Raw genomic sequence first — 57,671 nt, 5'->3', positions numbered from 1 at the left:
GCGACGCTTTCCCACAACTGACGTTCATCATCTGTAAGAACGCGCTGGCGACGCAGTCTCGCGAAGGTGTCCGGCGACGAGCGCTTCATCGTGTCGGGCTGCGCCAGCGCCGGCGGTGATGACGCCGCGGATGACGAGCGGACTTGTCGGGTTGTATCACCGGAGACGAAGCGGTTCCTGAGGACTCGGCTCTCGCCGGCGCGGCAGCGGTCCCAGCCGGCTTGCCGGCGGGAGCCACGGATGAGGATACGGCCCGTTGCGGGGCGGCCTTGTGGCCGTCGTCCGACTTCTGATGCTTCGGCGGAAACAGCTTTGCGATCCTCGCCGAGGGCCTTTTTTCCGGAAGCGGCATGGTTCTGCCGCTCACCGCGGGATCGAGGCTGTTGGGGACGAGCATTACGAAATGCATATTGTGGCGCAGGCGGCCAGAGATGCGGCCTGCTTCCGAACCTGCGCCGAAATAGAGGTCGGCGCGAGCCGGGCCGACGATTGCCGAGCCGGTATCCTGCGCGATCATCAGCCGATGGAACGGGGTTTTCGCCTGTTCCGATTCGATCGGCAATTCCCCTTCGATAAAGAAAGGGGTGCCATAGACGTGCAGCGATTTATCGACCGCGATCGAACGGCCGGGCGCCAGCGGTACGCCCTGCGCCCCGACCGCCTCGTCGTTGTCCGAGAGCTTCACCTCGCGGAAGAAAACATATGAACGGTTTTGGCGGCGCAACTCGCTGGCGCCATCCGGATTTTCAGTCATCCACTGCCTGATGCGCTGCATCGACATCTGGTCCTTCGGGATGATGTTGCGCTCGATCAGGATACGGCCGACGGCAGTATAGGGATATCCATTATAGGAATCATAGTTGATGCGCAGCGTCGAGCCATCCTCGAGCCGGACGCGCGCGGACCCCTGGATTTGCGTAAAGAGCAGATCGGTCTGGCTCTTGAGCCAGCAGATCTCAAGGCCGCGGCCCGCAATCGCGCCATCTTCGATCTCCGCGCGATCATAATAGGGGACGAGTTTTCGCCTGCCGATCTTGCGATAGACAGGTCCGCTGTTCGGCAGGCTCGGTGAGCTTTGCGTGAATCCCCGGACGAAGAGGTTCGAGGGACGCCGGTAAACCGGCACGCTATAGACATCGGTCCTGGTGCGTGATCCATCGATGATCGGCTCATAATAGCCGGTGACGAAGCCGTCGGCTTCGCCGAGACGCGAAATTTGCACCGGCCGGAAATGGGTTTCGAAGAAGGCGCGTGCCCTGGCGCCGTCCGGATTGTCGATAACCTTGGCGGCACGACACGGCTCCCGCAATGACGCGCCCAGTGCTTTCGGGCTGGCGGCCGGAGGCTGCCTCGCGGTTATCGCACGGCAGCTCCTGCGAAACGCCCTGAATGCTTCAAGGTGATCATCGTCTTTCCAGCCGGCGATATCGGCCCATGCCACCGGCAGATATTGACCGCCCGCGATCTCGAACGGCCAGACCGGATGACGAGGGGCATGCCGGGCTTCGAGCGCGACAGGCATGAGCGCGGCGGCGACGCAAAATCCGGCGGCGCACCTTTTAAATCGGTAAAGATTAGCTGGCGCTTCCGGTGCCAACCAGTTTCCAGTTCGGATCACGCGATGCGATATCGCGGGCAAACGTCCAAACATCGGTGATGTCGGAAATCTTCTCAGGGTTTCCGTCGACAATTGCTCCGGTCTTGTCGCGGGTGATCGAAATCATCTGCGAAATGAAGCGGACCGTCAGTTGCTCCGCGCCTTCGCGTAGCTCCGCGCCAATCAGCTCGACCTTGTCGATCGAGACAAATCGCGTTTCCGTCTGCTGTTCGAGTTTTTCCCGATCCTTGATGGCGGCATCGAAGCTGTCATAGACATCCGCTGACAGCAAGTCCTTCAAGGTCCGACGATCGCCGTTGGCGAATGCCAGCACGATCATCTCATAAGCGCTGCGCGCGCCGTTGAGGAAATGCTTCGGATCGAAGGACGAATCCTGCGCCGCGATGGCGTCGAGCCCGTGAGCGAGCGGCGTTCCGGGCTCGGTCAGATTTTTCCAGCGCTCGGAGGCAGACGTCACGTCGGCCGTGGGCTCCGACGGGGGCTGATCGATCACGGCGCCCGGTATCGGGACCACATTATTGTCCTGCGTGCCATGCAGGACCTCGCGCGTCGCACGATCGTAAGGCGGACGCTCACTTCCCGTGCGCTGGCCCAGGACGCTGCGCAGCCGCAGGAAGATAAAAACCGCTAGCGCCAGAAAAATGATGGTGTAAATATCCACGTCGTCTTCACTTTCTGATCGGTCTGGTTCTCGTCCGGTGAACGAACGTCCCGCGAGGGTCACCGGTTCGCATCAGACGGCGTCAATAATGTAGGTATGATCTCCGGTCCGGCCAAGGCCGCGTTTTAGCATAACGAACCGGATCAGGGAGTTGTCTCCTCAACTGCAGCTTTGAGGAATAATAGCGCGTTTCCGATCAAAGGGGAAATCGGAATGCGGGAAGAAAACGCGTTCCTTCAACAGTTTAAGCCGCCAGACTATGCAACCTGCGGCGGTTTTTCGAAAGCTCTAGGCTAAATGCGACGAGCAACCTCAGCCAAAGCCCCCCTCTCAATGGTCCCACTGTCCTTGTGGACAGCGGCAGGCTTGTGATAGCCACTCGCGGCGGCGCGGCAATTTGCCCCTTCAAGCAAGCCAATCATTCCCCGGCTTCGCTTGAATGTTTCAGGAGAGAAATCCAATGACCAACGGCAACGGCACACCTCCAGAGGCGGGCCCTTCACCCCAGTTGAATGTGCTGGCCCAATACACCAAGGATCTCTCTTTCGAGAATCCCAATGCGCCTGCCTCGCTTGCCCCGCAGCAACAGCCCCCCTCGATTAACGTTCAAATCAATGTCGGCGCCTCCAATGTCGCGGAGAACGACTACGAGGTGGTTCTGAAGGTCGAGGGCAAGGCCGAACATACCGGCAAGCTGATGTTCGGTTTCGAGCTGGCCTATGCCGGGGTGTTCCGGATCGTCAACGTTCCCAAGGAAAACCTGCATCCGCTGGTCATGATCGAATGCCCGCGGCTGTTATTCCCGTTCGCGCGCCAAATCGTTGCGACGGTCGTCCGCGACGGCGGATTCCCACCGCTGATGCTTGACCCCATCGATTTCGTGAGCTTGTACCGGCAAAACATGGAACGCCAGGCAGCGCAGGAAGCAGCGCAACAAAAGCCGAGCTAGTGGTCCGATTCTAACATTTGCATCCCGTTGCGGCAGGGAGTTCCTGCAGATGTTAGAATCAAAGGACCACTAGCAACTATCAGGTTTCTAGTGGAGTTTTGAATGTGACATTCGCCTGACAAGTTCGCTGCAAAGTGGGTAGCGAATGTCAAATTCACTCCACTAGAGCGTTTTCAGGCGAAGTGGCGATCGGTTGCGTCAAGAAAACCGGTTGCGTCAAGAAAACGGGTCAAATCAAGAACCTGGAGTCTTTCACCGTTTCCGTGAAAAGGTGAAAGACTCTAGCTTTAGCCCCGCAAGCTCCCGCCGGTTTTCTTCGTGACCTCGGCGACGATCTTCGCCGCCACCGCGTCGATCTCCTGATCGGTCAGCGTCTTGTCACGCGGCTGGATCGCCACCGCGATGGCGACCGATTTCTTGTTCGCCTCGATGCCCTTGCCCTCATAGACGTCGAACACGGTGACGCCGGCGATCAGTTTTTTGTCCACGCCTTGCGCCGCGCGCGCGATGTCGGCGGCTTTCACGCCGCGATCGACGATGAAGGCGAAGTCGCGCGACACCGGCTGAAACGCCGGCAGCTCCAGCACCGGCTTGGCGCGCGTCGCCTTCTGCTTGCTTTCCGGAATGCGGTCGAGGATCACCTCGAACGCCATCACCGGACCGTCGGCTCTCAACGCCTCAAGCACGCGCGGATGCAACTCGCCGAAATAGCCGAGCACGTTATGCGGCCCGATCTGGATCGCGGCCGAACGTCCGGGATGCAGCCATGCCGGAAAATTCTTCGACTCATTGCTGGCCGCAGCCTGCATCGCCTGCACAGGCGCGCCGGCTGCGGCCAGCACCGCGAACGCATCGGCCTTTACATCGAAGGTATTGGCATCAAGCGAACCCGCCGCGGCCGAGCCCGACCAGTGCCGCCCGATGCCTGCCGACGAGGCGATGCCGCGGCGAACGCCGGCGGCCGCGGTGAACTGATCCTGTGGACGGTCGCCACGGAAGATCTGCCCGACCTCGAACAGCGCCACATCCGGAAAGCCGCGGTCGGCATTGGCCTGCGCGATGGCGACGAGGCCCGGCAGCAGGCTCGGCCGCATGTCGGAGAGATCAGCCGCGATCGGATTGGCGAGCGCCAATTCCGCATTCCCGCCGCCGAACAATTCGGCCTGCGATTTCGCGATGAACGACCAGTTGACGGCTTCGACCATGCCGCGCGCCGCGAGCGCACGCCGCGTCTTTCGCGTGCGCGACTGGATCGGCGTCAGCACCGGCTTGCGTGCCGCGTCGCCCCGATCGAACGGCGTCATCGGCACCTTGTCGACGCCGACGATGCGCACGATCTCCTCGACGATGTCGGCCTTGCCGTGAACGTCGGTGCGCCAGGTTGGAATGGCGACCTTCACCACGGGGCCATTGCCGGCCACCATGAAGCCGAGACGGCCGAGAATGCGGCGCATCTCAGGCAGCGGCACGTCGATCGCCGCGAGACGTTTGGTCTCCGCCAGCGGAAAATCGATCACCCGGTCCTCGGGCAGCGCCTGTCCGGCGACGATCGTCTCCGACGGCGTGCCGCCGCACAATTCCATCACCAGCCGCGTCGCCATCTCAAGCCCGGGCACCATGAAAGCGGGATCGACGCCACGCTCGAAACGATAGCGCGCGTCGGAATTGATGCCGAGCCTGCGGCCGGTCTGCGCGATGTTGATCTCGCTCCACAGCGCCGATTCGATCAGCACATCCGTCGTGCCCTCGTCGCAGCCGGATTCCTCGCCGCCCATGATGCCGGCGAGCGATTCGACACCGTTGTCGTCGGCGATAACGCAGACGCCCGGATCGAGCGTGTAGGTGCGGCCGTCGAGCGAAAGCAGCGTCTCGCCGTCGCGGGCGCGGCGCACCGTGAGATTGCCATGCACCTTGTTCGCGTCGAACACGTGCAACGGCCGGCCGCGATCGTAGGTCATGAAGTTAGTGATATCGACCAGCGCGTTGATCGGACGCAGGCCGATCGAGGTCAGGCGCTTTTGCAGCCATTCCGGTGAGGGGCCGTTCCTCACCCCGCGAACCAGCCGCAGCGCGAAGCCGGGGCAAAGCGCGGCGTCTTCAACCGTGACCTTCACCGGGCAGGGGAATTCGCCCTTGACCGGCTTGATGGTCGGATTTTTGAGGCTGCCCATGTCGGCGGCGGCGAGGTCGCGCGCGATGCCGTGCACGCCGGTGCAGTCCTGCCGGTTCGGCGTCAGGTTAATCTCGATGACGGGATCGCCGAGGCCGGCCCATTCCGCATAGCCGGTGCCGACCGGCGCGTCAGCCGGCAGTTCGATAATGCCGTCATGGTCGTCGGAAATTTCGAGTTCGGCCGCGGAGCACAGCATGCCGCGGCTCTCGACGCCGCGAATGGTGCCGACCCCAAGCGTGATGTCCTTGCCCGGAATGTAGGTGCCGGGCGGCGCGAACACGCTGACGAGGCCCTCGCGCGCGTTGGGCGCGCCACACACCACCTGGATATAAGCGGGCTCGCCCTTGTCATTGGTCTCGCCGGTATCGACCATGCACACCCTGAGACGATCCGCGTTCGGATGCTGCACGGCCGAGACCACCCGCGCGACGGTGTAGGGCGCAAGCGCCTTCGACTTGTCCGCGATGTGCTCGACCTCGAGCCCGATCATGGTCAGCTTGTCGGCGAGTTTGTCCAGCGGCTCGTCGGTGTCGAGATGCTCTTTCAGCCAGGAGAGGGTGAATTTCATCTCAGCACCAACTCAATGATGACAGTGCCAATCAAAACAACCGAAACAAAAAAAGTAAGTTTTGCCGTTATATCCAAAAGCGCTTCACGCATAACCGCGTTTTCAGTGTCAGATAGCGATTCTGAATGATTTTGGACCATGAAAAGCCTTAAGCAAAAGACCGCGAGCGACACGTATAGAAGTGTCTCAATACCGAATAGCAATCTCAGTAATGCGATGCTCGTCCAAGAATAAAGTACGCCCGTGACAGCAATCATTATGGAGACATGTTGGAGTATCGCGGTTGCTTTCGTGTCTACCGAATCGTAGGCCTCGTAAATCGCTCGGCCGAGAGCACTGTTCGGATCTTCATTTTTTAGATCTCTGTCTCTTTTCTCTAATTCCTCTTTGGACACGAGGCGAAGCGCTGCACTGTCAAAACAGGCAATCGTTTTATTTAGAAGGTTCACGAACTCAATCCTCCCGCCAGCGTCGGCACCTCTAGCGGCCTGAAGCCGTAGTGAGTGAGCCAGCGCACGTCGCCTTCGAACAACTGCCGCAGATCGGCGATGCCGTATTTCAGCATCGCGATGCGATCGATCCCCATGCCCCAGGCGAAGCCCTGATAAACTTCCGGATCGAGACCGCAGAGCTTCAGCACGTTCGGATGCACCATGCCGCAGCCGAGAATCTCCAGCCAGTCCTCACCCTCGCCGAAGCGGATCTCGTGCTTGTCGCGGCGGCACTGGATGTCGACTTCCAGCGACGGCTCGGTGAAGGGAAAGAACGACGGACGGAATCGCATGTTGACGTTGTCGACCTCGAAGAACGCCTTGCAGAATTCGTGCAGGATCCATTTGAGGTGGCCGAGATGCGACGACTTGTCGATCACCAGCCCCTCGACCTGATGGAACATCGGCGTGTGGGTCTGGTCACTGTCGCTGCGATAGGTGCGGCCGGGACAGATGACGCGGATCGGCGGCTTCTGACTGAGCATGGTGCGCACCTGCACCGGCGAGGTGTGCGTGCGCAGCAATAGGCGCGAGCCGCCTGCCCCGGGCTCAGACCCGGTGTCCCCCTTCGGGTTGAAGTAGAACGTGTCGTGCATCTCCCGCGCCGGATGGCCTTCGGGAAAATTCAGCCGGGTGAAGTTGTAGTCGTCGGTCTCGATGTCGGGCCCTTCGGCGACCGCAAAGCCCATGTCGGCGAAGATAGTGGTGACCTCGTCCCACACCTGGCTCAGCGGATGGATGCGGCCGGCCTCCGCAGGAGGCTCGCGCAAGGGAAGCGTGACGTCGATGGTTTCCGAGGCGAGACGCGCGTCGAGCGCGGCGGCCTTGAGCACCTCGCGCCGCGCCCCCAGCGCCTGCGTCACCGCATCCTTGGCGAGGTTGATCGCGGCGCCTTGCGTCTTGCGCGCCTCGGGCGACATCTTGCCGAGCGTAGCGAGCAGCGCGGAGATCGACCCCTTCTTGCCGAGCGTTGCGATGCGCACCGCTTCCAGCGCGGCCTCGTCGGTGGCGGCTGCGATCTGGCCGAGGATCTGGGATTGAAGGGAATCGAGATCGGACTTTTCGGGATCGGACATGGACGGCGCCCCGTTCTCCCACCTCCCCCTGGAGGGGGGAGGTCGATCTGCGAAGCAGATCGGGTGGGGGTGAATCGGAATGCGGGGCACGTGCAGGTTGGCAGGACACCCCACCCCGACGCCTCACAGCGACGCAAGCGTCGTCATGCGGCGCCGACCCTCCCCCTCCAGGGGAGGGTAAAACAATCAGGCCGCGAGCGCGGCCTTGGCTTTCTCGGCGATCGCCTGGAACGCCGCCGGCTCGTGGATGGCGAGGTCCGACAGCACCTTGCGGTCAACGGTGATGCCCGACTTCGACAGCCCGTCGATGAAGCGGCTGTAGGTCATGCCGAACGGCCGCACGGCGGCGTTGAGGCGCTGGATCCAGAGCGCGCGGAAGGTGCGCTTCTTGCGCTTGCGATCGCGGAAGGCGTACTGGCCGGCCTTGTCGGCGGCCGCCTTGGCGGCGCGAATGGTGTTCTTCCGGCGGCCGGAAAAGCCCTTGGTGACCTTGTAGACTTTCTTGTGCTTGGCATGAGCCGTCACACCGCGCTTGACGCGAGCCATGACTGAACTCCTCTCAAAATCAACGGGTTAATGCGGGATGCCGCGTCGTCGCGGCGAGCGGAGGTCAGGCGTTGGGCAAGAAGTATTTCTTGATGTTGTCGCCGTCAGTCTTGAACAGCACGCGGGTGCCGCGAAGCTGACGAATCTGCTTCTTGGTCCGCTTGATCATGCCGTGGCGCTTGCCGCGCTGGGCGTGCTTGACCTTCCCGGTGGCCGTGATCTTGAAGCGCTTTTTCGCGCCCGATTTGGTCTTCAGCTTGGGCATTTGGCTCTCCTGTCGCCACGACGAAATCCGCCCGGAGGGCGGCCAAGTGGCTGAAATTGCTCGCTAGAGCATTAAAAGTGCTCGGCTATTCTCGTATTTCCGAAAGAAAATCCCGAGAAAATCCAGCACGGGTCGTCGCCACGGCAGCCCTTGAATCAGCCGGGCGGCGAAGGACAGGCTTATGGCAGAGGATGGCCGGATTGGCAACGGGGAAGGGGTGCGAATGCGTGTCCTGGGCGTGGGGCCCTGCGATCTCGCAAACCGTTTCCGCAAAAACGTTGTCGTACCCGGCTAACAGCGCAAAGCGCGTCGTCGCGCAGACACCCCGGGCATCCATCATCTTTGAAGGACGGATTGCCGGAGCAAGTCCGGCAATGACACGTTTTCTGTTTGGCGAAGCGTTGACCCTCAGCGCGGAGCCAGCACCATGACCACCTGGCGGCCCTCGAACTTGGCGTCCTGCTCGACCTTGGCATAGGCGGCGACGTCGGCCTTCACCTTGTCGAGCAGCTTGGTGCCGATCTCCTGGTGGGCCATCTCGCGGCCGCGATAGCGCAAGGTGATCTTGACCTTGTCGCCCTCCTCGAAGAACCGCTGCATCGCCTTCATCTTCACGTCGTAGTCGTGATCGTCGATCATCGGCCGGAGCTTGATCTCCTTGATCTCGACAACCTTTTGCTTCTTGCGGGCTTCGGCGGCTTTCTTCTGGGCCTGAAACTTGTATTTCCCGTAGTCCATGATCTTGCAGACGGGAGGGCTGCTGTTCGGCGCGATCTCGACCAGATCCATGCCGGCATCCATGGCCATCTTGATCGCGGCGATCGTTTCCACGGTACCTTGGTTGGTGCCGTCCTGGTCGATCAGTTGAACCTGGGCATTGCGGATTTCATCGTTGGTGCGCGGCCCGTCTTTCGCGACGGGCATTGGCGCTCTGTTGGGACGGCGAATGGGTGGTTCTCCAATGTTGTGAAAGACGACGGCGCATGATCCGTCAAAATGGAAGCGGTTCAGCGATCAGATCATACGCCCCTGATACATGGTGAGCGCGATCGGACGCAAAACCGGGGTCCACTTTTGCTGATCGCCCCCATTTTGAAGGAATAAGCGCCCGCGGGCAAGCGCGGGGATTCAGGACGCGGGCAAAACGGGCGAATGCGCGGTATTTTGGTCACGCCGGACAACTCCGGGGACAAACCCGACGGCCACCGCTTGTTCCATGTCGACGTTCATTGACGACCCCGGCGGGCTCGCGACATACAACGAAAGACGGGACGGACATCATGACGAGCGGGGCGGCGCAGTTCATCGAGGTCGGCAGCGGCGCGGCGAAGCGTCCCATCGCCGTGCGCGCGCGAAGCGGCGGTTCTCCGGGCCTGTTCTGGCTTGGGGGGTTCAAGTCCGACATGGCGGGCACCAAGGCGCTCGCGCTCGACGCGTGGGCGGCCGAACGCGGCCGAGCCTGCGTGCGGTTCGATTACTCCGGCCACGGGATGAGCGGCGGCGAATTCACCGACGGCACCATCGGCGGCTGGCTCGAGGAGGGTCTTGCGGTGTTCGATGCCTTCTGCGAGGGCCCGCAGGTCGTGGTCGGCTCGTCGATGGGCGGCTGGATCGCGCTGTTGCTGGCGCGTGCGATCGCGCGGCAGGCATCGTCCCCCGCCATGCTGGCCGGGCTGGTGCTGATCGCGCCGGCACCCGACTTCACCGAGGAACTGATGTGGAAAGCCTTCCCGCCGGAGGTCCGGCGCGCCATCGAGACTGACGGCGCCTGGCTTCGTCCGTCGGACTACGGCGATCCCTACCCGATCACGCGCAAGCTGATCGAGGAAGGCCGCAACCATCTGCTGCTCGGCGGCTCCATTTCGACCGGCTGTCCGGTGCGCATCCTGCAGGGCGCGCAGGACGCCGACGTCCCATGGCGGCATGCCTTCGCGCTGACCGAGCGGCTGCCGAGCGACGACGTGGTGCTGACCATGATCCGCGACGGCGATCACCGGCTGTCGCGTCCGCAGGACATCGCGCGCATTCTGGCGGCGGTGGCGGAGTTTTAGAGCATTGTCCGATCATGCGGCATCGAGGCATGCCCGTTTCCCGTCATGGCCGGATGTCGTCCCGGCCATCCACGCCTTTGGCCACTTCACTTGCGCGTCACGACGAGTTTGGCGGAGCCTTCATTGTTGCGGTAGAACACGTCGTACAGTTTAGGAACGCCCAGCACCGCATCATTGACGAAGATGAAAAGTTCGCCGCTTCGCGTCGGCCGGATCACCGCTTCGATGGTGCCGTCCTCCGGATCGGGATCGAGAAACACCTCCTCGCCGCCGGTCGCGCCGTAGCGCAGCACCAGGCGGAACCAGGGCCGTGTCAGTTCGCGGCGCAGCGGCACACCGAGCATCAGCAGCGCGCGCTGCCACCAGTGCTGCGCGTCGGTCGTGTAGAATCCGCCGAGCGGCGAGGGGATGCCGCCGTCGCGGAAAGGCTGCGTGGTCTCGACCTGAACCAGATAGCGCGCGCCGAAACCGTCCACCGCGATGCCCGTGCCGGCGCAGAACTGCGACGTCCTGAAATTAAACGTCGCCTGCTTGCCGCGCGCGAGTCCCTGCGCCTTCGGGCTTTTTTCATCGCAGGCCAAACCATAGATATCTTGCGCATTGTAGGCGAGATGGCTGGCGAATGTGGCGCCGAGATAGAGGAACAATGCGGCGAAGAACGCCGGCGCCCAGCGACGTTTCAACTGCCGATGAAACCAGATATAGGGCCGGCTAGAACGCAGGAGATAGATCCAGTTGGTCGGCAAGCCTGTCGGCGCCGTCGGCGTCTTCTGCCAGATCGCATTCATACGGTCGGTGATCCGGGTCGAGAGAACGACGCCCCACAGCGCCAGCAAACTAGCGAGCCCAAGCAATACAGCGAACTGCACCGGGCTGCGCGCATAGCCGTTGATCCAGGTCTGCGCGAAGCCGGGAAGGAATCCGCCGACGACGCGGATGATGTCCGACACCCAGCGAAACCTGCTGGTATATTCGTCCGAAGGCGGCAGCGAGCGCGCCAGCGGATAGAGCAACAGCCAGGCCGTGGCGCCGACGGTCGCGAAATAGACCAGCCGACGCTTCCAGACCTCGTTCCAGACATGCTCCTGCGTTTCGCTGCGCGCCAGCGCGCCGGTGCTGCTTTCGAAGCCGTATTGATCCGGCGTCAGCACCAGCCCGTCCTCGGTCACCACGTCATAGGTCTTCGGCAGCCCGACCGGCGCATAGCCTTGCGAACGGCTGGCGATGCGCTTGAATGCGCTGGCATGCACCTTCGGCCGCTCGATGACGACCTCGTCCTTTCTGGAAAAGCGATAGTGGCAGAGTTCGGCCAGCTTGCGCGGCCCGTAGCGATAGTAACTGCCGAGCCCCTTGCGCGGATCGTAGAGCCGGCCGTCCTTGTCGCACATCGAGATTGCATTCTTGAACGGATCGGGATCCGCCAGTGGCGGACGCTGATCGGACTTGAACCGCAAGCCGCAGCGTTGCGCCTCCTTCATCATCCAGACCAGCGGGATGTAGGCCAGCGCATCGTCGGGATAGCCGCCGCCGACATTGGAATGAACGCCCGCGAACCAAACCTGGCTGATCTGCTCGTCGGCGAGATAGCGCTTGCCGTCGTAGCGCGGCGTCAGCGGAGCCGCGCCGCGCTCGTCCCACAATTCCGGATGAAACGTGGTGCGCGGTTCGTCGAGCGACAGTGCCTGACAGGCGCGCCTGACGCGCGCGCAGTCGAGCGTGTGGTTGGGCAGTTCCAGAGGCCAGATCCATCGGCTGACGCCGCGCGTCATCTCGTCGAGCGGCAGTCCGTAGGCGGAGACGGTGTCCCATACGCCGATGAAGCGGATGTGATTCACCTGGCGATTGTTGCGCTTGTCATAGTCCTTCGGCAGAAACAGGTCGCGCAAGCTGCGAAAGACATCCTCGATGCGCAGGAACGTATGGAAACGCTCGCGCCGATACTGGCGATAGGCGGCCCTGGCCTTTCGCGTCAGTTCAGCCTCGCTGTCGGCGGCGACGAGACCCTGATTGAGGATCAACCCCATCACCACGCGGATGGTGAAGGCGCCGCGGCTGAAGCCGAAGCCGAACAGTTCGTCGCTGTCGTCGCGCCAGTTGCGGCAAGCGAACTTGTACAGGTCGATGACGTTGCGCTTCAATCCGAAGCCGAACGCGCCGCCGAGAATGGCGAGCGGCTTGAACGACGAGGTGCCGACACCGTCGTCGTAGAACGCCACCTGGTCGGTCCCCGACAGATCAAGCGCTTCGAACGTGCGCCAGACATTAGTGCGCCAGACCTTTGCCGCCGAATTTCCGGTGCCATCGGACAGCAGAACGATTTTTCGGCCCATGCCACCCCCGGAAGACAAAGCCGCGCGACGTTGATTCGTTTTTTATTCAAACGCGCGACGTTCGTGAAAAGCGTCGTTTTGATCAGCGCATCCGGTTGCGGCGAAATTCAGGCTCGCCTGTTGACACAAAAAACTGGCGACGGCTCAACACCGTCGCCAGCACTGTTTTCTGTTGCCTGACCGGCGGGCCGTCACAGGAAGTTGGTGACGGCTCTGGTCGAGGACGTCATTGCGTTGCTGAACCCTGCCCGAAGGTTATCCAGCAATTGGGAGAACGTGGAACGACCGGCGGTCGCAGTCCTGCGCCGTGCCTCTTCCAGCCGCTGCATGCTCAGCGGTGCAGAATCAGCGGTGGCAGTGTTGTTAACCTCATCCGCAACAACCGCGAAATCCTGTCTGGCCTCTTCTGCGCTCGACTTGACCATGGTCTCGTAGAATTCACGGACCGCGGCGCTCATCTCCCTTGCGTAGGTGACGACCTTGAACGGCTTGCCAGCAAGATCAAGGATTGGGCTGTACAGAGCCTGGATCCAGACTTCCTTGCCGTTTTTGCCGATCCGCTTGTACTCGATCGACTGCGATTCACCGCGATTGAGCTTGGCCCAGAATTCGCGATACTTGCCGCCCTCCGACTGCCCGGCGAACATGCCGTCATGCTTGCCCTTCACTTCGCCAAGCGCGTAGCCCATCGTCTTGAGGAAGTTTTCGTTGGCGCTGAGGATCGTGCCGTCCAGGTTGAAAGCGGCCACCGCCTGCGAGCGGTCGAGCGCGGCGATCCGGCCCGCATTTTCCATCGCCTCGATCTTTTTGGCGGTGATGTCGGTTGCGAGCTCGATGACCTTGGTCGGTTTTCCCTTCGAATCCAGCACCGGATTGTAGGACGCCTGAACCCAGACCACCTTGCCGTCCTTGCCGACCCGCTTGTATTCGGCCGTCTGCGACTCGCCGCGATTGAGCTTGGCCCAGAATTCGCGGTAGGCGGCGCTGGAGCGTTCGCCGGCTTCCACGAACATGCTGTGATGCTTGCCCTGGACTTCTTTGGCGAGGGCATAGCCAAGCGTTTTCAGGTAATTGTCGTTGGCGGTCATGACCGTTCCGTCCATGCCGAATTCGACAACCGCCTGCGCCTTCCCGATCGCTGCGATCTGGCCTTCCAGGTCGGCCATCCGCAATTTCTGCCTGGTGATGTCGGTCGCGAAGCTCACGACCTTGAAGGGCTTGCCGCTATCATCGCCGATCGGGTTGAAGGTCGCCTGAAACCAGACTTCCTGCCCGCTCTTGCCGATGCGCTTGAGTTCGGCTGACTGAGGCTCGCCGCGATTGAGCTTGGCCCAGAATTCGCGATAGGCCGCGCCTGCCCGCTCCTGCGGTTCCACGAACAGGCTGTCAGGCTTGCCCTGCACTTCGCCAAGCGCGTAGCCCAACGCGCTCAGGAAATTCTTGTTCGCGGTAATGATCGTGCCGTCGAGGTTGAATTCGACCACCGCCTGCGAGCGTTCGATGGCGGAAACCTGACCCGCGTGGTCCAGGGCCTCGATCTTTTTGGCAGTGATATCGGCCGCGAGCTCGATAACCTTTGTCGGTTTTCCCCTCGAATCCAGCACCGGAATATAGGAAGCCCGAACCCAGACCTCGTCTCCGTGGCTGTCGATGCGCTTGTAGTCGGCGGTCTGCGACTCGCCCCGATTCAAACGGGCCCAGAATTCGCGGTACGCGGCGCCGGTCCGTTCATCGGCCTCCACGAACATGCTGTGGTGCTTGCCTCGAACCTCGGCGAGCGAGTAACCGAGGATGTTAAGGAAGTTATCATTGGCGGTGATGATCGTTCCGTCGAGACCGAGTTCGGTCACGGCCTGAACTTTGCTGATCGCTGCGGCTTTCGCCGCATTTTCTTTTGCGATCGACCATTTTTTGAAGAAAAACAATTGATCCTCCCCAGGAGTTAGATCCAAGAACACCAGGCTCACGACTCGCGGGCGCTTGCGTGGTTTACCGATCATGAATGGGGTCGGTTAAAGCGAGGTTAACGGAGATCGTAGATTTACTATAATCGCGCCTCGGCCCTCCCCCCGCGAGGGCGTTTTCCGGCGCGCAGCAGGCACGAAATCGACGGCAGATTGCGCCGGTCCCGCAAAAGGACCAGCAAATTCAATGCCGGGGAGCATCACATCAATTTCGTGGGGTCCGGGTTCCGATGCAAGCCGGGATCTGAAGCGGCTCGAAGCGACAAAATGCTCCAGCATGTCCGGCGACAACGCCTTCCGAGGCTCCGTCGCCTTGCAAAACCAGCGGCGCGCGCTGGAAGACTGGAGCGGGCGAAGGGATTCGAACCCTCGACCCCGACCTTGGCAAGGTCGTGCTCTACCCCTGAGCTACACCCGCATCCGACACGCATCCGGCTTTCAAGCCGCCGGAGCGCAGACCTATGCCAAATGCGACCTGTGAATGCAACAGCAAGATATTGCCGACAGTTATGCCGAGTCGATTCTCGGAAAAAATACCGGCTGCGAAGATCGGAATCGGACCAGCAATCCCGGACTTCGCGGTCGTTATCGCGACGGACGCCAAAAACAGCGCAGAAATCCTGCTATATTCGCCGGGTGCCGACCGGTCGGCCCGGCGGCCGGTTCCGCCGATTGCAAAATTTCCCCGCAGGGACCAATTAAGGGTTCGGGCGGTTGTCGAATCGGCCCATTCCGGGAAGATCAGGCGAGGATCACGTGACCATAGTCGAGCAGGGCAGCGGCCCCCCACCGCAGGCGTCGGATCTGATCAGGGAAACGACGACCCAGACCTTTATGAGGGACGTCATCGAGGAATCGATGCACCAGCCGGTGCTGGTCGATTTCTGGGCGCCGTGGTGCGGCCCTTGCCGCCAGCTTGCCCCGGTCCTGGAAAAGGCCGTGCTCGCCGCCGGCGGCAAGATCAGGCTGGTGAAGATGAACATCGATCAGCACCCCGCCATTTTTCAGCAGCTTGCGGCACAGACCGGCAACCAGTCGATACCGGCGGTTTTTGCCTTCTCCGGCGGACGGCCGGTAGACTTCTTCATGGGCGCTGCGCCAGAGAGCCAGATCAGAGCCTTCATCGACAAGCTGACCCAGGGCGTGGCGGCGCCGGGCGCACCGAATATCGAGGAAGTCCTGCAAGAGGCGGAGGCCGCGCTCACCGCGGACGATCCGACCACGGCCGCTTCGATCTACGCCGAGGTTCTCGGTTTCGACGCCGCCAATCTTCCGGCGATCGCGGGTCTGGCGCGCTGCTACACAGTGACCGGCGCGCTCGACAAAGCCAAGCAGACGCTCGAACTGGTGCCCGAATCCAAGCGCGGCGACGCCGCCGTAAAAGCCGTGCAGGCCATGATCGACCTCGCCGAACAGGCGAATTCGCTTGGCCCCGTCGCTGAGCTGGAAGGAAAGGTCGCGGCCAATCCACTCGATCATCAGGCGCGGTTCGATCTCGCCACCGCGCTGAACGCCGCCGGCAAACGGAGCGAGGCCACCGACCACCTGCTCGAGATCGTCAGGCGCGACCGCAAATGGAATGACGATGCGGCACGCAAGCAGCTCGTGCAGTTTTTTGAGGCATGGGGCGGCGCCGACCAAGCCACCGTCGAGGGACGCAAGCGTCTGTCGACGATCCTGTTTTCCTAGCAGCCTTTCCGCCTGCGGCAGGGGTTCACATCAATTCGACCTCGCAGGCACTTTTCGATAGCACCGGACCCGCCCATGCCCATCAATGCCGACTATCGCGGTCCCGGTGACCTTCCCGAGGTGATACCGGTGTTTCCGCTGCCCGGCGCGTTGCTGCTGCCGCGCGGGCAGATGCCGCTCAACATCTTCGAGATGCGCTATCTCGCGATGGTGGACGACGCCTTCCGCGACGGCCATCGCCTGATCGGCATGATCCAGCCCGACATCGCCCATTCCGCAAGCGAGGACAAGCCAAAGCTGTTCCAGGTCGGCTGCGCCGGACGCATCACCCAGTTCGCCGAATCCGGCGACGGCCGCTACCTCCTCGAACTCACCGGCGTCTCGCGTTTCAAGATCGTGGAAGAACTGACGGTGCTGACGCCCTATCGCCAGTGCAAGGTGGATTTCTTCGCCTATGCCGATGATCTGACCGCGCGCAAGGGCGAGGACGCCGTCGACCGCAAGCGGCTTCTGGAAGTGCTGACTGACTTCCTCAAGGTCAACGACCTGAAGGTGGACTGGGGTGGCATCGAGAACGCCCCGAACGAGGCTCTGGTCAACGCGCTGGCGATGATGTCGCCCTATGGACCGCCGGAGAAGCAGGCGATGCTGGAGGCAACCGACCTGAAAACACGCGCGGAAATTCTGATCGCCGTCACCGAAATGGACCTCGCGAAAAAACGCACCAGCGGCGACCCCGGATTGCAGTAGCCGGAGAGCTGCTGAAGCGGGGGTGCGAATGCTGCAGCGTTTTCGAGCGAAGCATGTTTTCGGGCTCGACCCGGAGATGGAAACCGGTTCGCGTGAAGGCCGTGCGTCAAAAACAATGAATCTGGAGCATGATCTCGAAAAGCGAATACCGTTTTTTGGGAAAAAAGATTACGCTCAAACAAAAGGATAAGCGACGAGTCCGATTCATCGTAAGTGAACCGGCTCCAGAATTTCGCCGGATCTGTTTTTCAAAGAGAGATGCATGACCACCTCCTCCGACCGTTCCGAAGACACCGTCGATCCCAAGCTGCTGGAGGTTCTGGTCTGTCCGGTGACCAAGGGACCATTGGAATTCGACGGCGCGCGGCAGGAGCTGATTTCGCGTTCGGCCAAACTCGCCTACCCGATCCGCGACGGCATTCCGATCATGCTGCCGGAAGAGGCACGGAAAATCGGCTAGAGCCTAGTCGACGCGTTTTCCTCACGCGAACCGGTCCCCACTTCGCTCGAAAACGCTCTACAGCCCGGAATGACAGGTTGCCGGTTGGGCCAAAAGAACCATGCCCTAGTTTTTGGTGTCCAGCCGCTTCAAAATCTCGTCGAGCTGATCGAGATCGCGGTAACGGATCTGCACGACGCCGCCGGGGTTCTTGTGATCCACCGTCACCGCAAGGCCGAGCGCGTCGCTGACCCGCTTTTCCAGCGCCAACGTATCGGCGTCCTTCTGCGCCTTGTCCGCGCGCGCCTTCGGCGGCTTGCGCTCCGGCACGCCGGCCTCATGCGCGAGCGCCTCGGCCTGGCGCACGTTCAGCCCTTCCGCGACGATGCGCTTCGCGGCCGTAGACGGATCGGGCACGCCGATCAGCGCGCGCGCGTGGCCCGCCGACAACTCGCCGGAAGCGATCAGCGCCTGCACGTCCTCGGGCAGCTTGGTCAGCCGCATCATGTTGGCGACGTGGCTGCGGCTCTTGCCGACGATCTTTGCAATTTCGTCCTGGGTGCGTTTGAATTCGTCGGCAAGCGCGTGATAGCCCTTCGCCTCTTCCATCGCGTTGAGGTCTTCGCGCTGCACGTTCTCGATGATCGCGATCTCCAGCGCGACGTGGTCGCTGACGTCGACCGGCACGATCGGGACGTCATGCAATCCCGCCGCCTGCGCCGCGCGCCAGCGCCGTTCGCCGGCGATGATCTCGTAGCGATCCTGAACGCCCTTCACCGGGCGCACCACGATCGGCTGGATCACGCCGTGCTGGCGAATCGAATCGGCCAGCTCGCCGAGCTCGACATCGGAAAACGCCCGGCGCGGATTGCGCGGATTGGGTTTCAGGAATTCGATCGCCACCTTGCGCTGCGTGCGCGGGCGCTCGGCGTGGGCCGCCTCGCCGCCGACGTCGCCGATCAGACTTGCAAGACCGCGGCCCAGTCGCGAACGCGCTTCGTCGGCCATCGCCAGCTCCCTTGGATTCATCTGTAACTCCGTAAGTATTCATTCTGGCGTCGTGCCCGCGCAGGCGGAGACCCGACGCCGTGTCACCGATGATGTGGAAAGCGTTACCGGCCCTATTTGACCTACCTGCGAGAACAAAAACGCCAGCGGTTATGGGTCCCCGCCTGCACGGGGACGACGGTCGTGCTCAATGCGTCGTCCGCAACTCGCGCTCGCGCTGGATCACTTCGGTCGCGAGCTTCAGATAGGCTTCGCTGCCGCTGCATTTGAGATCGTAGACCAGCACCGGCTTGCCGTAGGACGGCGCTTCCGAAATGCGAACGTTGCGCGGGATCATGGTGTCGTAGACCTTCGAGCCCATGAACTGGCGTACGTCCGCGACGACCTGGTTCGACAGGTTGTTGCGCGAGTCGAACATGGTCAGCACGATGCCATGGATCGACAGATGCGGATTGAGGGTGGTGCGCACCTGCTCGACCGTCTGCAGAAGTTGGGACAGGCCTTCGAGCGCGAAGAACTCGCATTGCAGCGGCACCAGGATCGCGTCCGACGCCGCCATCGCGTTGACGGTGAGAAGGTTGAGCGACGGCGGGCAGTCGATCAGTACGTAGGTGTAATCGACATTGTCGGCTGCGTTGCCGTTGAGCCCGGTGATCGCGTCGCGCAGACGAAAGGCGCGATCCTTCGTGGCGCCGAGTTCGAGTTCGAGACCCGAGAGGTCCATGGTCGAGGCCGCAATATGCAGGCGCGGCACCGCGGTCGGCACCACGGCGTCGCGCAACGGCGCTTCGCCGATCAACACATCGTAGGTGGAGACGTTGCGGTCGCGGCGATCGATGCCGAGGCCGGTCGATGCGTTGCCCTGGGGATCGAGGTCGACGATCAGGACGCTTTCGCCGATCGCAGCCAGCGCGGTGCCGAGATTGATCGCGGTCGTCGTCTTGCCGACGCCGCCTTTCTGGTTCGCGAGCGAAATGATCCGGGGATGGCCGGCGGACGATTCGTCATCTCTATCGTATTGATATATTTCATCAATTACAGTCATGCGCGAGACCATGCTTTATGGGAGAATGATCGCGCCGCTCGATGTGATCGAGTTCGACGATCCAGCCTCCTCCGCCGGTGCGGCTGGAATGAATGCAAGGCTTAATGTTCCAATATTTAGTGGCTTCCGTCAATTCAGCTTCTACATCTTGCCCCTTGAGAAACAGTGCCTTGGCGCCCTGTTTGACCAGAGGTTCCGCGAAGCCGAGCAGCACTTGTAGAGGCGCCAGCGCCCGCGCGGTCACGCAATCGATCCGGCCCTCCAATCTTTCCACGTAATCCCCAATATCCGCGTTGTGAATGACGGCGGGCGCCCCGGTGATCCGGGCAGCCTCTCGCAGGAAGGCGGCCTTTTTGGTGTTGCGCTCAACAAGATCGACCCGCGCGCCTTGGACGTCCGCGAGAACGCATGCCAGCACGACACCGGGGAACCCGCCACCGCTGCCGAGATCAGCCCAGAGTTTCGCCTGCGGCGCCCGCGAAAAAAGCTGGAGCGAATCGGCGATGTGGCGCGTCCAAAGCTGCGGCAGCGTCGACGGGGCGACAAGATTGGTTTTGGTCTGCCATTGGCCGAGCAGATCGACGTAGGCGTCCAGCCTCGCCTCGGTTTCACGTGAAACAGGGGTCAGCGCCAGCGCAGCCGCCTTGTCGGCGGTGGAAACGGAACGAGCCTGTAAAGGTTTGGGCATGGTTACGTGGCAGCATACGAGATACCGTGATTCCCGGCCAGATATTTTGGTCCTGGGCTTTGCTCGGGTCGGCCATTGGCCGATTGGGCGGTGCTCGGCCGCTGGTATGGGCGTTTCGAGCAACGCCCATTCTTCAGGCTTGGCCGGGTTGAGCAGGCCTACGTTGTACTGTTCCTCTGGGTCGTCGCTGCAAAACAGCAACCCATAGCGCAGCGGTCCACCCGGCTGCCCTGGCAAACGATCCTTCATGCCATAGAGCCTTTCCCGCTTCTGATGGAATCAGAGGCAGGGTTCTATGTTTTGATTTGATGCGTCTTCTTTACGCGAACCGGTGGCCACTTCGCTTGAAACGCTCTCTGGTCACTGCATTCGCAGGCGGCGATCATGCGTGGATGTTTCACGTGAAACATCGCGGGCCGGATCCGCTCAGCCCGGGGCGGCGGCGGCTCTCTTGCGGGCTTCCCGGCGCAAATAGGCCGCCAGGATACCGAGCGCGGCTGGCGTCAGGCCATCGAGCCGTCCCGCCTGCCCCACCGTACGCGGCTGGGCTTTTTCCAACCGGTTGCGCGCCTCGTTGGAGAGGCCTGGTACGTCTGAATAGTCGATCCCGGTCAGGATAAGCCCCTCGTCCCGCCGGAATGCTTCGACATCCGCGATCTGGCGCCTCAGGTAGACGTCGTATTTGGCATCGATCTCCAGATGCGCGGCGATTTTCGGATCGACAGCCGAGAGCTCCGGCCAGATCGCGGTCACCTCACCCCACCCGATCTCCGGGTAAGCGAGAAGCTCGAAGGCCGACCGCCGATGGCCGTCACGGTTGAGCGAAAGCCCGTGCCGTCCGGCCTCGTTCGGCGTCACCGACAGCGATTTCGCCTGCGCCTTCGCCGCCTCCAACGCCGCCATCTTGGCCCGGTGATGCGTGGCGCGCCCTGCCCCGACACAGCCCATTGCAATGCCCTTGTCCGTCAGCCGCTGGTCGGCATTGTCGGCGCGGAGCGTCAGGCGATATTCGGCCCGCGAGGTGAACATCCGATAGGGCTCGGTAATCCCGCGGGTCACGAGGTCGTCGATCATCACGCCGAGATAGCCATCGGCGCGGTCGAAAACGGCCGGATCGCCCCCGCCCGCCGCCAGCGCTGCATTGAGGCCCGCGACCAGCCCCTGCGCCGCGGCCTCCTCATACCCCGTGGTCCCGTTGATCTGGCCGGCGAGGAAAAGCCCCGGCATGCGGCGGGTCTGCAGGGTCGGCTCCAGCTCGCGCGGATCGACGTGATCGTATTCGATGGCATAGCCGGGCCGGGTCATCCGGACGCGCTCGAGACCCGGAATCGTCGCGAGGATCGCGCGTTGAACCTCCTCCGGCAACGAGGTCGAAATCCCGTTGGGATAGACCGTGGGATCGTCGAGACCTTCCGGCTCCAGGAAAATCTGGTGGCCGTCGCGATCGCCGAAACGGACCACCTTGTCCTCGATCGACGGGCAATAGCGCGGCCCCGAACTCGTGATCTGGCCGGAATAGATCGGCGATCGGTGCACATTGGTCCGGATCACGTCGTGGGTGGCCGGCGTGGTGCGGGTGATGCCGCACTGGATCTGCGGCACCGTGATCCGATCGGTCATGACCGAAAACGGCTCCGGTGGATCGTCGCCGGGCTGCATTTCCACTGCCGTCCAGTCAATGGTGGCGCCGTCGAGCCGTGGCGGCGTCCCGGTCTTGAGGCGGCCGAGCGTAAAGCCGATCCGCTCAAAGGCCGCAGACAGGCCGAGCGACGGCGCTTCATCGACCCGGCCAGCCGGCCAGCTTTTCTCACCGAGATGGATCAGCCCGCGCAGAAAGGTGCCCGTGGTGACAACGACCGCGCCGGCCCCGAACTCACGGCCGTCGCTCAGGCGAATGCCGGCGATACTGCCGTTGGCAATGAGCAGGTCGTCCGCCTCGCCTTCGATCACCTGGAGATTTGCGGTCTCCCGAATCGCACCCTGCATCGCGGCGGCATAAAGCTTGCGGTCGGCCTGGGCGCGCGGGCCGCGCACCGCCGGACCCTTGCGGCGATTGAGCATCCGGAACTGGATGCCGGCCGCGTCGGCCACGCGGCCCATCAGCCCGTCCAGCGCGTCGATCTCGCGGACGAGATGGCCCTTGCCCAGGCCGCCAATCGCCGGATTGCAGGACATCGCACCGACGGTGGCGAAGCGATGGGTAACGAGCGCCGTCCGGGCGCCCATTCGCGCGGCCGCTGACGCGGCTTCACAGCCGGCGTGCCCTCCTCCGATCACGATGACGTCGAACGATGGTGTCATGGCATTTCGCATTCTATTCACCCGACTTCTAGCCCAGGCGAGGACCGTCCTGAAAGCCGGATTTTATCGCGCCGGTCCAGGGACGTTTCACGTGAAACATTTTGCAGGGCGCGCGACTGACCACCACCTTCCGCGCCCCTCCGATTATGTTAAGAAGTGAATTATTATTCATTTATTTCCCGATACAAAAGTCCTTAAAGAGCGAATCTAGAATATCCTCGATGTCCACGCGCCCCAGCAGCCGTCCCATCAATTGGCTCGAAGCCCGAAGCTCCTCCGCCACGAGCTCGTCGGCGTTGCCGTTGAACTTCTCCGCTTTCGCAAGCGATGCTGCGGCTTCCCGCAATATGTTGCGGTGCCGCAAACGCGTGATACCGGCTATCTCGCCCGAACCGAACCAGTCGCCTGCGAATGACGCCAGCCCGGCAACCAGGCCGTCGACGCCATCGCCCCGCGCCGCCGAAATCCGGAAACATTTCGTCGCCGCCTCCTGCCCCGGTTTCGCCTCAAGCTGCCCCGACTTCGTCTCATCGGTCTCGGACCCTGAAAGATCGACCTTGTTGCGCACCCGCCAAACCGGCACGCTCCCCTCGCCAATCGGCAGCAACGGATCGGTGCCGTCGCCATCAACATCGGCAAGCCATAACACCAGATCCGCAGCAGCAGCCCGCTCCATCGCCCGCCGCACACCTTCCCGCTCAACCGGATCTTCGGTTTCGCGAATGCCCGCGGTGTCGATCAGCATCACGGGATAACCATCGAGATCGAGATGAACCTCGATGACATCGCGCGTGGTGCCGGCATATGGCGAGACGATCGCCGCGTCCCGGCGCGCCAGGCGATTGAGCAACGTCGACTTGCCGGCATTCGGCGGTCCCGCAATCGCGACTGTCAGCCCGTCGCGCAGCCGCTCGCCTTGCGCCGATGCCGCAAGGGTTTTTTCGATCTCGCGGCGGAGTCGCCCGATCTTTGCCATCGCTGGCTCGGACAGGTCTTCCGGCACGTCGCCTTCGTCCGCGAAATCGATTCCGGCCTCGATCAAGGCTGACGCCTCGATCAGTTGTCTGCGCCATTCGCGCGCGCGATCGCCGAGCAAGCCCTGCAACTGCCGCACCGCCTGCCGGCGCTGCCGGTCGGTGTCGGCATGGATGAGATCGTCGAGACCTTCGGCTTCGGTGAGATCGATCTTGCCGTTTTCGAACGCGCGGCGGGTAAACTCTCCCGGCTCCGCTGCCCTCACATTGTCGATGGATGACAGCGCAGCGAACAATGCATGCAGCACCGCGCGACCGCCGTGAACGTGGAACTCCGCGACGTCCTCGCCGGTCGCGCTCGCAGGCGCGCGGAACCACAAAACGATAGCGTCATCAATTACTTCGCCGAACGAATCGCGCAACATGACTCGCTTCGCCACGCGCGCGGCGGGAATCATTCCTGCGACGTGTTCAAGCGCCGGTCCCGCCTGCACACCCGATACGCGCACCACCGCGATCGCCGACGGCGGACGGCCCGACGACAGGGCGAAGATCGTTTGCTCTCGCGGGTGCATTGCTTATTGTCTTAACCGGCTTCGACGACACAACAGACGCGGACGACAGCGGCAAAGCCTTGCTGCCACTCCATTATCGCATATTCGAAAGAAGGACGCCTCGCCATGAATCACGCCGCAGCCGGCTCCGGCCGTCCCGCGAATCGTCTCGCGGCGGAGACAAGTCCTTACTTGCTGCAGCACCAGCACAACCCTGTCGACTGGTGGCCGTGGGGACCCGATGCGCTGGCCGAGGCGCAGCGGACCAACCGTCCGATCCTGCTGTCGATCGGCTACGCCGCCTGTCACTGGTGCCACGTCATGGCGCATGAGAGTTTTGAGGACGACGAAGTCGCCGCGGTGATGAACGAGTTGTTCGTCTGCATCAAGGTCGATCGCGAGGAGCGTCCGGATATCGATCAGATCTATATGGCCGCGCTGCATCACCTCGGCGAGCAGGGCGGCTGGCCGCTGACGATGTTCCTGTCATCAGACGGATCGCCGTTCTGGGGCGGCACCTATTTTCCAAAGCTGCCGGATTACGGCCGCCCGGCATTCACAGACGTCCTGCAATCAGTGGCGCGGGTTTTTCACGACAAGCCCGACCGCATCGCGCACAACCGCGACGCGCTGCTCGCGCGGCTCTCCGAGCGCGCAAGGTCCGACAATCCGGCGAACCTCGGGCCTGCCGAACTCGATAGCGCGGCGGCCTCGATCGCGCATTCGATCGACCCGGTGAATGGCGGCCTGCATGGCGCGCCGAAATTTCCACAGTGTTCGGTGCTGGAATTTCTCTGGCGCGCCGGCGCGCGCACCGGCAACGAGCGCTTCTTCGCCGCCACCGCGCTGACCCTGACGCGGATGAGCCAGGGCGGCATCTATGATCATCTCGGCGGCGGCTATGCCCGCTATTCGGTCGACGACAAGTGGCTGGTGCCGCACTTCGAGAAGATGCTTTACGACAATGCGCAGATCCTCGACCTGCTCGCGCTCGACTATGCGCGCAGCCACAATCCGCTGTACCGCGAACGCGCGATCGAGACCGTCGATTGGCTTCGCCGGGAAATGCTGACCGGCGAGGGCGGCTTTGCATCCTCGCTCGACGCCGACTCCGAAGGCGAGGAGGGCAAGTTCTACGTTTGGTCGCTAAAAGAGATTGAAGAGGTGCTCGGCGCGGCCGACGCCGCCGATTTTGCCGCGCGATACGACATCACGGCGAGGGGCAACTTCGAAGGCCATAACATTCCCAATCGCCTGAAGAGTTCCGGCCTCGACGACAGCGATGGTCCACGCATACGGGCATTGCGCGAAAAGCTGTTGGCACGCCGCGCGAGCCGCGTCCGTCCAGGCCTCGACGACAAGGTGCTCGCCGACTGGAACGGCCTGATGATCGCCGCGCTCGTTCACGCGGCCCGCGCTTTCGACGTCGCGGACTGGCTGCAAACCGCGCGTACCGCGTACGACTTCGTTCGGACCGCGATGACCCGCGACGGGCGGCTCGGTCATTCGTGGCGCGAGGGCAGGCTGCTGATTCCGGCGCTCGCTTCCGACTATGCCGCGATGGGACGCGCAGCCCTCGCGCTGTTCGAGGCAACCGGCGACAACGCGTTCCTCGAGCAGGCGCTGTGCTGGCAGGCGATGCTGGACACACATTACGCCGACGTCGAGCACGGCGGCTATTATCTCACCGCCGACGACGCCGAAGGGCTGATCGTGCGGCCGCACTCGACGGCCGACGACTCCATTCCCAACCATGACGGACTGATCGCGCAAAACCTGGTGCGCCTCGCGGCGCTCACCGGCGATACAAAGTGGCGCGAGCGCATCGACGCGCTGTTCGCCGCCTTGCTGCCGAACGCGACCGCGACAGGCTTCGGCCAGTTGTCGCTCATGAACGCGCTCGATCTCCGCCTCACCGGCGCGGAAATCGTCGTGGTCGGAGAGGGCGCGCAAGCCGACGCGCTGCTCAGCGTCGCACGAAAACTGCCGCACGCCACAAACATCGTGCTGCATGCGCCGCGTGCCGATGCGCTGCCGCCTGATCATCCGGCGCGCGCCAAGGCGGATTCCGTGCAGGGCGCCGCAGTCTTTGTCTGCCGCAACCAGAGCTGCTCGCTGCCCGTGACGACGCCGGAAGCTTTGATCGATCTTGTGAAGCAACGAGTGTCCGCGTAGCAGCATCGTCCCGCGAAACAGAGATCTATAACCCGCCGTCGTTCAATGCGTCATTCTTGGGCCCGTCGCGTGCAGCCACGTCTAAATAGGCAAGCGAAGCGAAGCCATCCGAATGGCTGCGCCCGGCCATGACGACAAGAACGCGGCGATATTAGGTATTCATCGACTCGAAGAATTCAGAGTTGTTCTTGGTGTTGCGCAGCTTGTCGAGCAGGAACTCGATCGCATCCATGGTGCCCATCGGGTTGAGAATGCGCCGCAACACGTACATCTTCTTGAGCAGTTGCGGATCGGTGATCAATTCTTCCTTGCGCGTGCCGGAGCGCGCGATGTCGATCGCCGGGAAGGTGCGCTTGTCGGCGACCTTGCGGTCGAGGATCAGTTCCGAGTTGCCGGTGCCCTTGAACTCCTCGAAGATCACCTCGTCCATGCGGCTGCCGGTGTCCACCAGCGCAGTGGCGATGATGGTCAGCGAGCCGCCTTCCTCGATGTTGCGTGCTGCGCCGAAGAACCGCTTCGGCCGCTGCAAGGCATTGGCATCGACGCCGCCGGTCAGCACCTTGCCAGATGATGGCACCACGGTGTTGTAGGCGCGGCCCAGGCGCGTGATCGAATCCAGCAGGATCACGACGTCCCGGCCATGTTCGACCAGCCGCTTGGCCTTTTCGATCACCATCTCCGCGACCTGGACGTGGCGCACAGCCGGCTCGTCGAACGTCGAGGACACGACCTCGCCCTTCACCGAGCGCTGCATGTCGGTGACTTCTTCCGGACGCTCGTCGATCAAAAGAACGATCAGATAGCATTCGGGATGATTGGCGGTAATGGAGTGCGCGATATTCTGCATCAGCACGGTCTTGCCGGTGCGCGGCGGCGCCACGATCAGAGCACGCTGTCCCTTGCCGATCGGAGCGACGATATCAATGACCCGCGCCGACAGGTCCTTGCGGGTTGAGTCCTCCAGTTCGAGCCGAAACCGCTGATCCGGGAACAGCGGCGTCAGGTTATCGAAGTTGACCTTGTGCTTGGACTTCTCGGGGTCCTCGAAATTGAGCGTGTTGACCTTCAACAACGCGAAGTAACGCTCGCCTTCCTTCGGGCTTCGGATGTGACCTTCGATGGTATCGCCGGTTCGCAGGCCGAAGCGGCGGATCTGCGACGGCGAGACGTAGATATCGTCCGGACCCGGCAGATAGTTAGCGTCCGGCGAGCGCAGAAAACCGAAGCCGTCGGAAAGAACCTCGACCACGCCTTCGCCGATGATGTCGATTTCCTGAATCGCCAGTTGCTTGAGAATGGCGAACATCAGCTCCTGCTTGCGCATGGTGCTGGCATTTTCGACCCCAAGCTCTTCTGCAAACGAGACGAGTTCGGCTGGCGTCTTGGCCTTGAGGTCCTGAAGTTTCATTTCCCGCATTTGGGAGGGTCCTGTGGAACGCTTTGAGGAGGTGATCAGGCGGGTTCATGAAGATGCAGACGGCTGAAAGGAAAGTCCGCAGATCCTGACCGTGAAAAAACCTTGAGCGAGGAAGATGCCGAAAGGCTTCAAATCTGGCGTGGCGGCCGGCTCAACAACGAAACCGGAACGCAACCACATCCGCCTGCTTGGGGTGGGATAACTCACAATATAGAAAATTGACGGCTTTCGTGCAAGGAGGGGTGCACTAGAGTCTTTCACCGTTTCATGGAAACAGTGAAAGGCTCTAGGCTCTTGATTTGACGCGTTTTCTTCACGCGAACCGGATTCCACTTCGCTCGAAAACGCTATAGTCTTCTGTCACAGGTTGACGTCTTCACGCAGCTTGACGCCCCGGAGCCAGCTCCCAGCCGCGTCTTGCCCATCCGTCCTGCGGCGGTCACCAAAGCGGATGCGGGTGACGACAGACGGCACGCAAGCTATTGATAGACCTATTCTTCCAGCCGACCGATCCCCCTGCGCCTTCCCGCTGGAGAGGTTTTAAGGCTTGACGATGACCAGTATGACAATACCGACCATGAGAGCCGTAACCACCTCATTGATAATACGATAGAATCTTTGACTCATCACATTCCGGTCGGCGGCGAAATCCCGCACGCGGCGAGCGAAATAGCCATGAATGCCGGACATCAGGATCACCAGCGCCAGCTTCCCCTGAAACCAACCCGCCAGATACCACTGATGCACCCACATCATATAAAGCCCGAGCCCCCATGCCACCATCATCGCGGGGTTGATGATCGCCTTGAAGAGTCGCCGCTCCATCACCTTGAAGGTCTCGGACTGTTTCGAGCCGATCTCGGCCTCGCAGTGATAAACGAACAATCGCGGCAAATAGAGCATCCCGGCCATCCAGGAAATGACCGCAATCACATGAAATGCCTTGATCCATTCGTACATCGGTCTTCTCGCTCGGAATGGCCCGACGGGTTGTCGATCTGTCGGAACATACAGCCGGCATCAGGGTTATTCCGGCGACGGATAGAGACCCGATCGGGACGATCTCCGCAAGCGACTCTTTTCTAAAAATTACTTTTAAGATTCTTAAGGTTTGAGTCTAAGTGACCGTGAATTTGGCGGGCGCAATTCTGTCCCGGCTCTTTCAAAGGCTTCTTCACAACATCCCTGAATTTATACTCGCTCGGCCGCGTATCCGAAAGATCGTTAGCGGCGCAAACACTTACGCGTCGCTGGCCCGCAATTACCCAGAGACAATTCCACACAGTCTCATTATCATTGCCCGCGATCGACGGAGTTATCCCTGCCGTGAGGCCTGTGAGCAAAATCACCGGTTATCCCGCGGTCCTTGCCGGATGAGCCGTATCGGGGATTGAACTCCACAGCGATGCACAGGGTATTCAGGGGTCATGGCGCCCATCACCGGCAGCAATTTTCATCTTCATCTGGTGTCCGATTCGACCGGCGAGACGCTGATCACGGTGTCGCGCGCCGTCGCCGCCCAATATGCCAACCTCACGCCGGTGGAACATGTCTATCCCTTGGTGCGCAGCCAGAAGCAGCTCGACCGCGTTCTTGCGGAAATCGAGGAAGCGCCGGGGATCGTTCTGTTCACGCTTTTGGAAAAGGATCTGGTGGAGCGTCTCGAAGCCAAGTGCCAGGAGATCAACAGCCCGAGCCTTTCGATTATCGGCCCGGTGATGCAGTTGTTTCAGGCCTATCTCGGCGCTTCCACGATCGGCCGGGTCGGCGCGCAGCACACGCTGAACGCGGATTATTTCAGGCGCATCGACGCCTTGAACTACACCATGATGCATGACGACGGACAGCATGTCGAAGGTCTGGAGGAAGCCGACGTCGTGCTGGTCGGCGTGTCGCGCACGTCGAAAACGCCGACGTCGGTCTATCTTGCCAACCGCGGCATCCGCACGGCGAACGTGCCGCTGGTGCCAGGCATCGCTATTCCCCATCAACTGGAAACTCTGAAGAAGCCGTTGATCGTCAGCCTTCATGCGGTGCCCGAGCGGCTCATCCAGGTCCGTCAGAACCGGCTGTTGAGCATCGGGTCGGGCGCCGGCAACGAGAGTTATATCGATCGCCAGTCGGTGACCGAAGAAGTGACCTACGCCCGCCGCCTCAGCGTGAAGCACGACTGGGTCCAACTGGACGTCACGCGCCGGTCGATTGAAGAGACCGCTGCAGCGATCATGAAGTTGTTTGCGGATCGCCAACGGCAGCGGCAGTCGGAACACGGCCGGTGACGACGGTCTGGCGTGGATCGAATCCCCTGATCCTGGCATCGCGAAGCCAGGTTCGCCAGGCATTGCTCGCAAATGCCGGCCTGTCATTCGAGACCGTTCCAGCCGCGATCGACGAGCGGGCCATTCAGCGAAGCTCAGGCCTCGCCAGAGGTGATGAAATCGCCGTTCGCCTGGCTTGCGAAAAAGCCCGCGAGGTGTCGTCGCGCTCGGCCGGCCGCTACGTCATCGGAGCCGATCAGACGCTTGAATGCGAGGACCGCCTGTTCAACAAGCCGGCTGGCCGCGCGGGGGCTGCCGAACACCTTCGCGCGCTATCCGGCCGGACTCACACGCTGCACGCCGGTATCGCGATCGTGCGCGACGGCAGGTTGCTCTTTGAGAACGTATCGGCCGCCCGCATGACGATGCGGGAGCTGAGCGAGGAGGCGATCGAGGCCTATCTGAATGCGGCTGGCGATGCGGCCACCGCAAGCGTCGGCGCCTATCAGCTTGAGAAGCTGGGCGTCCACCTGTTCAGCCGGATCGACGGCGATCATTTCACCATTCTGGGCTTGCCGCTGTTGCCGCTGCTCGCTTTTCTGCGCGGTCAGGGTTTGCTGTCGTTGTGACGTCGGATGTTTGCATATGCGGGTGCTCGGGCTGACCGGATCGATCGGAATGGGGAAATCGACCACCGCCAAGCTTTTTTCGGAAGCCGGGGTGCCGGTTTACGATGCCGATGCGACCGTTCACAAAATTTACGAAGGGGAGGCGGCACCGGTTATCGAAGCGGCGTTTCCCGGAACCACCGTCGATGGCAAGGTCGACCGCGAGAAGTTGTCGGCGAGGGTGGTCCACGACGCTGCAGCCATGACGCGGCTCGAGCAGATCGTGCATCCGATGCTGCACGCCTATCGTCAGGCGTTTCTCGACCGGGCCGAGCGATGGGGGGCCGATGTGGCGGTGGTGGATGTTCCGCTGCTGTTCGAAACCGGCGGCGAGAAGCATGTCGATGCGGTCGTCGTCGTCACCACGACGCCGGCTATTCAACGCGAGCGCATCCTGGCGAGAGACAACATGACGGACGACAAACTGACGACGATTCTGGCCCGGCAGTTACCCGACGCTGAAAAGCGCAGCCGGGCGGATTTCGTAGTGGACACCTCGCATGGTATCGACCATGTGCGCGAGCGCATCCGGGAAATTCTGGCGCAGGCTGCTAAAATGCCGCGGCGGCGTCCCTGATTCGCGAGTCAAAGGAATTATGCGCGAAATCGTTCTTGACACGGAAACAACCGGCCTCGATCCGCTGCGCGGCGATCGCCTGGTCGAGATCGGGTGTGTTGAAATCTTCAATCGCATGCCGACGGGGCAGACGTTCCATCGTTACATCAATCCGGAACGCGACATGCCGCAGGAAGCATTCGCGGTGCATGGCCTGTCGAGCGAATTTCTTGCCGACAAGCCGCTATTTGCGCAGATCGTGGATGAGTTTCTGGACTTCGTCGGCGACGCGCCGCTCGTCATCCACAACGCCTCGTTCGATATCGGCTTCATCAATGCGGAACTCGATCGCCTCAAACGACAGGCAATCGGGCGGGACCGGCTGGTGGATACGCTGCTGCTGGCGCGACGGAAACATCCGGGCGTGTCGAACCGGCTCGACGATCTCTGCTCGCGTTACGCCATCGACAACAGTCGCCGGACCAAACACGGGGCGTTGCTCGACGCGGAACTGCTCGCGGAAGTCTATATCGATCTGATCGGCGCCCGGCAGTCGCAATTGATCCTGGTGGAATCCGTGTCCCGCCAGAGCGGTGGAACACTCGATATGCCGAGACGTCAGCGCCCTGCGCCGCTGGCGCCGCGCGTAACCGATGCCGACCGCATCGCGCATCGCGATTTCATCGCGACGCTCGGCGAGAAGGCAATCTGGATGGAATTCATCGGAACCGAGGTTTTGGAGCAACGAGTTTCGGACCAGACTTAGCGTTTTCAAGCGAAGTGGCTACCGGTTCGCGTCAAGAAAACGCGTCAATCAAAAATATGGAGTTCCGCTTCTGATTCTATCGGAAGCGGAAAGGCCTCGTGCTAATGGCCAAGCATACTTATGGCCAAGCATAAAAAGTGTCTCGCGATTACGCCGGCAACAAATCGCAATAGGCGAACCCGTCACGCTCGACGACATCGCCGGACGCGATCTCGATCCGATGAGAAAACATCGGACCCGCGATGACGCAGGTGTGGAATTCGCCGTTCTCGCCGCACGGATCGATCCCAGCCGGAAGGTCCGCCAGCAACGCCTGATCGAAGCTGCGGCCGGCAAACGAGAGGTCGAGCTTCGCCCGCTCGATCGAGACGAGACGCGCTTCCAGCCCGCTTGCGATCATCGCGTGGGCAAGCGCCGGGGTCGGCCGGCCCCACAGCGGAAAAACCGGCGCAACGCCGGTGCCGGCGAGCTTCTGCTCACGATAGGCGCGAATGTCCGCGAGAAACAGATCGCCGAAAATGACGTGCGTGATGCCGTTCCGCCTTGCGTCCGCCATCGCGGTTTCCATCCGCGCTTCATACGCCTCGTTGGAGCAGGGACAGGGTATCGGCACCACGTGCGGCGGCAACCCTGCGGCTGCCAGTTGAGCGTGCAGAACGTCTTCGCGCACGCCATGGATCGAGACGCGGCCGAAGGTCTCGTTCACCGTGGTCAGCGCGCCGACGACGTCGAACGCGCCGGCCCTGCGGACCTCATGCAGGGCAAAGGCGCTGTCCTTGCCTGATGACCACGAGATCAGCGCCCTTGGTCGCATCGTCATGGCTGCGGAAAGCCGAAGGCGTCTCGCGGATGCCGCGACGGCGACCGCCTGTGATGCCGCGACGGTTTGCGCGTTGCCGCCGCTGGCTGTTCAGGCTCCCTGAGCGCGCCGATCTTGCGGAGCGCGGCATCGGCCGCCCGTTCGCCGCTCTCCCATGCGCCGTCGACGCTGCCCCACAGCGTCTCGTGAGTGGCCTCGCCGGCGAAGAACAGGCTGCCCAGCGGCTCGACCAGGATTTTCCGCGACGGCTGCCCGCCGACTTCCGCCGCCGACATGGCGCCGAGCACATGGGGCGCCGCGTTCCAGCGGGTGACGGCCGACCGCTTTATCGTCGCCGCCGCATCGCTGCCGAACAGTTTCGTCAGCCATTCCGTGGCGAATGCGAGCATTGCAGCCTCGCCCTGCGCCGAGAGATCGCGGCCGAAGCTGCCCGCGATGTCAACCGTGCACAGCGACGATCCGTTGGCGTTCGCGGTGAGCAGCGCGGTCGTCCGGTCGCTGCTCTGTTCGATCATGGTTTCGTTGTGCCCGAGCCCGAGAGGATTGCCTGGCAGCCACAGCGCGATGCGGTCGTAGCTGCCGAGCGACAGTTTTGCAGCGGCATCGAGCTGGCGCTTCGGCAGATCAGGCGTGAAGCGGATATCGCCCGAAGCCAGTACGTTGGTGGAGACGGTGACGATGACGGCGCGCGCGCCGATGCGGCCCGCGGGCGTCTCGACTCCGACATCGCGGCCGGTCCAGATGATCCGGGCCGCCGGCGTCGACAGGCTGATCGGCAGACCTTGGCTGAGCGTCGTGAGCAGCGCGCCGAGGCCCTGCTTGCAGCCGATCGCGGCGCGGCGCTGGGGCGCGCGCGCGCGATCCATCGCCGAGAGGTCTTTCAGATCCTTTCCGGTCGCGCTGGCGCCGAGCACGAAGTCGATCGTCGCGGCCCAGACATCGAGATCGCCAGGCATGGCGGCGGCGCAGGAGAGGTCGGCCCTGCCGCGCGCAGCGTCCGCGATGGCGCGCCTGGCGCGCACCAGCGTTGCAAGGAACCGTTCGGTTTCGCCGGCGCGCGCGTTGCGCCGCCCGATACGGATTTTCTGGCCGGGTGGAGCGGGAAAAACCGCGGTTCCTGCGCCTCGCGCCAGCCTTGCCACCGAATTGGTGTCGGGCTCGAAAAGCCAGCGCGCGCCGCGATCGAACGGCGTATCGAAAGTCGTCAGATCGGTATGGCAGCGTCCGCCGATCCGCTCCGCCGCCTCGACCACGACCACCTTGCGGTTCGCGGCCTGAATTCGCCGCGCCGCCGCGATGCCCGCGGCGCCCGCGCCGATTACAACCACGTCGGCCCCGCGCGGCAGCGATGCCGCGCCCGCCGAGCGGTATTCAGCTCCTGCGGCGAGCGCGGCGAACGCCAGCAGGACATCGCGGCGCGTCATTGTCATGGCATGGTTTCCGATCTTGAAAATTGCGGGATTTCCGGTGCGGTGATTCCAAAAGTTCCCGCCGTCCCCAATTCAACGGGAAACTTTCCGCCCTGAAATCGCACGCGAATCACGGATTTTAATCATGAACCGGCGGATTTCGGATTTCGGGACGCAGCGAACTTGCCGCATTGATGCTTCTGCGACAACCGTCATGGTGAATCGATCGTAATCTGGCGGTTGCCGCCATGAACTAAATTGCAATGGCTCTTGACCATGATAAGGAGTGGAAAACCGGCGGGACGAACGGCGGAGAGAGACTGCCATGGGCTTCGTGCTCGACAGGGTCGGGAAATGGATTGCGGCGTACCTCCAGAAGGAGGTGTCGGGCTACAAGCCGTTCACGCCGAGCGATCCGGAGCATCTGCGCGGCCTCATTCAGGAAGGCGACGTTCTCCTGGTGGAAGGCAACAGCCGCATCTCGGGCATCATCAAGTATCTCACGCAATCGACATGGTCGCACGCCGCGCTTTATGTCGGCCCGATCGCCGGCGCCGCCGAGCCTGACGGCGAGAAGCATGTCCTGATCGAGGCCAATGTCGGCGAGGGCGTGATCTCCGCGCCGCTGTCGAAATATTTCCCGTATCACACCCGGATATGCCGCCCGGTCGGCCTGTCCGACGAGGACCGCGCCACGGTGTGCCGCTATGCCATCAACCGCATCGGCTTCGGCTACGATACCAAGAATATCGTCGATCTGATGCGCTATCTGGTGCCGCTGCCGGTGCCGCAGCGCTGGCGGCGGCGCATGATCGCGTTCGGCTCCGGCGATCCGACCAAGATCATCTGTTCGGCGCTGATTGCGCAGGCCTTCGAGGCGGTGCGCTATCCGATCCTGCCGAAGATTACCCGCGCCGGCAGCCGCAGCGCGCGGCGCGAGATCCTGCACATCCGCGATTCCTCGCTCTACATGCCGCGCGATTTCGACATCTCGCCCTATTTCGAGATCGTCAAGCCGACCATCGTGCTGGGTTTCGACTATCTCTCGCTCCATTGGGCCGACAGGCAGAAGCCGCTCGCGGAGGTAGCGGGCGCGATTGATCTGTTTCAGGTCGACGCCAATTCGCCGCCGCCTGTTTCCGAACCGGCTGACCAGCATCAGCCGGTTCTTTCCGAAAAAGTGAGTGCAATGCGGGGACATTCATGAGCGAGGCGGACGGCGCCGCTCCCGAGCTTGCGGTGTCGCAATGGTTCAACACCGGCGAGCCGCTGACGCTCGCTGCGCTGCGCGGCCGTCCGGTGCTGCTCCATGCCTTCCAGATGCTGTGTCCCGGCTGCGTCGCGCATGGCACGCCGCAAACCCAGCGCGCCTATGAGCTGTTCAAGGCGACCGATTTGCAGGTGATCGGCCTGCACACGGTGTTCGAGCATCATGCCGCGATGACGCCGGTTTCGCTTCAAGCCTTCATTCACGAATACCGGCTGACGTTTCCGATCGGCGTCGACGCCGCCGGCGACGGCACCCCGCTGCCGGTCACCATGGGCCGCTATGCCATGCAGGGGACGCCGACAAGCATCCTGATCGGCCGTAGCGGCCGCATCGTCCATCACGGCTTCGGCCAGCAGAGCGACATGGCGCTCGGCGCGATGATCGCGGCCGAACTCGCCGGCGCGCAGACTTACGCTGCCCAAGCGTGACAGCCACATCATGCCGGCCGATTCGCGTCCCAGCGGAAGCATGCGCGCCGATCCGCGCCCTTGCCGGCGCGCGCCGCGGCGTTTATCTGAGCCTCGTATCCGAGCCTCGTATCCGAGCCTTGGGGTTCACCGGGAACTGACCGTCATGATGGGTGCCGCCGTCAAGGCCCTCACGCAGATTCTGTCGCCGCCGATGCGCGCCATCCTGTGGCGCGCGATCGGGCTCGCGCTGGTGCTGATCGTCGTCGCCGCCGTCGGACTGCAGCGATTGTTGAGCTGGCTCGCCGGCTCCGGCGAACTCTGGGCTGAAACCATGCTTGGGCCGGCCTTTCATACCCCGCTCGACATCCTGGCCTGGATCATTTCGATCGCCGCGGGCTTCGGCATCGTGTTCGGCGCGGTGTTTCTGATGCCCACGATCACCTCGCTGGTCGCGGGCGTGTTCGTCGACGACGTCGGCGAGATCGTCGAGCGCGAACATTATCCGGCGGACCATCCCGGCGCGCCGCTGCCGTTTGGCCTCGCGATGTCCGAAGGCATCAAGACCGCGCTGCTGACGCTGCTCGTCTACCTGATCGCGCTGCCTTTCGTCTTCGTGGCCGGCGCGGGCTTCATCGCCTTCTTCATCGCCACTGCGTGGCTGCTCGGCCGGGAATATTTCGAACTCGCGGCGATGCGGTTCCGTTCGCCTGAGGAGGCCAAGGCGATGCGCCGCGACAACGCCGCCACGGTGTTCCTGGCCGGTCTTGTCATCGCAGGTTTCGTGGCGATTCCGATCGTCAACCTGGCGACGCCGCTGTTCGGCATGGCTTTCATGGTCCACATGCACAAGCGGTTGTCGGGGCCACGGCCTGAACTGATCGCACCCGATCGGCGCGGCCGCCAGCCGCTGGCGTAGAGCCCTTCCGCTTCTGATGGAATCAGAAGCAGGACTCTCGCTTTATTTTGACGCGTATTCCGATCGCAAAACTAATATCCACTTTTGCGGAATACGCGCTATAGCGTTTTCGAGCGAAGCGGATACCGGTTCGCGTGAAGAAAACGTGTCAAATCAAGAGCGTAGAGTCTTTCACTGTTTCCGTGAAACGGTGAAAGACTCTGGTTTCTTCATATTGCGCTGCAATTGGTGTAACTTGGTCAATCAAGGCCGATGCCGAGCGTCAGGGTGGATGCCTGATCGCGGGTCCTTATGGAGAATGTCGATGTCGATTGAGTCGGATGCGATCGTCGATCGCCGCAGGTTGCGCAGCAAGCTCACCTTCTGGCGCGTCGCGTCGGCTTTAATCGCGATCGCATCGGTTATCGCCGTCAGCGCCTATGCGACGCCATGGGGCCGCAAGCTGACGGGCGGCGGCGCGATCCAGCGTGTCAACATCGAGGGCCTGATCCGCAGCGACCAGAACCGCGTCGAGGCGCTGGAGCGCTTGGGCAAATCCAACGCGCCCGCGGTCATCGTGCACATCAATTCGCCGGGAGGCACGACGGCGGGGTCCGAGCAGCTTTACGACGCCCTGATGCGCCTGAAGGCCAGGAAGCCGATGGTGGTGGTGGTCGAAGGGCTCTGCGCGTCGGGCGGATATATCGCCGCGCTCGCCTCCGATCATATCGTCGCGCAGCAGACGGCGCTGGTCGGTTCGATCGGCGTGCTGTTTCAATATCCGAATTTCACCGAGCTCCTGAAAACGGTCGGAATCAAGGTTGAGGAGGTGAAATCGTCGCCGTTGAAGGCGGCTCCGAACGGCTATGAGCCGACCAGCCCGGAAGCGCGCGCTGCAATCGACTCGCTGGTGAAGGATTCCTATGCCTGGTTCCGCGGCCTGGTGCAGAGCCGGCGCGGCATGGATGGTGCGCAACTGGAGAAGGTCGCCGACGGCCGTGTCTTCACCGGGCGGCAGGCGATTGACCTCAAGCTGATCGATCAGCTCGGCGACGAAAGGACTGCGATCGCGTGGCTTGTCGCCGAGAAGAACGTCGCTTCCGGCCTCCCGGTGCGCGATTTCAAGTTGTCGCCGCGCTTTGGCGACCTGACGTTCCTGCGCACCGCCGCATTTCTGACCTTCGATGCGCTGGGATTGAGCGGCGTCGCGCGCCAGGTCGAGCAGGCCGGCGTGGTGCGGGCGGCGGATCGGTTGGGTCTCGACGGCATGCTGGCATTGTGGCAGCCGGCACCCTCCAATTGAGGCTCGAATCGGACGCGCGCGGGCATTTTTGGGGGTGAGAACCCGCAAATGCCGCGGTGCAGAATTTTTGCGGCGGTTTCCTCCGACCGGGCGAATCGCATTTAGCGACTTGACAGCCCTGACCATTTTCACGGAAATGGTCCCTCCCGTCTATGGGCCCCAGTCTCGATGATCAAATCCGAACTCGTTCAACGCATCGCCGAGCACAACCCGCACCTCTATCAGCGGGATGTGGAGAACATCGTGAACGCAATTCTCGACGAGATTGTCGCCGCGCTCGCGCGAGGCGATCGCGTCGAGCTGCGTGGCTTTGGTGCGTTTTCGGTCAAGCATCGTCCCGCGCGTGCGGGCCGCAATCCGCGCACGGGAGAACACGTCCCGGTCGATCAGAAGAGCGTGCCGTTCTTCAAGACCGGCAAGGAAATGCGCGAGCGGCTCAATCGCGAGAATGCCACCAGTGAAGCAAGCGCATAGGAACGTTCAGGGGGGCGTCCCCATGAATCTGCAAGCGAACCTGTCCAGCATGAGTGCTTGACGCTACCGTCGCGAGAGAGATCATGCGAAAATTCCTGACCGGCCTGATCGTGATTCCGCTTGGTGTGCTTTTCATCGTGTTTGCGTTCGCAAACCGTCATCCGGTGACGGTGACGTTCGATCCCTTCGATGCGAACGACCGGATGGCCACCGTCACCCTGCCGCTGTTCATCCTCATCATTGCGGTTGCGATCTTCGGCGTGGTGGCCGGGAGCGTCGCGACCTGGTTCGGGCAACGCCGCTGGCGTCACAAGGTGCGCCAGTATGAGGCGGATGCGCGGGAGGCGCGCGTGGAGCTGGCCGATCTGCGATCGCGCTGGGAGTCTCGCGATACGGCGCGGTTGCCCGACCTGACGCGCCGGGCCGGATAGCGGCGGTCCCTGCTGCATCGCAAAGAACTTTCCGACGGCCCTAGCGCGCGGACGAGACAAGCGCAGCGCGACGTTGTAGAACCCGCGCGAGCGCGTTTGATGCCCGGAAACGGCCGGGTTTCGCCGGTTGTCCGGTGCGCGCGCCGGATCGTTCGAGACCATGTCCCTGATCGTCAAGATATGCGGCCTGTCCACTCCTGCGACGCTCGATGCGGCGTTGCAGGCCGGTGCCGATATGGTGGGATTCGTGTTCTTTCCAGCCTCGCCGCGGCATCTTGATCTGTCGCGCGCGCGCGAACTGGGCGCGCAGGCAGGCGGGCGTGCCGTCAAGGTCGCGCTGACCGTGGATGCCGACGACGCGACGCTGGACGGCATCATCGAGGCTTTGCGGCCGGATCTGTTGCAATTGCATGGCAAGGAAACCGCGGTTCGCATTCACGAGATCAAGCGGCGGTTCGGCCTGCCGGTCATGAAAGCGATCGGTGTCGAGACCGCCGCCGACCTTGCGACGCTGCCCGCTTACGCCGCGGCGGCCGACCGTGTGCTGTTCGATGCGCGCCCGCCCAAGGACGCCACGCGGCCGGGCGGGCTGGGCGTTCCCTTCGACTGGCGGCTTCTGGAAAACCTGGCTCTCAAGATTCCATTCATGATCTCCGGCGGCCTCGCCGCAAGCAACGTCCACGACGCGGTGCGGATCACGCGCGCCGGCGGCGTCGATGTTTCCTCCAGCGTGGAAAGCGCGCCGGGGGTGAAGGATGCCGGAATGATCGACGCATTCATTCGGGCCGCGCGAGCGGCTGCGACCAGTTTGCGCGAAGCGACCTCGCATGTGGGGTAGCCTCGGAAAACCACGGCAGCCGTCATGCCTGCGCAGAGCCGTCGCAGACGGCGTAAACCTGTCCGTTTCGCGGGCATCGACCTCTGTCGGAAATCACAGCGAGCAAGACGTGGATGGCCGGAATCAATCCGGCCATGACGAAGGGTCACAATGAACTCTCTCCCCAATTCCTTCCGATCCGGTCCCGACGAGCGCGGACACTTCGGCATTTTCGGCGGCCGCTTCGTGGCGGAAACGCTGATGCCGCTGATCCTCGATCTGGAGAAGGCCTATGCCGAAGCCAGGGCCGATTCGGCGTTCCAGCGCGAGATGGCCGGCTACCGCAAGAACTATGTCGGCCGTCCGTCGCCCTTGTATTTCGCCGAGCGCCTGACCGAGCATCTTCGGGACATTTCCGCGGCTTCCGGCCGCGCTGGTGGCGCAAAGATCTATCTGAAGCGGGAGGAGCTCAACCACACCGGCTCGCACAAGGTCAACAACGTGCTCGGCCAGATTCTGGTCGCGCGTCGCATGGGCAAGAAGCGCATCATCGCCGAGACCGGCGCGGGCCAGCATGGCGTTGCGACCGCGACGCTGTGCGCGCGCTTCGGCCTCGACTGCGTGGTCTATATGGGCGCGGTCGACGTGGCGCGGCAGGAGCCCAACGTCATCCGCATGGAGATGCTGGGCGCCAAAGTGGTGCCGGTGCAGTCCGGCACCCGCACGCTCAAGGACGCCATGAACGAGGCGCTCCGCGACTGGGTGACCAACGTGCACAACACCTTCTATTGCATCGGCACGGTGGCGGGGCCGCATCCCTATCCGATGATGGTGCGCGACTTCCAGTCGGTCATCGGCGCGGAGACGCGCGCGCAGATGCAGGAGGCCGAGGGCCGCCTGCCGGATTCGCTGATCGCCTGCATCGGCGGCGGTTCCAATGCGATGGGACTGTTCCACCCGTTTCTCGACGATGCCTCGGTGGAGATTTTCGGCGTCGAGGCGGCGGGACACGGCCTCGACAAGCTGCACGCCGCCTCGCTCACCGGCGGGCGGCCGGGCGTGCTGCACGGTAACCGGACGTATCTCCTGATGGACGATGACGGCCAGATCCAGGACGCGCACTCGATCTCCGCCGGCCTCGATTATCCCGGCATCGGGCCGGAGCATTCATGGCTGCGTGAGACCGGCCGCGTCACCTATCTGTCCGCGACCGACGAGGAGGCGCTCGCCGCGTTTCAACTGCTGTCGCGGCTTGAAGGCATCATCCCGGCGCTGGAATCGGCGCACGCGATCGCGCGTGTCATCGAACTCGCGCCGCAGCGGTCCAAAGATCACCTGATGGTGGTCAACCTCTCCGGCCGCGGCGACAAGGACGTGCCGCAGGTCGGCGAGATCTTGAAGGGCAGGAAGACGTGAGCACCCGTATCGACACGCGTTTTGCCGAATTGCGGAAGCAGGGCCGCGCGGCCTTCGTCACCTTCCTGATGGCCGGCGACCCGGACCCCGCGACCTCGCTCGCCATCATTCAGGCGCTGCCTGAGGCAGGCGCCGACATCATTGAAATCGGAATGCCGTTCACCGATCCGATGGCGGACGGCCCCGCGGTCCAGGCCGCCGGGCGGCGCGCGCTCAAGGCGGGCATGACCGTGACCAAGACGCTGCAGATGATCCGCGACTTCCGGCAAAATGAGGACGCGACGCCGGTCGTGCTGATGGGATATTACAATCCGATCTACATTTACGGCGTCGAGAGGTTTCTTGTCGACGCGAAGGCCGCTGGCATCGACGGCCTTATCGTCGTCGATCTGCCGCCGGAGGAAGACTCCGAACTGTGCATTCCGGCGATGAAGGCGGGACTGAATTTCATTCGCCTCGCGACGCCGACCACCGACGACAAGCGGCTGCCGGCGGTGCTCGCGAACACCTCCGGTTTCGTCTACTACGTCTCGATCACCGGGATCACCGGCAGCGCGGCTGCGGATTCGGCCGCCGTCGGCGCGGCGGTTGGACGCATCAAGCGCCATACCGATTTGCCGGTCTGCGTCGGCTTCGGCATTCGCACCCCGGAGGCGGCGCGTGGCATCGCCGAGGGCGCCGACGGCGCGGTGGTCGGCTCCGCGCTGGTCGATGCGCTCTCCGGCAGCCTCGATACCGGGGGCAAGGCGACGGCCGGGACCGTCAACGCGGTCGCCGGTCTCGTGGCGTCGCTGGCCGCGGGCGTGCGGTCGGCCAGAGCGGGATGAGGAATAGTCTTTGCTTTACCTCTCCCCTTGTGGGAGAGGGTGCCGAGTCGCATGTATGCGGTGAGGCGGGTGAGGGGGTCGTCCCCTCGTCCTCTTTGCGACAGGCGAACCCCTCACCCGGTTCGCACCTTGCTTCGGGCGGTGCTTGCCACCCTCTCCAAAAGGGGGAGAGGGTTCGGGCCATCGCTGGATGGTGTGGCGTTACGGAGTGAAGCATGAACTGGTTGACGAACGTCGTCCGCCCCAAGATCCGCAATATGCTCAAGCGCGAGACGCCGGAGAATCTCTGGATCAAGTGTCCGGACACCGGTCAGCTCGTGTTCTACAAGGACGTCGAGAGCAACCAGTTCGTCATCCCGGGCTCGAACTATCACATGCGCATGAGCGCGGACGCGCGGCTGCGTTCGATCTTCGACAACGAGACCTGGTACGACGTCGCGTTGCCCGAGGTGACCGCCGATCCGCTCAAGTTCCGTGACGAGCGCAGATATGTCGATCGCATCAAGGACGCGCGCGCCAAGACCGGACTCCATGATTCCGTGAAGGTCGGATACGGCAAGCTGGAAAGCGCCGGCGTCGTCGTCGCGGTGCAGGATTTCGATTTCATGGGCGGATCGCTCGGAATGGCGGCGGGTGAGGCCATCGTGCGCGGCATCGAACTCGCGGTCGAGAAGCAATGCCCGTTCATCGTGTTTGCGGCCTCCGGCGGCGCGCGGATGCAGGAGGGCGTGCTGTCGCTGATGCAACTGCCGCGCACCACCGTCGCCGTGCAGATGCTGCGCGAGGCAGGCCAACCCTACATCGTGGTGCTGACCAATCCGACCACCGGCGGCGTCACCGCGTCCTATGCGATGCTCGGCGACATCCACATCGCCGAGCCCGGTGCGCTGATCGGTTTCGCCGGCGCGCGCGTCATCGAGCAGACCATCCGCGAGAAATTGCCGGATGGCTTCCAGCGCGCCGAATATCTGCGTGACCACGGCATGGTCGACCTGGTGGTGCATCGCCATGAGTTGCGGCCGACGCTGGCGCGGCTGTGCCGGCTGCTGACCAAGGCGCCTGCGTTTGATGCGACGGCAGAGCCGCCGCCCGACACGGATGAGCCGGCCGAGCCGGTGCCTGCAACGGACGCGGCGCCGCCGCCTGCGCCTCCCGCGTGAGCGCTGCTCCGCCCCATCAGACGCCGCTCGGCGAGGTCGTCGCGCGAATCTCGAAGCTGCATCCGAAAAAGATCGATCTCACGCTCGGCCGGATGTGGCGCATCCTCGAACGGCTTGATCACCCCGAACGCCGGCTGCCGCCCGTCATTCATGTCGCAGGCACCAACGGCAAGGGCTCGACGATTGCCTATCTGCGCGCGATCCTAGAGGCCGCCGGCCTGAGGGTGCACGTCTTTACCTCGCCCTATCTGGTGCGGATCAACGAATGCGTGCGGCTGGCCGGAACGCTGGTCGGCGACGGCGACCTGCACGACGCGCTGCTCGAATGCGAGCGCGCCAACGGCGGCGAGCCTCTCACCCAGTTCGAGATCAAGACCGCCGCCGCCTTCCTGTTGTTCGCGAAAACTCCCGCCGACGTGCTGCTGCTGGAGGTCGGCCTCGGCGGCCGGCTTGACAGCACGAACGTGGTGGAAACGCCGCTCGCGAGCGTCATCACGCCGATCGGCATCGACCATGTCGAATTTCTTGGCGGCACGCTGATGCAGATCGCCGGCGAGAAGGCCGGCATCATCAAGCGTGGTGTGCCCGTGATCGCCGCTGCGCAGTTGCCGGAGGCGCAGGCCGTGATCGAGCAGCGGGCGAAGCAGATGCGCAGCCCGCTATACGCCGAGGGTCAGGACTGGCACGTCGGCATGGAGCATGGACGGCTGGTCTATCAGGACGAGCGCGGCCTGCTCGACCTTGCCGCGCCGCGACTGTTCGGTCGCCATCAGTTCGACAATGCCGGTCTCGCGGTCGCGACGCTGCGGGCGCAGGAACGCTTCAGCATCGACGCCGCGGCGTTCGAGCGCGGTGTCACGAGCGCGGAATGGCCGGCGCGAATGCAGCGGCTGACGTCAGGCAGGCTGGTGGATCGAGCGCCGCGCGACGCCGAGCTCTGGCTAGACGGCGGACATAATGTCGACGGCGGACGGGTGGCGGCGGCTGCGCTCGGCGATCTGGAGGAGCGGGTGTCGCGGCCGCTGGTGGTGATAACGGGCATGATGGGAAACAAGGATGCGCAAGGCTTCCTCGCCAACTTCGCGGGGCTGACCCGCCACGTCATCGCCGTGCCGATTCCGGATACGGAAAATGCGATGCCGCCGGACGTGCTGGCGGATGCTGCGCGCGCGTTCGACATGCGCGCCGAAACCGCCGTGAGCGTCAGCGCGGCGCTGCAGTCGGTGGCGCGGCTTGCCTATGAAATCCCGCCACGCATCCTGATCGCGGGGTCGCTCTATCTCGCCGGCCATGTGCTGGCGGAGAATGGCACGCCGCCGAACTAAAATTATTTATTTCGAGGCAAACGTATCGGTGATGCGTTGCGAGCGCTCTCCCCCGCAAGCGGGAGAGGTAAGAGGCACACCCAAACAAAAACGGCCGGTGGTGAACCGGCCGTTCGCAAAATTTTAGAAAAGCGGAAGCGAAGACTCAGACCGTGGCGGTGATCCACTGCTCCAGCTTCTGCTTCGGCGCCGCGCCGACCTGACGCGAGGCCAGCTCGCCGCCCTTGAAGATCATCAGCGTCGGAATCGACATCACGCCGTATTTCGAAGCCGTCCGCGGGCTCTCGTCGACGTTGAGCTTGACGATCTTGACTTTGCTGCCCATCGCGCTGGAAATCTCGTCCAGCACCGGGCCGATCATGCGGCAGGGACCGCACCACTCGGCCCAGAAATCGACCACGACCGGGCCAGTCGCCTTGAGCACTTCCGCTTCGAAATTGGCGTCCGAAACCTTGCCAACAGCCATGGAATACCTCGTTGCCTCAATGAGAGCGCGCGCCGTGAAAGGAATGCGCTTGCGCTTATGTGCCAAGTTAAGAAGGCGATCCTGCCGGGTCAAGGTTTCTCACGCCGAGATGAGGGCTTCCAGCTCGGCATCAAGCATCGCGGCCGAAATCTCCATTAATTCAGGCGTCTCGGTCCAGAGCAGCGCGGCCTTGACGGGAAATTTCGGATACAGCCGGGCCAGCACCGCGCGGTAGAGCGCAAGCTGGCGGACATAGGCCGGCGGCGCTTGGGCGGCGCTTGCGGGCATCGCGTGGCCGGTCTTGTAGTCGACGATCAGAACCGCCTCCGGCGTGATCACCAGGCGGTCGATCTGGCCGGAGACCAGCACGGGATCGCCGTGCCGCGTCGTCAGCCGCCCGGCGATCGCCACCTCGGCCCGGCTGCCGTCGGCAAAAACCGGTGCGAACCGCGCATCAGCGATCAGGGACAGCACCTGCGCCGCCAGCACGTCGCGCTCGGCCTCGCTCCAGTTGCCCGCATTGCGGGCGAGATGGGCCAGCGCGGTGTCGCGGCGGCGACCGGCCGGCATGTCGGGCAGCGATTGCAGCAGACGATGCACCAGCGTGCCGCGCAACAGCGCGCGGTTGCGCTGGTCTGTGGATTCGCCGGGCCGGATGCGTCGATACGCCGTGTCGTCCGCCTCCGAGGGGCGAAGCGGCCGGTTCGCGGGCGCCGTCCGCGCAGCCTTCGCATGCAGCCATGGCGGGAGAACGATCTGCGCGGCGATGGTCTCTGCCACCGGACTGGTTGCGGCTGATGCGGGCTCCCCCGGTCGGCTGTAGCGCCTGACAGTGCCGGCGGCGGTCTCGATCTCCTGCATCGCGAGGCCGGACTTTTCCAGGCCCTTGCCGATCAGGTCGTACCAGGACAAGTCCCGCACCTCCTTGCGGTTGCCGGGCATACATCCGCCGACGATCAGGCGATCGGCCGCGCGCGTCATCGCCACGTAAAGCAGGCGGCGGTATTCGTCCTCGGTCTCCGCGATCATGGCGGCGCGGGCCTGCGCCACGCGAGGCGGATCCTCGGCCTTCCTGCCGGCCCAGACCGTGACGCCTGCCGCGTCGGCCGGCGCGTTGCCCCGCGCCATGCGGATCAAGCTGAGGCGCTCGGTGTCGGCCGGCGAGGTCACGGTATCGGCGAGGAACACCACCGACGCCTCCAGTCCCTTGGCGCCATGGACGGTCATCACCCGCACCTCGTCGCGCGAGATTTCCATGTCGCGCTTCACCTCGGTGTCGGCGGCGCGCAGCCAAGCCATGAATCCCTGCAGCGCCGCGGGAGCCTTGCGCTCATAAGTCAGCGCCAGTTCGAGGAATTCGTCGAGCGCGTCATTCGCTTCATGGCCGAGACGCCGCAGGATCCGCCGCCGTCCGCCGTCTTCGCCCAAAAGCCACGCGTAGAACGCGAACGGCGTCTGCCGTGCGGCGCTTCGTTCGCACAGCTTCAGGCGATCGAACGCGTCGCGGAATTTGTCGCCTGCCGCGGCGTGGCCGGCGAGCGCATCGCGCAGCGAGCCCTCGCGCTGCCGGGCCAGCGTGAACAGGTCGTCGTCGTCGAGGCCGAACAGCGGACTCTTTAGCGCCACCGCCAGCGCCAGGTCGTCCTGCGGCAGCAGCAGCGCATCCGCAAGGTTCATCAGGTCGATGATCGCGATGTGCTCGGTCAGCTTGAGGCGGTCGGCGCCGGCAACCGGAATGCCGGACTGCTTCAGCGCCTGGATGATCGCATCAAAAGCGTTGCCGCGCCGCCGCACCAGCACCATCACGTCGCCGTAGCTGAGCGGACGGCGCGCGCCTTCATGTCCGGTCATGGTGCTCCGTGCGAGCAGCGCCTTGATCTCGCTCTGGATGCGCCGCGCCAGCTTGACTTCCGGACTGGTCGCCGAGACCGCGTCGAACGGCGCGCGCCAGCCTTCGATCTCCTCCCGCTTGTCGCGCTCCTCCAGACTCCAGAGCTCGACGATGCCGGGCGCGGCGTCGGCCAGCGATTCATGCACGGGATGGGCGCCGACCGCATGGATGCTGCCGTAGATCGCCTGGTCGCGAAACACGTAATCGACGGACTCCAGAATCGTTTTGCCGGAGCGGAACGAGTAGATGAAATCCTCTTTCCGGAACGGGAGATTCGCGTCGGTGAACTTGCCCTCCAGCTTGCGTCGCCGTTCGTCGAATTCGCGCGGCGCCGCGCCCTGGAACGAGAAGATCGACTGCTTCTCGTCGCCGACCGCGAACACCGTTCGGCGCACGCCCTCACGCGCGCCTTCGCCGGTCGTGAAGTCCGCGATGATGCGCTCGACGATGTCCCACTGCTTCGGGCTCGTGTCCTGCGCCTCGTCGATCAGCACATGGTCGACGCCGCGATCGAGTTTGTAATGGACCCAGCCCGGCGAGGTCTGGTTCAGCATGTCCAGCGTCTTGTCGATCAGGTCGTCGTAATCAAGCAGGCCGCGTTCCTGCTTCTCGCGCCGATAATTCGCGGCGATCGCGGTTGCGATGACCAGCAGCGATTGCGTGCGGTCGCGAATGGTGAGGGCGCGGCGACGCTCGAGTAGCGCGGTCACGCGCAGGCATTCATCGGCGAGCATGTCAGCGATATCAGGCCTTACATCGCTTATCTTCTTTGTGACAAAGGATTTGCGCGGGCTGCCGTCGCCGGTCAGGAAGACATCGAGATAGCGATCTGTTTGCGCGGCTTCGCCGATCATGGCATGTGCTTCACGCAGGCGTTTGGTTTGCTCCATGTCGGATTTGTTGCCCGCTTCCAGAACCGCGGCGAGCGTCTGCCATTCCGATCGCGGCAGGTTCGGCCCATCGATGATCTCGCGTTCGACATCCTCGACCCGACCGGCGGGATCGACGCCGAGCACGGCGGCGACGTCGCGGATTGCCTGCTCGATGCCGCGATCCTCGGTCCAGGCCATGACGTGATCGCGGCTGAGGCAGGCCTGATTGAGGACGTCCCGCAGCGTGGTGTCAGCCGCTGCGCCCATGGCGTATTGCAGCGCGCGACCGCCGGCGCTGTCCGGATTCTGCGAGGCAGCGAGCATGACCTTGAGGCTGGCGCGCTCCATCATCTCGGTCTGGTCGCGCTCGTCGAGCACAGTGAAGCGCGCGGGCACCCGCGCCTCGAACGGAAACTGCTGCAACAGCCGCGTGCACAGCGCGTGGATGGTCTGCACCTTCAAGCCGCCCGGCGTTTCCAGTGCGGAGGCGAACAGTTTGCGCGCCCGTTCGCGCCATTTCACATCGGGTTGCGCGATACCGACGTCGCGCAGCGCCGCGTTCAATGCGTCATCGTCGAGCGTGACCCATTGCCCGAGCGTCGAGAACACCCGCTCCGACATGTTGGCGGCGGCGGCCTTGGTGAAGGTGATGCAGAGAATGCGCGCGGGGTCGACGCCGTTGAGCAGCAGGCGGATCACGCGCTGTACCAGAACATGCGTCTTGCCCGATCCGGCATTGGCGGACACGAACACCGAGGTCGCCGGATCGGACGCACGCTGCTGGCGCGCGCTGGCATCGGGATGAACCGGGCGGGACGCCTTCACCATTCCTCCAGTCCCAGACTGCCGGCCGCCGACCATTCCTTGATCCGCGCGAGATCGTCGTAAGTGCCGTAGCGCGTCTTCCACATCGGCAGGTCGAGCGAGGTATAGCCCTGTGCCTCATTGTCGAAGGCGCGGATCAGCGCGGTAAGCTGCTCAAGCGCCCGGTCGGCGGCCTGATCCGGCGATTGCCGGGCGGTCTTGCCGTTGTCGAGATCGACAGGCTTGGGTTCGCCGGGCGGATTGTTGCCGCTGAGGCGAACATAGACGAGTTCGTTCACGGACGCGCCCGCGGGAATGCCTGCAAAGCCGCCGCCGCGCAGGATCGCGGATTCCAGCGTCAGCTGCGGCGATAGTCCAAGCCGCACCTGCTTGCTGCTCGGCGGGCTGCCGGTCTTGTAGTCGAGGATGGCGAAGCTTCCGTCGCCGAGATGCTCGATGCGGTCGGCGCGGGCGGACAGGATAAACTTGCGATCCCCTTCGATTGCGATCTCGATTGCGCCGCTGACCTCGGCGTCGATCGTCACGAGTTGCCCCCGGCGCGACCGCTCCCAATCCGCGGACCATGCCGCGATGCGCTGGAAGCGCGGCCACCACAGCGCGCGCGCCTCGGGGCGTTGCATCAATGGTGCGAAACGGCTTTCGCCGACGGCGCGAAGCACCTCCGCGGGATTGTCCGGCAAGGCCGCCGGATAGGCTTTGGTGAAATCGCCGAGCGCGTCGTGGATCGCAGAGCCGCGATCGGCCGCCGACAGCGGCATGTCCACGGCATCAAGCGGCGTGAGTTTCAAAATGTGTTTGGCGTAGATGGTATAGGGGTCGCGCAGCCAGTCCTCGATCGCGGTCACCGACAACCGCGTCGGCCGCGCCGTACGCGGCGGCTTCGGCGCGGGCTGTGCGATGGGCTTGACCTCGTCGGGACGGTCGAGCGCCTCGGCGTATCGAACGTAGCGCGCGCCGGCTTGCAGCGCGGCGGCCCAGCGCTCACTGCCTGCGACGGCTTCGAGCCGATGCAGGAATCGCGAGGCCACCGCCGGCGCGCCGGCGGCCTTGGCGGCGTGGCTGAGGATGACATCCTCCGCGCCGAGCAGTTGCGCGAAGTCGTGCGCGGACAGGCCGATGCGCCGCTCCGGAAGGTCGAGCCCAAGCTCGTGCCGCATCGGGCGGCTGAGCCAGGGATCGTTCGGCGGCGCCGGCGGCCACATGCTTTCGACGAGGCCGCCGAGAATGACGCGGTCGCATTGAGTAAGACGCGCTTCGAGCGGACCATAGATGCGCAGATTCGCTGTCGTGGCCTGCGGCCGTCGCACGATGCGGTCGCGGAATGCGGTCTCGAACACCTCGGGATAGTCGGCGATCCCCACCGTCAGGCCGCTGCGCTCGCCTGCCTCGCCGAGATCATCGAATGCCTTCGCAAGTGATACGCCATCCTGTCCCTCGAACGCGACGGCGACGCCTTGATCGTCGCGCGACAACGCCTCGATCGCGTCGCGATGCAACGCGGCGAGCACGGTGAAGTCCGCCGACCGCGTTGCGCCATCGCCTTCGAGCGGCGCCAGCGCGGCCTGCAAGGCCGCGATCAACGTCCAGGCTTCGTCAATCTGATGCGGTTTCAGCGCGGCGCGGGGCTCGCTGCGATGCAACGACGAACTCTCGCCACGACCGAGCTTGTCCAGTTCGTCGCTGAATCGCGCGAACTCATCCGCCAGTCCCTTGCTGCCCGGCGGCGGTCGCGTGCCGCGCAGGATCGCCAGTTCCAGTGTACTAACTGCGCGCGTCCATCCGCCGCCGGTGCGCCCGAGCCGGCACAACGGATGCTTGAGCAATGCCAGCAGCGTCGGCGGCTCCAGAGCATTGCAGGCTGTCTCCGCCACCAATCGCGCAAAAATTCCCGCGGGCGTATCCATCAGCGCGTCGCCGCCGGAATCGTCGAAGTCGAGATTCCAGCGGCCGAGTGCGGCCATCACGCGCCGTGCCAGCGCACGGTCGGGCGTCACCAGCGCCGCGGTTTTGTTCAGGTCGCACGCCTCGCGCATTGCGACGGCGATGCCGAGCGCCTCCATTTCCGGATTGGCGGCGGCGATCACGGCGAGGCTGGTCATGCCGGCTGCGATTTTCTCCGCGACATCGGGCTCGGCAAGCCGCGTGTGCCACTTCGCTGTGGCGTCCGAGGGGCGCATCGCCTCCGAGGCCAGCAGCTCGCGCCCGTGTGGCGCAGGCGCACCGAGCGTCGCCACCTCGCTGCGTGCGATGCCGAACCGCTTGAGCAGGGCGTGCAGCGCGAACTGCGGATGGCCGGCGGCGGGCGCCGTGATGAAGTCGCCGCTCGTTTTGTCCCTGACGCCGCCGATCAGTTGCCACGCGTCTTCGTCGAGGTCGGTGTCGAGCCCCGGCAGCACCACCGCGCCTTGCGGCAATCCGGCGATGACATGCAGCAGCTTCGCGGTCGACGGCATCGACCCGGTGGACCCTGCCGCGATCACCGGCCCGGCGTGGTGAGCGGCAAGCCGCGCGGCTTCAGCCTCGATCAGGCGGTCGCGCCGTGCCGCCGGTTCGATCCGGCCCGTTTCCTTTAGGTGCGCCGGCCAGAACTCGCGCGCGATCTTTAGGAAATCGAGCGTGAGCTGCCAGTATCTGTCGAGCGCGTCGGGCACCAGCGTGTCGAGCGCGCGCCAGTCCACGCCGCGCGTCACCATATCGTCCATCAGCCGCGCGAGATCGTCGGCGAGCGCCAGCGTCGAGGCCGGACCGCCGAGAACCAGCGGCGTCTGCGCCGGATCGCCGGGCTTCAGTTGCCGCGCCCATGCGTCGATGAGCTGCGCGAGCGCCAGCCGGCGCGACAGCCCGTCAAGCGCGGGCGGCACGTCGAGCGTCTCCGCCGAAGGGGAGGCGGCCTGCGCGAAGGCCAGTTCGTCCTCGTCGAGGTCGCCGAGCGCGACAATGTGCGGCAGGATCACGGCATCGACATTCAGCACATCGAGAAAGATGTCGTGCGCCATGCGGCCGGCGCGACGGGTCGGCAGATAGAGCGTGACCTCGGCGAGCCGTTCGGGCTGCGCGCGCGGATGGAATCCCTCGATCAGCGCGCCATCGACCAGCGCGGTGATGATGGTGCGCAGAAACGGCGCTGACGGGGGGACGTTGCGGACGCGCATGAAGGACCTTGATTCGGGATCAGGCCATCATGGCACGCGCGGGGAGCGACGACGACCCGCGACGACCTGCTCAGGCGGCGTTGACCAGCACCGCTTTCTCGGCGGCCTCGATGGCGTCGGGCGTTCCGACATGCATCCAGACGCCGTCGAGCCGCAGCCCGAACAGGCGTTCGCGCTCGTTGGCGCGATCGAACATGGTCGTCAGCGAGAACTCGCTGACGGGTGCGCCGGCGAACAGCGTGGGCGACATGATGGCGACGCCGGCATAGACGAACGGAACGACCTGATTTTCCTTGCGCTTACGCAGTGCGCCGTCGGGAAGCATGGCGTAGTCGCCGCTGCCGGCATAGCCGATGCTGCCCGTGGTCGGCGCCATCAGCAGCAGGATGTCCATGCTCGCGGGATCGAAGGTCTCGGCCATTCGCGTCAGGTTAGGACGCGCGCCATCGATCCACATGGTGTCGGCGTTGAGATGGAAGAACGGCGCATCCCCAAGGAGAGGCAGGGCTTTGGCCACGGCCCCGCCAGTGCCCAGTACCTCGTCGCGCTCGTCGGAGATGATGATCCGCGGACGGCTGCGATGCGCGACGTGGTCGATGATCTGGTCCGGCAAATAGCGGACGTTGACGACCGCTTCGCTGACGCCCGCATCCGCCAGCCTGTCCAGCACATGATCGAGCAGCGGCTTGCCGGCCACCGGCAACAAGGGTTTCGGCATCCGTTCCGTCAGCGGTCGCATGCGCAGGCCGAGACCTGCGGCGAGCACCATGGCTCTGGTCGGGGTGACGGGCATTCTCGGCGAGGTCTCCGGCGCTTCCTATAGTGTTTTCAAGCGAGGCATGTCCTCAGGCTTGACCGAGGATGGATATAAGTCCGCGTAAAAAAACGCATCAAAACAAAACCCATGGCGTTTTCAAGCGAAGTGGACACCGGTTCGCGTGAAGAAAACGCGTCAAAACAAAAACGTGAGCCCGGCTTTGAGTCCATCGAAGCCGGGAATAGCTCTGACCGATTCATCGAATAATATCATGACAAGGGCCAGTCGATCGACAGCTCACGCGATAGCCCCTGGGCGTGACGCAAGCGTGACAGCAAAAAGGTGTGTTCGGGTGAGTTCTCGTTATTTTTTCTGAAAGCCGGTTTCCGATTGTATCGGAAGCGAAATGACTCGAGGATCAGGCGTCCGCGGTGGCGCCATTGCGCCTGCCGGCCTTTTTCTTCTTGTCGCTTGGTTTCAGAAAATTGACGCCGATCTGGTCGCCATTGACCCAGGCGAGCTCGCAGCGGCGATAGGCGAGCCCGGTGGACGACAGCAGCAGGAAGAATTCCTTCAGGTGAAGGCCTTCGATGGAACCTTCGATGGTCAGCTTGGCGCCATGTTCGGAAACATCCTCCATGGTGCAGTCACGGCGCCAGGTGCCGTCGATGCCCATCATATGGGCGCCGTATCCGCGCTCGAAGGTGACACGTTCGCCCCGTCGCCGTTCCGCACCCATGGCTTGCTCCCGTCGAGGACCGCACCGCCGTGCGGCTTTGAGTCGCAGAGGTTAGGGCACGACCTCTAACAAGCCGTAAAGCAAATCCGTTCAAGCCGCCGGAGGCGGAACATGAGCCTGATACCAGGCCCGGGCCGCCGACAATGAGGGATGGGCCAGTGAGCGGGTCAGATAGGTCCAGATCCGGGGCTGATGGAGCAGGTAGTGCGGTTTGCCGTCGCGCCGGTTCAGCCGCGCGAAAGTGCCGAGCAGCCGCGTGTTGCGCTGCGCCGACATGACGGCATAGAGTTCGGCGAAGCCGGCGGGATCGAACGGCGCGCCGCTCCCCAGCCGCGCCTTCACGTAACGGGTCAACAGCGCGAGTTCGAGTGGTTCCGGCACGTCCACTCGCGCATCCTGCAAAAGCGAGACAAGATCGTAGGCGGCGGGACCGAGCACGGTATCCTGAAAATCGATGATGCCGACCTGTCCGATGTCGCGACGCTGGTCCAGCCAGATCAAATTGGGCGAATGGTAATCACGCAGCACCCAGCTCTTCGGCGCAGCATTTGCCTTCTCCAGCAACGCGCGCCACAGCGCTATGAATTCCGCGCGCACGTCCTCGCCTGGTTCGACGCCGCGGTCCGGCAGATACCAGTCCAGCATCAGGCCGACCTCGACCAGCATCGCCCCGGTATCGAATGGCGGAATGGTGTAGGGAATATGCGGCGCGACTGACAGGATTGCGGGCAGCGTCCGGCCATGCAGCGCCGCCAGCAGGTCGGTGGCGGCCTGATAACGCTCGGCGATCGGCGCAGGCGGCGTGCCTTCGACGAAGCCCGCGCTGCCGAAGTCCTCGGTGATGAGGAATCCCCACTCCAGATCGGCATGATGGATCGCGGGCGCGGAAAAGCCCTGATCGCGCAGGCCGCGCGCGATGGCGACGAAAGGTTTGACGTCTTCGGCAAGGTGCACGGCCGCGCTGTAGGACTTGCCGTCGTGGATCGCGGGCCCATCGGGCCGCTTCGGCGCGTTCATCAGGATGAAGCTCGTGTCGCCGCGGATCAGCCGGGCGTAGGAGCGCGTCGAGGCGTCGCCCGCCATGCGCTGCCGTTTCGCATCGCCATGGCCGGCGTCATCGAGGAACTGCCGCAGCGCCGCCAGCCGCGCGACCTGAGCCGCGGCCTTGCCGTAACCGGTGATTTCGGCCGCACGGGCGGCCGAGCCGAGCGCCGGACGATGACTGAAGGCGATGTCGATCCGGTCGGCGGGCAGGGCGCCGGCCGCGCGTTCCGGCCATTCGATCAGCACCACCGTTCCTTCGGGCAGCGGTGCGAGGCCGATCTCCTCGAGTTCGCCGGGGCCGCTGATGCGGTAGAGGTCGGTGTGGAGCAGCGGATAGGGCGGCAGATCGTAATGCTGCGCCAGCGTGAACGTCGGGCTCGGTACCTCCATCGTGTCGTCGCCGGCGAGGTAGCGGATCATGGCGCGGGCGGCTGCGGTCTTGCCCGCGCCGAGATCGCCCGACAGCGTGATGACGTCGCCGGGGCCGACCAGCAGCGCGAGGTCGGCCATCAGATGCGCGGTCGCGGTCTCGTTGGCGAGCGCGGTTGTGAATGTCGAAGGTTCGCTCATTCAGCGGCGTTGCGCTGCGCGCTCCGGTCGAGCGGAAAATCGCAAACGACCCGGGTGCCGCGCTTGACGGTGGAATCGAAATGCACACGCCCGCCATGGAGTTCGACGAAGGAGCGCACCAGCGACAGGCCAAGCCCCGCGCCGCGGTGTCGCGAGCCGTTGGCGTGGCTTTCGAACCAGTCGAACGCCTTGTCCTTGACCTCGGGTGGAATGCCGGGACCTTCATCCATCACGGCAAATCGTACGCTGTGCTCGGTGCGACGGGCGCTCACCGTGATCACGGCGTCCGGCGGCGAGAAGTTGGCGGCATTGGCGAGCAGGTTGTAGAGGACCTGCATAATGCGGCGCTCGTCGCCGATGAAGTTGCCGATGTCCGAATCGACATCGACATTCAGGACGATGCGGTCGCGGGTCAGGCGGTCCTGAATGCCCTCGGCCGCCGCCGCGATGGTCTTGCGCACATCGACCGGCCCGAGTTCGAGCGTCATGGCGCCGGCGTCGATGGTGGCGAGGTCGAGGATGTTGTTGGTCAGCGCGAGCAGCGCATCGGTCGACGAGGTGATGTAGTTGACATACTCGGCCTGCTTTTCGGTGAGCGGCCCGGTGCCGGGATCGTTCATCAGGTGTGCGAAGCCGATGATGGTGGTCAGCGGCGAACGCAATTCATAAGAGACGTGATGGACGAAATCGACCTTCATCTGGTCGGCGGCCTCGAGCGCGTCGTTGCGCTCGCGCAGCGCGCGCTCCACGTTCTCGCTGTCGGTGATGTCGTGGAACGTCAGCATGGTGGCGCCGTCGGGCAGCGGCATGGTCATGCAGTCCAGCACGCTGCCGTCCTTGCGCTCGAGCTTGAGCGGCACCGCGGCGCGATTGTCGATGCCGGTGACGGCGTTGCGAATCGTCCGCCACGCGCCGTCGTCGTCGAACAGCGGCTTGCACCAGCCTTCGACGGTATCGATATGCGGCTGTTCCGCCAGCGCCTCGGGCGAGAGCTTCCACATCCGCGCGAAGGCCGGATTGAAAAGCTGTGCGCGTCCGTTGCTGCCGAACACCGCGACCGCTTCGGTCAGGCTGTCCAGCGTCTCGCGCTGCACGGTGATGAGGCGGTCGTAACGCCGCGCCAGGTCCAGGCTTTCGGTGACGTCGTCGAACAGATAGATGACGCCGCCTTCCGGGTTCGGCGTGGTGACGATGCTGAGCGCGCGTCCGTCCGGCAGATACCAGACGTCCTTGGCCGCTTCGTTGGCGCGATAGGCTTCGTGCAGACGGGCCTTCCAGGCGCGGAAGTCCGGCTGCTCCGGAAGTTTGCGCGCGGCGCGCAGGCGATCGAGCACGCTGGAATCATCCGGGTTGCCGTCGAGAAAGGCGCGGTCGAGGTCCCAGAGCCGGCGATAGGAATCGTTGTAGAACGCCAGCCGCCGCCGGCCGTCGAATACCGCGACACCGGATGACAGCTGGTCGAGGGTGCGGCGATGCGCGTCTGCCATCCGCTCCAGCGTCTGGCGCAGCTTGACGGCTTCGCCCGCGTCGAGCGCGATGCCGGCGCTTCCGCCGGCGGCGCGAAGCGCGTGCACGTCATACATCCGACGCTCGCCGCCGATCACGATCGGCAGTCGCGCGGTAAAGGTCGCGTGCTCGCTCAGCGCCCGCGCCATCGCGATGCGGTCGTCGCTGTCGAGCAGTTCGAGATTGCGCTGGATTGCATCCGCGGCGTCGACGGCTTCGGTGGCGCGCGCGTAGGCGGCATTGGCGAAATTGAGCTTGCCGTCGTTGCCGCGCGCCCACAGCGGCCATGGCGCGGCGGCCGCGAAGGCCCGCAGCATTGCGGTTTCTTCCCGCAGGCTGTCATGGCGCAGAGTCATCTCGGCGAAGTCGCGCCGCAATCCGCCGAGGTCGCGGATCCGCACGATGGCCTGGCCGCCGATGGCGCGGCCCATGGCCTCCACGGTTCGCCCGGCCGACGTGATCAGGTTGAGCAGGAAACCTTCGCCCGCGCTGCGCAGCGCATCGACCGCATGATCCATCTGCAACGCCGGTTCCGGCGGCAGCCAGGTTCCGAACGCCAGAATCCGCAAGGGCTGTTTCGCATCCTGCGGCAACAGCAGCGCGGTGTCGCCGCTGATTCGGGGGCGATCCTCGCCGGCGCCCCAGGAAATCAAAACCTGCGGTTCTGCGAACAGCAGCGCGCGGAAGCGATCGGCTTCCGATTGAAGCTCGCGGATTTCGGTGCGCAGCCGCTGCTCGTTGGCGGCAGCGCGGATGCGCGTGCGCATCAGCAGGATGGCGCAGACCACCGAGAAACCGAGCACGCCCAGCGCTACCGCCAGCGCGGTCAGATCCTGCCGGCTGAGATTCGTGAAGGTCTGGATCAATCGCTCCGGCAAGCCAGGTTCCGTGGCCCATGCGGGCGTTATGTCGATGAGACCGGCCGCGCCAGCGCCCGCGATGCCGCCCTGCACCAGCGAAGTGCATGACAGCAAGGTCCGACGCATCACTGCGATTACGCCCGACATGCCTGCCCCAAACTGCGCGACGATACGACCGGCGAATTGCTCACCGTTCCCGAATCGACCAACATTACGCTTAAGCGGACTCGAGGGGTAAGAGTCCAGACCATGAACGGGAATCCGGCGAGGGAAAAATGCGCGGCCGCGACATTTCCGAAACGATTGTTGCAAAATAGAATCGATTTTTTGCTGCGACGAGGCGTGACCTTGAGAGCGCTAGGGTCCGTACTCAATAAGGATTCCCACGAGCGGGGCTATGTGATTCAAGCTTTCCATGATCTGGGGGCTTGGATGGCGAAGCAGGTTTATTG

50 protein-coding genes and 1 tRNA gene (1 of these 51 running past the window's edge) are annotated in these 57,671 nt (G+C 63.6%); 23 read left to right on the top strand and 28 right to left on the bottom strand.

Annotation, left to right across the window (positions count from 1 at the left end):
• The 3 genes in view from BGO16_RS14290 to BGO16_RS14280 are tightly spaced (at most 52 nt apart) and all read right to left on the bottom strand, a layout consistent with a single transcriptional unit that may run on beyond the window.
• Positions 1–89: the beginning of a Smr/MutS family protein gene (locus BGO16_RS14290; RefSeq protein ID WP_292619440.1), read on the bottom strand. Its footprint begins 496 nt before the window's first position; only the first 89 of its 585 coding nucleotides appear in the window; its start codon is at positions 87–89; its stop codon lies off the left edge, out of view.
• Positions 86–1,522, bottom strand: coding sequence for a murein transglycosylase A (locus tag BGO16_RS14285; protein WP_292619438.1), 1,437 nt, complete (start codon positions 1,520–1,522; stop codon positions 86–88). Before BGO16_RS14285 ends, BGO16_RS14290 begins: the two co-directional genes overlap by 4 nt.
• Before the next feature lie 52 nt (positions 1,523–1,574).
• Entirely contained in the window at positions 1,575–2,279 is a 705-nt protein-coding gene (locus BGO16_RS14280) for a Tim44/TimA family putative adaptor protein (protein ID WP_292619436.1), read from the bottom strand.
• Between the two features lie 460 nt (positions 2,280–2,739).
• On the opposite strand from BGO16_RS14280, the gene secB reads away from it, so the two are divergent.
• A complete protein-coding gene (gene secB / locus BGO16_RS14275; protein WP_292619434.1) occupies positions 2,740–3,228 on the top strand; it encodes a protein-export chaperone SecB in 489 nt (162 codons plus the stop codon).
• A gap of 287 nt (positions 3,229–3,515) precedes the next feature.
• Here secB and pheT read toward each other — a convergent pair whose 3' ends face one another.
• The 6 genes from pheT to infC all read right to left on the bottom strand — a co-directional run bounded on the left by pheT (position 3,516) and on the right by infC (position 9,295).
• On the bottom strand, positions 3,516–5,969 hold the full coding sequence (gene pheT / locus BGO16_RS14270) for a phenylalanine--tRNA ligase subunit beta (protein ID WP_292619432.1): 2,454 nt from the start codon (positions 5,967–5,969) through the stop codon (positions 3,516–3,518).
• Positions 5,966–6,418 carry a hypothetical protein gene (locus BGO16_RS14265; protein ID WP_292619430.1) on the bottom strand — a complete coding sequence of 151 codons (453 nt, stop codon included), beginning with the start codon at positions 6,416–6,418 and terminating at the stop codon, positions 5,966–5,968. Before BGO16_RS14265 ends, pheT begins: the two co-directional genes overlap by 4 nt.
• Positions 6,415–7,536 (bottom strand): phenylalanine--tRNA ligase subunit alpha, encoded by a 1,122-nt coding sequence (pheS, locus tag BGO16_RS14260; protein WP_292619428.1) that lies wholly within the window; start codon positions 7,534–7,536, stop codon positions 6,415–6,417. Before pheS ends, BGO16_RS14265 begins: the two co-directional genes overlap by 4 nt.
• A gap of 186 nt (positions 7,537–7,722) precedes the next feature.
• Positions 7,723–8,082: a 50S ribosomal protein L20 gene (rplT, locus tag BGO16_RS14255; RefSeq protein ID WP_292610534.1), complete on the bottom strand. Its 360-nt coding sequence runs from the start codon at positions 8,080–8,082 to the stop codon at positions 7,723–7,725.
• A gap of 64 nt (positions 8,083–8,146) precedes the next feature.
• Positions 8,147–8,347, bottom strand: a complete 201-nt coding sequence (gene rpmI, locus BGO16_RS14250; RefSeq protein ID WP_009796600.1) for a 50S ribosomal protein L35 — start codon at positions 8,345–8,347, stop codon at positions 8,147–8,149.
• 408 nt (positions 8,348–8,755) lie between these two features.
• The gene (gene infC / locus BGO16_RS14245) at positions 8,756–9,295 is read right to left on the bottom strand and encodes a translation initiation factor IF-3 (RefSeq protein ID WP_292619514.1); all 540 of its coding nucleotides are present in this window, start codon (positions 9,293–9,295) and stop codon (positions 8,756–8,758) included.
• A gap of 332 nt (positions 9,296–9,627) precedes the next feature.
• Here infC and BGO16_RS14240 point away from each other — a divergent pair, with 332 nt between their 5' ends.
• The gene (locus BGO16_RS14240; RefSeq protein ID WP_292619424.1) at positions 9,628–10,398 is read left to right on the top strand and encodes an alpha/beta hydrolase; all 771 of its coding nucleotides are present in this window, start codon (positions 9,628–9,630) and stop codon (positions 10,396–10,398) included.
• 86 nt (positions 10,399–10,484) lie between these two features.
• On the opposite strand, the gene BGO16_RS14235 is transcribed toward BGO16_RS14240, so the two are convergent.
• From BGO16_RS14235 to BGO16_RS14225, 3 genes are all read right to left on the bottom strand, one after another.
• A complete protein-coding gene (locus tag BGO16_RS14235; protein ID WP_292619422.1) occupies positions 10,485–12,728 on the bottom strand; it encodes a DUF2235 domain-containing protein in 2,244 nt (747 codons plus the stop codon).
• A 191-nt stretch (positions 12,729–12,919) separates the two neighbouring features.
• Positions 12,920–14,653, bottom strand: coding sequence for a PAS domain-containing protein (locus tag BGO16_RS14230; RefSeq protein WP_292619420.1), 1,734 nt, complete (start codon positions 14,651–14,653; stop codon positions 12,920–12,922).
• A gap of 382 nt (positions 14,654–15,035) precedes the next feature.
• Positions 15,036–15,110, bottom strand: a tRNA-Gly gene (locus tag BGO16_RS14225).
• Between the two features lie 338 nt (positions 15,111–15,448).
• On the opposite strand from BGO16_RS14225, the gene BGO16_RS14220 reads away from it, so the two are divergent.
• The 4 genes from BGO16_RS14220 to BGO16_RS14205 all read left to right on the top strand — a co-directional run bounded on the left by BGO16_RS14220 (position 15,449) and on the right by BGO16_RS14205 (position 17,591).
• Positions 15,449–16,381: a co-chaperone YbbN gene (locus tag BGO16_RS14220; RefSeq protein ID WP_292619418.1), complete on the top strand. Its 933-nt coding sequence runs from the start codon at positions 15,449–15,451 to the stop codon at positions 16,379–16,381.
• A gap of 75 nt (positions 16,382–16,456) precedes the next feature.
• Positions 16,457–17,131 (top strand): LON peptidase substrate-binding domain-containing protein, encoded by a 675-nt coding sequence (locus BGO16_RS14215; protein ID WP_292619416.1) that lies wholly within the window; start codon positions 16,457–16,459, stop codon positions 17,129–17,131.
• A gap of 28 nt (positions 17,132–17,159) precedes the next feature.
• On the top strand, positions 17,160–17,321 hold the full coding sequence (locus BGO16_RS14210; protein ID WP_292619414.1) for a hypothetical protein: 162 nt from the start codon (positions 17,160–17,162) through the stop codon (positions 17,319–17,321).
• A 72-nt stretch (positions 17,322–17,393) separates the two neighbouring features.
• On the top strand, positions 17,394–17,591 hold the full coding sequence (locus tag BGO16_RS14205) for a Trm112 family protein (protein ID WP_292619412.1): 198 nt from the start codon (positions 17,394–17,396) through the stop codon (positions 17,589–17,591).
• 105 nt (positions 17,592–17,696) lie between these two features.
• Here BGO16_RS14205 and BGO16_RS14200 read toward each other — a convergent pair whose 3' ends face one another.
• The 5 genes from BGO16_RS14200 to mnmE form a co-directional block, all read right to left on the bottom strand.
• A complete protein-coding gene (locus BGO16_RS14200; RefSeq protein WP_292619410.1) occupies positions 17,697–18,578 on the bottom strand; it encodes a ParB/RepB/Spo0J family partition protein in 882 nt (293 codons plus the stop codon).
• Positions 18,579–18,765: 187 nt separating this feature from the next.
• On the bottom strand, positions 18,766–19,623 hold the full coding sequence (locus tag BGO16_RS14195) for a ParA family protein (protein WP_292619408.1): 858 nt from the start codon (positions 19,621–19,623) through the stop codon (positions 18,766–18,768).
• The gene (rsmG, locus tag BGO16_RS14190) at positions 19,610–20,311 is read right to left on the bottom strand and encodes a 16S rRNA (guanine(527)-N(7))-methyltransferase RsmG (RefSeq protein WP_292619512.1); all 702 of its coding nucleotides are present in this window, start codon (positions 20,309–20,311) and stop codon (positions 19,610–19,612) included. Before rsmG ends, BGO16_RS14195 begins: the two co-directional genes overlap by 14 nt.
• 426 nt (positions 20,312–20,737) lie before the next feature.
• Entirely contained in the window at positions 20,738–22,612 is a 1,875-nt protein-coding gene (mnmG, locus tag BGO16_RS14185) for a tRNA uridine-5-carboxymethylaminomethyl(34) synthesis enzyme MnmG (protein ID WP_292619406.1), read from the bottom strand.
• Between the two features lie 172 nt (positions 22,613–22,784).
• Positions 22,785–24,161, bottom strand: a complete 1,377-nt coding sequence (gene mnmE, locus BGO16_RS14180; protein WP_292619404.1) for a tRNA uridine-5-carboxymethylaminomethyl(34) synthesis GTPase MnmE — start codon at positions 24,159–24,161, stop codon at positions 22,785–22,787.
• 105 nt (positions 24,162–24,266) lie between these two features.
• Between mnmE and BGO16_RS14175 the strand changes: the two genes are divergently transcribed.
• Positions 24,267–26,315 carry a thioredoxin domain-containing protein gene (locus BGO16_RS14175; protein WP_292619402.1) on the top strand — a complete coding sequence of 683 codons (2,049 nt, stop codon included), beginning with the start codon at positions 24,267–24,269 and terminating at the stop codon, positions 26,313–26,315.
• Positions 26,316–26,466: 151 nt separating this feature from the next.
• Here BGO16_RS14175 and rho read toward each other — a convergent pair whose 3' ends face one another.
• Both rho and hemJ read right to left on the bottom strand, forming a co-directional pair.
• On the bottom strand, positions 26,467–27,732 hold the full coding sequence (gene rho / locus BGO16_RS14170) for a transcription termination factor Rho (RefSeq protein ID WP_292619400.1): 1,266 nt from the start codon (positions 27,730–27,732) through the stop codon (positions 26,467–26,469).
• A 540-nt stretch (positions 27,733–28,272) separates the two neighbouring features.
• Positions 28,273–28,692 (bottom strand): protoporphyrinogen oxidase HemJ, encoded by a 420-nt coding sequence (gene hemJ / locus BGO16_RS14165; protein WP_292619398.1) that lies wholly within the window; start codon positions 28,690–28,692, stop codon positions 28,273–28,275.
• A gap of 467 nt (positions 28,693–29,159) precedes the next feature.
• On the opposite strand from hemJ, the gene BGO16_RS14160 reads away from it, so the two are divergent.
• The 4 genes from BGO16_RS14160 to dnaQ are packed head-to-tail and all read left to right on the top strand — an operon-like array spanning position 29,160 to position 31,980.
• Entirely contained in the window at positions 29,160–30,011 is an 852-nt protein-coding gene (locus BGO16_RS14160; RefSeq protein ID WP_292619396.1) for a pyruvate, water dikinase regulatory protein, read from the top strand.
• Entirely contained in the window at positions 30,008–30,619 is a 612-nt protein-coding gene (locus BGO16_RS14155) for a Maf family protein (protein WP_292619394.1), read from the top strand. The genes BGO16_RS14160 and BGO16_RS14155 overlap by 4 nt, the downstream gene beginning before the upstream one ends.
• A gap of 16 nt (positions 30,620–30,635) precedes the next feature.
• On the top strand, positions 30,636–31,235 hold the full coding sequence (gene coaE, locus BGO16_RS14150) for a dephospho-CoA kinase (protein WP_292619392.1): 600 nt from the start codon (positions 30,636–30,638) through the stop codon (positions 31,233–31,235).
• A gap of 19 nt (positions 31,236–31,254) precedes the next feature.
• On the top strand, positions 31,255–31,980 hold the full coding sequence (gene dnaQ, locus BGO16_RS14145) for a DNA polymerase III subunit epsilon (RefSeq protein WP_292619390.1): 726 nt from the start codon (positions 31,255–31,257) through the stop codon (positions 31,978–31,980).
• A gap of 148 nt (positions 31,981–32,128) precedes the next feature.
• On the opposite strand, the gene BGO16_RS14140 is transcribed toward dnaQ, so the two are convergent.
• Positions 32,129–32,800 (bottom strand): adenine nucleotide alpha hydrolase, encoded by a 672-nt coding sequence (locus tag BGO16_RS14140; protein WP_292619388.1) that lies wholly within the window; start codon positions 32,798–32,800, stop codon positions 32,129–32,131.
• Positions 32,797–34,230, bottom strand: coding sequence for an NAD(P)/FAD-dependent oxidoreductase (locus tag BGO16_RS14135; RefSeq protein WP_292619386.1), 1,434 nt, complete (start codon positions 34,228–34,230; stop codon positions 32,797–32,799). Before BGO16_RS14135 ends, BGO16_RS14140 begins: the two co-directional genes overlap by 4 nt.
• A gap of 304 nt (positions 34,231–34,534) precedes the next feature.
• Between BGO16_RS14135 and BGO16_RS14130 the strand changes: the two genes are divergently transcribed.
• From BGO16_RS14130 to BGO16_RS14080, 11 genes are all read left to right on the top strand, one after another.
• A complete protein-coding gene (locus BGO16_RS14130; protein ID WP_292619384.1) occupies positions 34,535–35,416 on the top strand; it encodes a YiiX/YebB-like N1pC/P60 family cysteine hydrolase in 882 nt (293 codons plus the stop codon).
• On the top strand, positions 35,413–35,907 hold the full coding sequence (locus BGO16_RS14125) for a TlpA disulfide reductase family protein (protein ID WP_292619382.1): 495 nt from the start codon (positions 35,413–35,415) through the stop codon (positions 35,905–35,907). Before BGO16_RS14130 ends, BGO16_RS14125 begins: the two co-directional genes overlap by 4 nt.
• Positions 35,908–36,052: 145 nt before the next feature.
• On the top strand, positions 36,053–36,805 hold the full coding sequence (locus tag BGO16_RS14120; protein ID WP_292619380.1) for a sulfate transporter family protein: 753 nt from the start codon (positions 36,053–36,055) through the stop codon (positions 36,803–36,805).
• A 304-nt stretch (positions 36,806–37,109) separates the two neighbouring features.
• On the top strand, positions 37,110–38,087 hold the full coding sequence (gene sppA, locus BGO16_RS14115; RefSeq protein ID WP_292619378.1) for a signal peptide peptidase SppA: 978 nt from the start codon (positions 37,110–37,112) through the stop codon (positions 38,085–38,087).
• Between the two features lie 168 nt (positions 38,088–38,255).
• Positions 38,256–38,561 carry an integration host factor subunit beta gene (locus BGO16_RS14110; RefSeq protein WP_009796612.1) on the top strand — a complete coding sequence of 102 codons (306 nt, stop codon included), beginning with the start codon at positions 38,256–38,258 and terminating at the stop codon, positions 38,559–38,561.
• 83 nt (positions 38,562–38,644) lie between these two features.
• A complete protein-coding gene (locus BGO16_RS14105) occupies positions 38,645–38,992 on the top strand; it encodes a LapA family protein (protein WP_292619375.1) in 348 nt (115 codons plus the stop codon).
• A gap of 160 nt (positions 38,993–39,152) precedes the next feature.
• A complete protein-coding gene (locus BGO16_RS14100; RefSeq protein ID WP_292619373.1) occupies positions 39,153–39,830 on the top strand; it encodes a phosphoribosylanthranilate isomerase in 678 nt (225 codons plus the stop codon).
• 150 nt (positions 39,831–39,980) lie between these two features.
• Positions 39,981–41,225 (top strand): tryptophan synthase subunit beta, encoded by a 1,245-nt coding sequence (gene trpB, locus BGO16_RS14095; RefSeq protein WP_292619371.1) that lies wholly within the window; start codon positions 39,981–39,983, stop codon positions 41,223–41,225.
• Positions 41,222–42,052: a tryptophan synthase subunit alpha gene (gene trpA, locus BGO16_RS14090; protein ID WP_292619369.1), complete on the top strand. Its 831-nt coding sequence runs from the start codon at positions 41,222–41,224 to the stop codon at positions 42,050–42,052. Before trpB ends, trpA begins: the two co-directional genes overlap by 4 nt.
• Positions 42,053–42,267: 215 nt before the next feature.
• A complete protein-coding gene (gene accD, locus BGO16_RS14085) occupies positions 42,268–43,212 on the top strand; it encodes an acetyl-CoA carboxylase, carboxyltransferase subunit beta (protein ID WP_292619367.1) in 945 nt (314 codons plus the stop codon).
• A complete protein-coding gene (locus BGO16_RS14080) occupies positions 43,209–44,537 on the top strand; it encodes a folylpolyglutamate synthase/dihydrofolate synthase family protein (protein WP_292619366.1) in 1,329 nt (442 codons plus the stop codon). The genes accD and BGO16_RS14080 overlap by 4 nt, the downstream gene beginning before the upstream one ends.
• A 145-nt stretch (positions 44,538–44,682) precedes the next feature.
• On the opposite strand, the gene trxA is transcribed toward BGO16_RS14080, so the two are convergent.
• The 7 genes from trxA to BGO16_RS14045 form a co-directional block, all read right to left on the bottom strand.
• On the bottom strand, positions 44,683–45,003 hold the full coding sequence (gene trxA, locus BGO16_RS14075; RefSeq protein WP_009796619.1) for a thioredoxin: 321 nt from the start codon (positions 45,001–45,003) through the stop codon (positions 44,683–44,685).
• 99 nt (positions 45,004–45,102) lie between these two features.
• Positions 45,103–48,594 (bottom strand): double-strand break repair helicase AddA, encoded by a 3,492-nt coding sequence (addA, locus tag BGO16_RS14070; RefSeq protein WP_292619364.1) that lies wholly within the window; start codon positions 48,592–48,594, stop codon positions 45,103–45,105.
• Complete coding sequence (addB, locus tag BGO16_RS14065) at positions 48,588–51,743, bottom strand: double-strand break repair protein AddB (protein WP_292619362.1); 3,156 nt, start codon at positions 51,741–51,743, stop codon at positions 48,588–48,590. Before addB ends, addA begins: the two co-directional genes overlap by 7 nt.
• A gap of 70 nt (positions 51,744–51,813) precedes the next feature.
• Positions 51,814–52,536 (bottom strand): nucleotidyltransferase family protein, encoded by a 723-nt coding sequence (locus BGO16_RS14060; RefSeq protein WP_292619361.1) that lies wholly within the window; start codon positions 52,534–52,536, stop codon positions 51,814–51,816.
• 382 nt (positions 52,537–52,918) lie between these two features.
• Positions 52,919–53,239 (bottom strand): PilZ domain-containing protein, encoded by a 321-nt coding sequence (locus tag BGO16_RS14055; protein WP_292619360.1) that lies wholly within the window; start codon positions 53,237–53,239, stop codon positions 52,919–52,921.
• Between the two features lie 90 nt (positions 53,240–53,329).
• Entirely contained in the window at positions 53,330–54,853 is a 1,524-nt protein-coding gene (gene tsaE / locus BGO16_RS14050) for a tRNA (adenosine(37)-N6)-threonylcarbamoyltransferase complex ATPase subunit type 1 TsaE (RefSeq protein ID WP_292619358.1), read from the bottom strand.
• A complete protein-coding gene (locus BGO16_RS14045) occupies positions 54,850–57,366 on the bottom strand; it encodes a PAS-domain containing protein (protein ID WP_292619357.1) in 2,517 nt (838 codons plus the stop codon). The genes tsaE and BGO16_RS14045 overlap by 4 nt, the downstream gene beginning before the upstream one ends.
• 102 nt (positions 57,367–57,468) lie before the next feature.
• Here BGO16_RS14045 and BGO16_RS14040 point away from each other — a divergent pair.
• On the top strand, positions 57,469–57,671 hold a 203-nt coding region (locus BGO16_RS14040; RefSeq protein ID WP_292619356.1), incomplete at its 3' end, for a hypothetical protein.

Origin of the sequence: Nitrobacter sp. 62-23 (genome assembly GCF_001897285.1) — a bacterium.
Classification (GTDB): Bacteria; Pseudomonadota; Alphaproteobacteria; order Rhizobiales; family Xanthobacteraceae; genus Nitrobacter.
The sequence above is the reverse complement of the archived record's forward strand: the minus strand, read 5'-3'. Positions and strand labels throughout refer to the sequence as shown.

Excerpts from the sequence above, each read along its gene's own strand:
- coaE (WP_292619392.1), top strand. The coding sequence starts at position 30,636 with ATGCGGGTGCTCGGGCTGACCGGATCGATCGGAATGGGGAAATCGACC.
- secB (WP_292619434.1), top strand. The coding sequence starts at position 2,740 with ATGACCAACGGCAACGGCACACCTCCAGAGGCGGGCCCTTCACCCCAG.
- BGO16_RS14130 (WP_292619384.1), top strand. The coding sequence starts at position 34,535 with ATGGGCTTCGTGCTCGACAGGGTCGGGAAATGGATTGCGGCGTACCTC.
- sppA (WP_292619378.1), top strand. The coding sequence starts at position 37,110 with ATGTCGATTGAGTCGGATGCGATCGTCGATCGCCGCAGGTTGCGCAGC.
- BGO16_RS14125 (WP_292619382.1), top strand. The coding sequence starts at position 35,413 with ATGAGCGAGGCGGACGGCGCCGCTCCCGAGCTTGCGGTGTCGCAATGG.
- pheT (WP_292619432.1), bottom strand. The coding sequence starts at position 5,969 with ATGAAATTCACCCTCTCCTGGCTGAAAGAGCATCTCGACACCGACGAG.
- BGO16_RS14105 (WP_292619375.1), top strand. The coding sequence starts at position 38,645 with ATGCGAAAATTCCTGACCGGCCTGATCGTGATTCCGCTTGGTGTGCTT.
- tsaE (WP_292619358.1), bottom strand. The coding sequence starts at position 54,853 with ATGAGCGAACCTTCGACATTCACAACCGCGCTCGCCAACGAGACCGCG.
- BGO16_RS14175 (WP_292619402.1), top strand. The coding sequence starts at position 24,267 with ATGAATCACGCCGCAGCCGGCTCCGGCCGTCCCGCGAATCGTCTCGCG.
- BGO16_RS14060 (WP_292619361.1), bottom strand. The coding sequence starts at position 52,536 with ATGCCCGTCACCCCGACCAGAGCCATGGTGCTCGCCGCAGGTCTCGGC.
- BGO16_RS14120 (WP_292619380.1), top strand. The coding sequence starts at position 36,053 with ATGATGGGTGCCGCCGTCAAGGCCCTCACGCAGATTCTGTCGCCGCCG.
- rho (WP_292619400.1), bottom strand. The coding sequence starts at position 27,732 with ATGCGGGAAATGAAACTTCAGGACCTCAAGGCCAAGACGCCAGCCGAA.
- addB (WP_292619362.1), bottom strand. The coding sequence starts at position 51,743 with ATGCGCGTCCGCAACGTCCCCCCGTCAGCGCCGTTTCTGCGCACCATC.
- BGO16_RS14195 (WP_292619408.1), bottom strand. The coding sequence starts at position 19,623 with ATGACTGTAATTGATGAAATATATCAATACGATAGAGATGACGAATCG.
- BGO16_RS14055 (WP_292619360.1), bottom strand. The coding sequence starts at position 53,239 with ATGGGTGCGGAACGGCGACGGGGCGAACGTGTCACCTTCGAGCGCGGA.
- rsmG (WP_292619512.1), bottom strand. The coding sequence starts at position 20,311 with ATGCCCAAACCTTTACAGGCTCGTTCCGTTTCCACCGCCGACAAGGCG.
- BGO16_RS14215 (WP_292619416.1), top strand. The coding sequence starts at position 16,457 with ATGCCCATCAATGCCGACTATCGCGGTCCCGGTGACCTTCCCGAGGTG.
- mnmE (WP_292619404.1), bottom strand. The coding sequence starts at position 24,161 with ATGCACCCGCGAGAGCAAACGATCTTCGCCCTGTCGTCGGGCCGTCCG.
- BGO16_RS14235 (WP_292619422.1), bottom strand. The coding sequence starts at position 12,728 with ATGGGCCGAAAAATCGTTCTGCTGTCCGATGGCACCGGAAATTCGGCG.
- BGO16_RS14045 (WP_292619357.1), bottom strand. The coding sequence starts at position 57,366 with ATGTCGGGCGTAATCGCAGTGATGCGTCGGACCTTGCTGTCATGCACT.
- rpmI (WP_009796600.1), bottom strand. The coding sequence starts at position 8,347 with ATGCCCAAGCTGAAGACCAAATCGGGCGCGAAAAAGCGCTTCAAGATC.
- trpB (WP_292619371.1), top strand. The coding sequence starts at position 39,981 with ATGAACTCTCTCCCCAATTCCTTCCGATCCGGTCCCGACGAGCGCGGA.
- accD (WP_292619367.1), top strand. The coding sequence starts at position 42,268 with ATGAACTGGTTGACGAACGTCGTCCGCCCCAAGATCCGCAATATGCTC.
- hemJ (WP_292619398.1), bottom strand. The coding sequence starts at position 28,692 with ATGTACGAATGGATCAAGGCATTTCATGTGATTGCGGTCATTTCCTGG.
- BGO16_RS14205 (WP_292619412.1), top strand. The coding sequence starts at position 17,394 with ATGACCACCTCCTCCGACCGTTCCGAAGACACCGTCGATCCCAAGCTG.
- BGO16_RS14285 (WP_292619438.1), bottom strand. The coding sequence starts at position 1,522 with ATGCCTGTCGCGCTCGAAGCCCGGCATGCCCCTCGTCATCCGGTCTGG.
- BGO16_RS14100 (WP_292619373.1), top strand. The coding sequence starts at position 39,153 with ATGTCCCTGATCGTCAAGATATGCGGCCTGTCCACTCCTGCGACGCTC.
- mnmG (WP_292619406.1), bottom strand. The coding sequence starts at position 22,612 with ATGACACCATCGTTCGACGTCATCGTGATCGGAGGAGGGCACGCCGGC.
- BGO16_RS14140 (WP_292619388.1), bottom strand. The coding sequence starts at position 32,800 with ATGACGATGCGACCAAGGGCGCTGATCTCGTGGTCATCAGGCAAGGAC.
- BGO16_RS14240 (WP_292619424.1), top strand. The coding sequence starts at position 9,628 with ATGACGAGCGGGGCGGCGCAGTTCATCGAGGTCGGCAGCGGCGCGGCG.
- pheS (WP_292619428.1), bottom strand. The coding sequence starts at position 7,536 with ATGTCCGATCCCGAAAAGTCCGATCTCGATTCCCTTCAATCCCAGATC.
- BGO16_RS14135 (WP_292619386.1), bottom strand. The coding sequence starts at position 34,230 with ATGACAATGACGCGCCGCGATGTCCTGCTGGCGTTCGCCGCGCTCGCC.
- BGO16_RS14210 (WP_292619414.1), top strand. The coding sequence starts at position 17,160 with ATGCTGCAGCGTTTTCGAGCGAAGCATGTTTTCGGGCTCGACCCGGAG.
- addA (WP_292619364.1), bottom strand. The coding sequence starts at position 48,594 with ATGGTGAAGGCGTCCCGCCCGGTTCATCCCGATGCCAGCGCGCGCCAG.
- dnaQ (WP_292619390.1), top strand. The coding sequence starts at position 31,255 with ATGCGCGAAATCGTTCTTGACACGGAAACAACCGGCCTCGATCCGCTG.
- rplT (WP_292610534.1), bottom strand. The coding sequence starts at position 8,082 with ATGGCTCGCGTCAAGCGCGGTGTGACGGCTCATGCCAAGCACAAGAAA.
- BGO16_RS14110 (WP_009796612.1), top strand. The coding sequence starts at position 38,256 with ATGATCAAATCCGAACTCGTTCAACGCATCGCCGAGCACAACCCGCAC.
- trxA (WP_009796619.1), bottom strand. The coding sequence starts at position 45,003 with ATGGCTGTTGGCAAGGTTTCGGACGCCAATTTCGAAGCGGAAGTGCTC.
- BGO16_RS14160 (WP_292619396.1), top strand. The coding sequence starts at position 29,160 with ATGGCGCCCATCACCGGCAGCAATTTTCATCTTCATCTGGTGTCCGAT.
- BGO16_RS14200 (WP_292619410.1), bottom strand. The coding sequence starts at position 18,578 with ATGGCCGACGAAGCGCGTTCGCGACTGGGCCGCGGTCTTGCAAGTCTG.